We start from the raw sequence: 46,073 nt of genomic DNA, 5'->3' as shown, positions 1-46,073 counted from the left end.
GACTGGCTCCACACCTATAATCACCATCGAGCCCACACTGCCCTCAAAGGTCAGACACCGGCCAGCCGCGTCACCAACCTCTCAGGTCAATACACCTAGCCGGACCGGTGCCCGGGCCGCACCGGGTCCAATGCCCCTGTGAGCAGTTAACCCGCGGGCAGCAGGACCATCGCCGCGGCGGCCCCCGCCAGCATGAACGGCCCGAATGGTATGGCGGATTTGAGCGTCCCGCGCCGGAGTGCCAGCAGGCCGATGCTCCAAAACCCGCCGAGCAGGAATGCGGCGAACGTCCCGACGAAGACATGCGGCCAGCCGAGGTAGCCCAGGTACAGCCCCAGAACGCCGGCGAGTTTCACGTCCCCAAATCCCATGCCGGGCGGATACACCAGCCGCAGCACGAAATAGAAGAGCCACAGCACCGCACCCCCGGCCGCAATCCTCAGCGCGGGCACCCCGAAAAGGCGGGCCGCGCCGTCGGGCAGTCCGGACGGTTCCACCGCCGCAAGGGTGAGCACCGCCCCCAGCAGCAGCACACCGGCGAAGCCATAGGAGGGAAAGACAATCCGGTTCGGCAGGAGGTGGTGCCGGACGTCGATGACCGTGAGCCGCACCGCCATCACGGCGAAGTAGGCGCACGCGGCCAGCAGCAGCCAGAACGCGAGTGGTGCCGCTTCCCATAGTCCGCCAAGTCGTTGGATCACTCTCGGATGCTACTGGATCGGCCCGCCCGCCGCTCGGGGCCGCGCGTAAACTGTGGATATGGGGACCTGGGACGCCAAACACCGGCAGGAGCACGGCGGCGGTGCCACGCCCACGTCTGCCGTCTCCTTCCGCAACCTTTGCCGCTCGTCCCCGTGGAAATGGCAGTCCCTGCGCTTCGAATACGCCGAAACTCCCGGCCCCGGCACCGTCCGAGCCTGGCTGCGCCGCCCCGGCGCGCTGCGCCTGGAGTCCGACGACGGCACGCTGCTGGGCAGCACCACGGGCATCAATGATTCCCGTGACGGCCTGTACATCAGCGCCACGCGGAAGTCGTGGCTTCTTCCCGCGCATCTGGTGACGCCGGTGTACGACGACGGCGGGCTGGTGCGGCGCCGCCCGGAGGCCGCGTACGGCGAACCCTCGTTCGGAAACGGCCGGTTCGCTGCTGCACTGGATCCGGTGGAGCTGGCGGGAAATGCCCCGGTGCCGCTGGAGTTCCCCAACGCCAACGCCGTCGAACTGCTGGAGCCGGTTCAGCAGTTGACGCACGAAGGCCGCGCGGCGCTGGAAGCCGTGGTCTCACCGAATGCCGGGTACCGTCCTCTGGATCCGGCAGCACCCTTGTGCGGACCGGGCCGGACCAGAATCCGCATTGATGCCGGGACCGGAGTGTGTGTCTCCGCCGAACCGCTCGACGGCGGGGGGCAGCTTCCCGGGCACCGCATCCGGATCCTTGGCGTGGATGAATACATGCTGGACGATCTTTTCGTGGCGGAACCGATGAACCTCACTGATGTGCGCGAGCACATCCAGTGGCCGCTGCGTCCCAACCCTGCCTAACGAACCCCGCCTGAGGAACCCCGCCTGACGGGCCACCCGGCCTAACGAACCCCGCTGACGGGCCACCCGGAATGCGGGGTGCCGCGCAGGTTTTTTCCAACCTGCCGGCCGCAAACTCGTGCCATGTCAACCATGGCTCCAGACGTATCGACACCTGACACAGCCGCCACCGGCAGGACGGTCACCCGGCGCGGTCGGAAGCTGCTGCTGATCCCGCTCACCCTGCTTTGCGCCCTGGGGCTCGTGCTGGGATATCTCTTCCTTACGGCCAAGCCGGAAGACAGCACCCCGCTGGGCGCGAGCGCGGTGATCCCCGGCGGAACGGCGCGGGTCAACGGCATCATCCCGCTGGAAAAGGACGGCTGGCTTCCGCCGGAACGCGTCCAGGTTTTGGACGAGGGCCCGTCCGCGGGGACCCACCGGGTCAGGATTCTGGTGCAGTTCACCGCTCTCGAAGGCGAAGGCATCACGCTGGACACGTCGCAGTTCTCGGTGGTGGGCCTGGGCGCCAACAGCATTCATCCGCTGTGGACGTCACCGGCGAAGGCCCAGCTCCGGCAGGGGGATACAGCGGACGCCACCATGGTCTTTGAGCTGCCCAACCAGGCGATCGCCCTGATGCTGGAAGGGCCCGGCAACACCCGGCTGTCCCTCGGCCTGTCGCACCACACCAGCTGACGGCGGCGCCGCAGCGACATAGGCGGGGACCACATCGGCTAGGCTTTCCGGCATGACCGAGCTGATCTCCGTGTGGCCTCCGTTCGCGCTCACCTTGGCCACTCCCCGGCTCACGCTGCGGCCTCTGCGCGACGACCACATCCCCGCCGCGGTTGAAGCGGCGGCCAGTGGCATCCACGAAGAGGGCCGCAACCCGTTCAGCACACCCTGGACCGCTGTCCCAGCCGGTGACCTTGGAGCCAACATGGCCCGCTGGTACTGGCAGTGCCGCGCCGCCTCCACCCCCGAATCCTGGACGCTGACGCTGGGCATCTGGCACGAGGGCACCTTCCTCGGCTGCCAGGACATGGTGGCGAGGGACTTTACGGTCCTCCGCACAGTCGCCACCGGTTCGTGGCTGCGGAAGAGCGCGCAGGGCCGCGGCTTCGGCAAGGAGATGCGGGCCGCTGTCGCGCTTTACGCCTTTGACTGGCTTGGCGCCGACGTCTGCGAATCTGAGGCTGCCGACTGGAATACTGCCTCCTTGGGCGTCTCCCGATCGCTCGGCTACGAACTGAACGGCGTCACACGCATGTCCTGGGGCGGCAGGCAGGAGACAGTCCAACGGGTCCGCCTCACCCCGGAAGGCTTCCGCCGGCCGGACTGGCGATTGAGGGTAGAGGGCCACGAACCCACAGCGAAGTTCCTGCTGGGGGTCGCCGCGGGTTGAGCCGGTTTGGCTCGCCACCCACGCGTTACGAAAAGTGGCCGCTGGAACCCCGCACTATGCGGCCACATTTGGCAAAACGACATTGAGTGGGCGGGCTCACGGGTTTCGACAGGCTCAACCAACGGCAGCGGCCTTAACCATCCGCACTTGTGCAGCGGTGGGCGGCCATTTTTGGCAAATGTCGGCCCGCTCCCCGCGCGTTACCAAAAGCGGCCGCTGGAATCCCGCACTAGGCGGCCACATTTGGCAAAACGACGCGGAGCGGGCGGCCGCACTGGTTTCGGCAAGCCCAACCGGCAACGGGGAAGGGCCGTGGCCCGGCGAACCCGGCCACGACCCTTCCCCGCCTGGAGTTACGCCCCTTCGAGGAGGTCCGTGACGAGTGCCGCGATGGGCGAGCGTTCGGAGCGGGTGAGGGTGATGTGGCCGAAGAGCGGGTGGCCCTTCAGGGTTTCGACGACGGCTGCGATGCCGTCGTGCCGTCCGACCCGGAGGTTGTCGCGCTGGGCAACGTCGTGGGTGAGGACGATCTTCGAGTTCTGCCCGATCCGGCTCATGACGGTCAGCAGGACGTTCTTTTCGAGCGACTGGGCCTCGTCCACGATCACGAAGGCGTCGTGCAGGGAGCGTCCGCGGATGTGCGTCAGCGGCATGACCTCCAGCATGCCGCGGTCCATGACTTCCTCCACCACTTCCTGGCTCACCAGCGCGCCCAGGGTGTCGAAGACCGCCTGCGCCCAGGGGTTCATCTTTTCCTGCTCCGAGCCCGGCAGGTAGCCGAGTTCCTGGCCGCCGACGGCGAACAGCGGGCGGAACACGATCACCTTGCGGTGCTCGCGGCGTTCCAATACCGCTTCCAGACCGGCACACAGGGCAAGGGCTGACTTGCCGGTGCCCGCGCGGCCGCCCATGGACACGATGCCCACCGACGGGTCCATCAGCAGGTCGATCGCGAGCCGCTGCTCGGCGGAGCGCCCGTGGAGGCCGAAAACGTCGCGGTCCCCCTTGACCAGCCGGACCTGCTTGTCGGCCCCGACGCGGCCCAGGGCCGAACCCCGGCTGCTGAGCACCACAAGGCCGGTGTTGACCGGCATCTCGGCAGCCGCCGGGATGAAGACCGGTTCGTGGCCGTACAGCGTGGAGATCTCCTCGTCGCTGGCATCGATCTCGGCGACGCCGGTCCACCCTGAATCCTTGACGAGCTCGTTGCGGTATTCGTCGGCCAGCAGGCCCATGGCCGAGGCCTTGACCCGCATGGGGAGATCCTTGGACACCACGGTGACGTTGCGCCCCTCGTTGGAGAGGTTCTTGGCGACGGCGAGGATGCGGCTGTCGTTGTCCCCGCCGCGGAACCCTGCCGGCAGGACTTCGGCCGAGATGTGGTTCATCTCGATCATGAGCGTACCGCCGGCGTCGCCCAGCGGGATGGGCCGGTTCAGCCCGCCGTGCTGGATGCGAAGGTCATCAAGGAGCCGGAGCGCCTTCCGTGCGAAGTAGCCGAGTTCGGGGTCATGCCGCTTCCCTTCAAGTTCGGTGATCACCACGATCGGCACAATGACTTCATGCTCCGCGAAACGCAGCAGGGCGCGGGGGTCGGAGAGCAGTACCGACGTGTCGATGACGAAAGTGGAGACTGATGGCTGGGATTCAGTCTGTGGGCCGGAAACAGCAAGACCGGCTGCGGCGTCTTTCGTGTCCGCACCGGTCTTTGAATTGGCTCGCTTGGCGCGAGAGGTAGCCTTCTCACCCTTGTCCGTGATGACGTCGGGCAGTTGTTCAGAAATAGCCACATCGACTCCAGCCCCGGGGCGCTGCCCGGAATTGTTATTGGTGAGGCGGCTCGGCCACAAGGCCGGATCCGGCCTCCCATACAACCGGTGCGAAAAATCGCTCCATGTACTGGCCTCCCCGATCAGCCGGCGGTTTGCCTGCTGATGGATTCAACGTAATTCGCCCCGAACTAATTTCCAACGTCTTCTTCCGGCGATTCCTGTTGCCGGCGTGTGAATTTGGCGTGAACGGCGGCGGCCCAAGCGTGCACGACGGCGGCCCAAAGGGGCGGCCCATAGGGCCGCCAACGGACGCCGGCAAGGGTTAGGAACCGAAGCGCCGTTGCCTGCCGGCGTAGTCGCGCAGGGCGCGAAGGAAATCCACCTTCCGGAAGGCCGGCCACAGGGCCTCGCAGAAGTAGAACTCGCTGTAGGCGCTCTGCCACATCAGAAAGCCTGAGAGCCGCTGCTCACCGGAAGTCCGGATGACCAGGTCCGGATCAGGCTGGCCGCGGGTATAGAGGAAGCGCGAGATGTCCTCCACGCTCAGGGAGTCGGCCAGTTCACTGATGTCCGCCTTGTGCGCCACGGCGTCGTGCAGCAGCTCGCGCACCGCGTCCACGATCTCGCGCCGGCCGCCGTAGCCGACAGCCACATTCACGTGCAGCTTCTCCCGCACCGGCGTCCGGGCCGTGAGAGTGGTCAGGCGCTCCGCCAAGTAGTCGGGGAGCAGCTCCGGGGCGCCCATGGCGTGGACCGAAATGTCGGCGTCTTCGTCGAGGCGGTCCAGCGTGTTGGCGATGATGCCCATGAGCAGGTCAAGCTCTTCGCCGGACCGGTTCATGTTGTCCGTGGAGAGCATATACAGGGTGACCACCCTGACGCCCAGCTCCTGGCACCAGCCGAGGAACTCATGGATCTTGTCCGCGCCGGCCTGGTGGCCCTGGCTGGTGGGGGCATTGAACTGCCGGGCCCAGCGCCGGTTGCCGTCCACCATGACGCCGATGTGCCGTGGGATCCGCTCCGGCTCCAGGGAGCGGAGAAGCTTGCGCTCGTAGAAGCCATAGAGGAACCCGGGCCATTCCATCCGGAGACTCACCTGACTTCCTCTGTACGACTTTTGTGCAAGTCCTAGGCTACCGCCCGGAGGCTGCGGCCGCGCGCAGGTGGCCGTCCGAAGCCACACCGAATGAGCCGCAAGGACCCGCCACACAGGATGCTACCGGCAGGTAACTTACTGAACCGTAGTTTATTCTGGATGACATGAAAAGCAACGCCCCGGACGGCGGACCTGAGCCTTCGAAGGCAGAACCCACCGCCATGGACGACGCCGCGGCACGCATCGCGGAACTGCTGACGATCAAGCCCAAGTGGCGGGGATGGATCCACACGGTCACTGCGCCATTCGCCCTGGCTGCCGGGATCTTCCTGGTTGCGGTGGCGCCAACCGCGGACCGCAAGATCACGTCCGCCATCTACGCCCTCACCGGAGTCCTGCTGTTCGGCATCAGCGCTGTATACCACCGCGGCAACTGGTCCCCCGGCGTCAAACGCGTCCTCAAACGGCTGGACCACACCAACATCATGCTGGTGATCGCCGGCAGCTACACGCCGCTCGCGTGGAGCCTCCTGGACAGGCCGACGGCAGAGTTCCTGCTCTGGCTGATCTGGTCCGCCGCAATCCTGGGCGTACTGTTCCGGCTGCTCTGGACAGACGCACCCCGCTGGCTGTACGTGCCCATCTACATCGGCCTCGGCTGCGGGTCCCTCGTCTACCTGCCTGCGTTTTTCGCTGCGAGCGTCCCGGCGGCACTGCTCATCTGCGTCGGCGGGGCCCTGTACATCGCCGGGGCCGTGTTCTACGCCCTCAAGAAGCCCAACTTCAGCTACCGGCACTTCGGCTTCCACGAGCTGTTCCATGCCTTCACGGTGCTGGCCTTCGCCGCGCACTTCGCGGCCATCCTCATCGCAGTGCTGAGCTGACCCGTTCCAGCGCCGCCTCAACTGTCGCCACGGGCCGGTCGCAGACCATGCCGCGGCAGACGTAGACGAGCGGCCCGCCGCCGGGCCCGGCCGGCCTCTGCCGCAGCAGCGGCACCCCGGCCGGCCTCCCGCCGTCGTCCGCCTCAGCCTCGCCAACCGCCACCAGCAGCCCCGGACTCGGGGACAGCAGCAGCGCGCGGTGGAGGGCGTCGCGTTCGGGACTGGCAGGTCCGACGACGGCGGGTGGAGGGCGTCGCGTTCGGGACTGGCAGGTCCGACGACGGCGGCCTCCAGCGGCCCCGACAGCGCGGCCTGCGCTGTGGCCAGCAGCCAGCCCGCGACGCGCGGCGCCCGCGTGGCGAGCGGGGGCAGGAGCGAGAGGATATTCCCGGCCATGATCCGGTGTTCCGCGGACCCGGACAGGGCAGCATAGCTAAGCAGGGCCCCGGCAAAGGCCGCAGCCCCGCTGGGCGTGGCGTCGTCAAAGAAGTCGAGGCCGGGCTTCCCGCCCTGGGCGCTGACCACCTGCGCCGATTCCCCGGCCGAGTCGGCGAGTCGCCCGTCATCCACGAACCGGGTGCACGCCGCCTGGATCACCGCCTCGGCCAGCGTGTACCAGCGCGCCGAGCCGGTGGCCGAGTACAAGGCAAGGAAGCCGTCCGCGCAGAACGCATAGTCCACGAGCAGGCCGCCGATCCCCCGGGCCGCGCCGCCATGCGAAACACGGACCAACTCCCCCGGCGCCGACTGCACGGCGTCTGGCCGCCAGTGGACCCGTTCCAGATATCCGGCGATCCGGCCGGCTGCCGCCACGAAGTCCGGCCGGTCCAGGACTGCCCCGGCCTCTGCGAGCGCAGCCACCGCCAGTCCGTTCCAGCCCGCCACCACCTTCTCGTCCCGCGCGGGCTGCGGCCGGCGTGCCCGGGCTTCCCGGAGCCTGGGCATCACGTGTAGCCAGAGCCGCGCCTCGTCACCGTCCAGCGCCCGGCCCGGGTGCAGCGGCGAGCCGAGTTCCGAGACGGTGCCGCGCGGGCCGACGTTCATCATCCGGGCGACGGCCGCGGCATCCTCCGCGCCAAGCACCTGCTCCAGCTCACCGGGGGTCCACAGGTAGCTGGCCCCTTCGTGGTGCTCGCCGTCCACCACGGTATCCGCATCCAGCGAGGACGCGAGTCCGCCGTCGGGCAGCCCCAGGGCCGTGAGCATCCAGTGGGCGGTGCGCGCCGCAACGTCGGCGGCCTCGGTGGCCGGGAACCCGGCCGTTCCGCCGAGCCTGATCCAATGCACGTAGACGCGCAGCAGCTGGGCGTTGTCGTACAGCATCTTCTCGAAGTGCGGAACGGACCAGTCCCGTGTCACCGAATAGCGCGCGAAGCCGCCGTCGAGCTGGTCGAAGAGCGCCGAGCGGGCCATGGCCGCGAGGGTGCGCCCGGCCATCTCCCCGGCCTCTTCGGCGGTGTCCGAGGGCACCGCCGCGTGCCGGACCAGGAACTCCAGAACGGCCGACGGCGGGAACTTGGGGGCGGTGCCGAACCCGCCGTCGTCGGGGTCTTCAGACCCCGCCAGGGAGCGCACGGCGGCGGGCAGCAGTCCGGCGTCGAGCGGTTCCGGCGGCCGGGTGACGTCAACGGCCGCCGCGAGCTGCACCTGGCCCATGTTCTGTGCGAGGGAGCGGGCGTTCTCCTCCACGGCGCCGCGGCGGTCCGTCCACGCCTCGTGCACGGCCTCGAGGACCTGGCGGAAGGAGGGCCGCCCGGGCATGGGCCGCGGCGGGAAGTACGTGCCGGCATGGAACGCCTGACCCTCCGGGGTCAGGAAGACGGACATGGGCCAGCCGCCCTCGCCGCTAATGGCCTGCGTGGCGGCCATGTAGACGGCATCGACGTCCGGACGCTCCTCACGGTCCACCTTCACCGCCACGAAATGGCCGTTCAGGTAGTCAGCAGTGGCCTGGTCCTCGAAGGATTCCCGGGCCATGACGTGGCACCAGTGGCAGGCGGCGTAGCCGATGGACAGGAACACGGGGACGTCCCGGGACGCGGCACTCGCAAAGGCGGCGTCCCCGAAGGGCTGCCAGTGGACCGGGTTGCCGGCATGCTGGCGCAGGTAGGCAGAGGGTTCCGCGCCGAGGGCGTTGCGCTCCCCCGGCCTGGGCTCCCGTGATCCGGGCTGCCCTGATCGTGGATCAGGTGTCGGCGCGGCCTGCATTGCCGTTGGCGGCATCGTCGCGGGAGATGTCCGCGGCCTCGGCGGCGGCCATCCGTTCTTCCTCCACCTGGGCGCGGTACCGCACCCGGCGGATGCGGCGCACCATGTCCACGATCAGCAGCGCGGAAAGCACCACAATGAAGGCGGTCAGCAGGAATCCCAGCAGGCCGGGCGTGACCTGGTCCTGGGACAGGCCGGGGCGCAGCCCCGGCGAGGGTGCCGGGGACGATGCCAGGGCGATGAGCAAATGGTGCACTGTTCAAACCTTCTCAAGGCTGGGGCCGATGTCCGCCGCGCGGGCTAACGCCCGGCCCGTTGGTACGCGCGCAGCCGCGGCCGGCTTGGCCGCCACACGGTCTTCTGCGCGGGTTCTTCTACGCGGTTTTCTACGTGGGATAGAAAATGTCTCTTGTCTCTATCTTAGCCCCGCGAAGAGGTCCTTCTCCGGCAGCTCCGTAGCCACCTTCGATTGAATCAGCGTGTAGTCCTCCCAGGGCCAGGTACGCGCCTGCATCTCCGCTGACACGGCGAAGAAGAAGCCCAGCGGGTCCACCTGGGTCCGGTGGGCCCGGAGGGCGTCGTCGCGGGCTGCAAAGAAGTCGCCGCAGTCCACCTGCGTGGTTGTTTCATGCGCGGGCGGAGGCGGCGTGTGCCCTTCAGCGTCGGCCTCAAGCCAGGCGGCAAGGCGCTGGGCGTAGGGCGACTGGAGCCCGGCCTCTTCCAGGGCAAAGTGCAGGGCACGGAAGCGCTCCGGGCTGAAGGCGCGGTCGTAGTAGAGCTTGCTCGGCTCCCACGCATCACCGGTGCCGGGGTACCTGGCGGGGTCCCCTGCGGCCTCGAAGGCCTCCACGGCAACCCGGTGCGCCATGATGTGGTCCGGATGCGGGTAGCCGCCATTTTCGTCATAACTGACGATGACGTGCGGCTTGAAGTCCCGGACCAGCCTGACGAGGGGGCCCGCGGCCCGTTCCAGGGACTGCAGCGCAAAGCAGCCGGCCGGCAGGGGCGGGAGCGGATCGCCTTCGGGTAGCCCCGAGTCCACGAAGCCCAGCCAGCGCTGCCGGATGCCCAGAATCCGGGCGGCCTCTTTCATTTCGAGGCGGCGGGCACCGGCCATGTCGCGCTTCGGATGGGGCTCGCCCTCCATGGCCGGGTTCTGGATGTCACCGCGTGAGCCGTCCGTGCAGGTGGCGACCATAACGTCCACACCGGCCGCGGCGTACATGGCCATGGTGGCTGCGCCCTTGCTGGATTCGTCATCCGGGTGGGCGTGGACTGTCAGCAGGCGAAGCTTCGGCGGCTGGCTGGTGGACGCTGTCATCTGGGACTGCTCCTCTTTCTCCTGGGACTGGCTGCAGTGCTGACGCCGGATAATTGCCCGGGGGAATCGCCACTAAACTGGAAGGGTGACTACCGAGGACAAGTCGGGCACTTCCCAGCCTGCAGACATTAGCCTAGCCAATCGCTATGGCCGTCCAAAGCGCAGGATGTCCCGAAACGCCAGGCGCTGGGCGGTTATCGTTGCCCTGGCAATCGGAATGGGCTTCCTGGCCTGGGTCTCCACGTCCAACGCGACGGCGTCGGTGACATTCAAGGACATCGGCTACCGGACCACGGATGCCACCCAGGCCGAGGTGGACTTCCAGGTGACGAGGGAACCCGGCACGGCAGTCAAGTGCGCCATCAAGGCGCTCGACTCCAAGTTCGCCGTGGTCGGCTGGAAAGTGGTCGACATTCCGCCGGTGGAGCAGGACGCGCAGGCACAGAGTGGCGACGGCGGGCGCACCCTTGCCCAGCGGGTTCTCCTGCGCACCGAATCGCAGGCCGTCTCGGGCGTCGTGGACAGCTGCTGGATTCCGAAGCCCGCGGCCTCCTAGAGGCGTCTAAGGGCCCGCCAAGGGCCCACAGGAAAACGGGCAGCAGAAGAAGGCATGTGACCCACGCCGCTCGGTTATTGGGTTTACTCCACGGGATTGACTACAATGGATCAATACCTTTACCCCGCTGAGATGGTTACTGAGTTCCACAGGTGGCCACCGTGGCGGGGTGTTTGTTTTGTACGACCGCTTGTACACCCACTAGAGGAGAAGTCCGTGTCTACCACTAACAGCGCGCCTGCAGCTTGGCTTACCCAGGAAGCTTTTGACCGCCTGAAGGCAGAGCTGGACCACCTTTCCGGCCCCGGCCGTGCGGAAATCGTCCAGAAGATCGACGCTGCGCGCCAGGAGGGTGACCTCAAGGAGAACGGCGGCTACCACGCTGCGAAGGAAGAGCAGGGCAAGATCGAGGCCCGCATCCGCCAGCTGACCGTCCTGCTCCGCGACGCCCACGTTGGCGAGTCACCGGCAGACGACGGAATCGTCGAGCCCGGCATGATCGTCGTCGCACGCATCGCCGGTGACGAGGAGACCTTCCTGCTCGGCTCCCGCGAAATCGCCGGCGACTCCGACCTGGACGTCTTCAGCGACAAGTCCCCGCTCGGTGCCGCGATCATGGGTCACAAGGAGGGCGACAAGCTCAGCTACACCGCCCCCAACGGCAAGGACATCTCGGTGGAGATCATTTCCGCCAAGCCCTACTCGGGCTAACGCTGCGTCCGTCCGCGGTCGCAGCAAACGCACGACGCCGGCCTCCCCACCTTCGGGGACGGCCGGCGTCGTGCTTTAAGTCGTGCGTTACGGCGGGTGAGAGGAATGTCAGCGCCGGGATGCCCGCGCCCGGAGCACGACCGCGGCCAGGACGCCGCCTGCGGCGCCGCCGAGGTGGGCCTGCCAGGACACGTATCCGGCGATGTTCGGAATGATTCCGAAAAGGATGCTGCCGTAGGCCAGGAACAGCACCACCGAAAGAAGGATCTGCCACCAGCTGCGGTTGAAGAATCCGCGCACCAGGAGAAACGCGAACAGGCCGAAGACCAGCCCGGACGAGCCCACGGTGACCCCGCCGGCGCCAATCAGCCAGACGGCCAGCCCGGAGCCCAGCCAGCTGCAGGCAACGGCCGTGAGGAAGACCCGGAGCCCGGACAGAAACACCAGGAACCCGAAGATAATCAGCGGCAGCGCATTGGACAGCACGTGGTTGAGGTTGGCGTGCAGCAGCGGGAAGGTGAACACGTCCAGGATGCCGTCGGCGCTTCTGGGTCTGAGCCCGAAGACGCCGTTCAGCGAGTGCAGCAGCACCGTGTTGAGCAGCTCGATGGCGAACAGGAGCGCCACGAACGATCCCACCACCAGCAGCCCGCCCTTGGCACGGGCCGCGGCCGTTTCCCTCGTGGCGGGTGCCTCTCCCGGGCTTTCCAGCATCGCGTCCCCTAGTGCACCACGATTGGCTGGAAGCCCTCGGCGCGCAGGGCGCCGAGAACCTGTTCGCCGTGCTCGTGGCCCTTGGTCTCGAGGTTCACGGTGATGGAAACGTCGCCCATGCTGATGGAGCCGCCCACGCGGGTGTGGTCCAGACCCGTCACGTTGGCGTCGTTCTCGGCGATGATGCGGGCAATGGTGGCCAGCGAGCCCGGGCGGTCATCAAGCATCATCCGCACGGTCATGTACCGGCCGGCGGCGGAGAGGCCGCGCTGGATCACCTTGAGCATCAGCATGGGGTCGATGTTGCCGCCGGACAGGACCACGGCGGTTGTTCCGGGGTTCTCGATCTTGCCGTCCATGAGGGCCGCCACGCCCACGGCACCGGCGGGCTCGACCACCATTTTGGCGCGTTCCAGCAGGAAGATCAGGGCCCGCGCCAGGGAGTCTTCGCTGACGGTGACCACATCGTCCACCAGTTCCCGGATGATGCTGAACGGCAGCTGCCCGGGCCGGCCCACGGCGATGCCGTCGGCCATGGTGGAAACCTTCTTGAGCGGCACCAGGGCGTCCGCTGCCAGCGACGGCGGGTACGCGGCCGCGTTTTCTGCCTGGACGCCGATGATGCGGATGTCGCGGCCGAGTTCTTTGGCGCGGGCCTTGACGGCCACCGCGACGCCGGCCAGCAGGCCACCGCCGCCGACGCCCATCAGGATGGTGTCGACGTTGGGCACCTGCTCGAGAATCTCCAGGCCCAGGGTGCCCTGGCCGGCAACGACGTCCACGTTGTCGAAAGGGTGGACGAAAACTGCGCCGGTATCGTCGGCATAACGCTGGGCCTCTGCCAGGGCCTCATCCACGTTGTGTCCGTGCAGGACCACCTCGGCGCCGTGGCTGCGCGTCGCGGCGAGTTTGGGAAGTGCCACGCCGAGCGGCATGTAGATGCGGGCTTTGATGCCCAGGCTCTTGGCGGCGACGGCCACGCCCTGGGCGTGGTTGCCGGCGGAAGCCGCCACCACGCCGCGCTTCTTGTCCGATTCGGAGAGGCGTGCCATCCGCACGTAGGCGCCGCGCACCTTGAAGGAGCCTGCGCGCTGCAGGTTCTCGCACTTGAAGTAGACCTCACCGCCCACCATGCGGCCCAAGGCCCGGGAGGACTCCACCGGCGTCCGCGCAATAATCCCGTCCAGCAGCTTCTGCGCCTCAAGGACATCGTCCAGCGTGACGGGAAGGCTTTCGGGGGTGTTCACGAACTATTCTCCTTTGGGTGATTCGATGTCGGCACCGGGAGCGGCCTTGCCGCCCGGGGTGCCTTGTGCAGTGCCGGCAGCATTGCCGCGGCCGGAATGCGAGCCCGGCAGCCGGGCTTCCTTGAAGGTGTTGTCCTCTTCGGCAGAGGCCAGGTCTGCGGTACCCGCGGCAGCCGGCACAAGTTCATGTTCCCACGTTCTGGCAGCAATATACCGAATCGCCGAATTTGCTACGGCCAGGATGGGGACCGAGAACAGCGCCCCGGGGATGCCGGCGAGGTAGGAACCGGCAGCAACGGACAGGATCACGGCCACCGGGTGCAGGGCGACGGCCTTGCCCATGACCAGCGGCTGCAGGATGTGGCTTTCCAGCTGCTGCACCAGCAGCACGATGCCCAGCATGATCAGGGCGCTGACCGGGCCGATGGCCACCAGGGCGAGCAGCACCGCGATGGCACCTGTCACGAGCGCACCCACCACGGGGATGAACGAGCCGATGAAGACCAGCACGCCCAGCGGCAGGGCAAGCGGGACACCGATGATTGCCGCGCCGACGCCGATGCCCACGGCATCCACGAAGGCCACGAACATCTGGATCCGCGCATAGCTGACCATTGACGCCCAGCCGCGCCGCCCGGCGCCGTCGGCGGGGATCCGCGCCTGCCGAGGGAGGAGCCGGACCAGGAACGCCCAGATGCGGCCGCCTTCGAGGAGGAAGAAGATCAGGATGAACAGGGCCAGGACCATCCCGGCCGCAAAATGCCCTGCCGTGCTGCCGAAGGAGAGCGCGCCGCTGAGGATGCTGCTGCTGTTGTTCTGCAAGGCGGCGGTGGCATCCTGGATGTACTGGTCGATCTGCGCCGCGCTCAGGTGAAGCGGCCCCTGCGACAACCAGTCCTGAATCTGCTTGACCCCGCTCAGCGCCTCGCTCCACAGCTCCTGGAAGCCGAGGGCCAGCTGCCGGCCCACGAGGGCAAGGGAACCGGCGATGAGTCCGATGAACGCCAGGACCGTGATGGCGACGGCGGCCCCGTTGGGGACGCGCGACCCCCGCAGCCACTTCACCACGGGGCTCAGCAGGCCGGCCAGCAGTGCCGCCACCATGACGGGAATGATGAGGAAGGTGACCTTGGCCAGCAGCCAGACCAGGGCACCGGTCATCAGCAGGATCAGCCCCAGCCGCCAGGCCCATGCCGCCGCAATGCGCACGCCGTAGGGAATGTCCTGCTCAAGGTCACGGTCGGTCCTGATGCGCCGCGGTTCCAGCCGTCCAAAGGGCCGGTCAGCGACTGGCCTGTTCGCCCCGCCCGTGGCTTTGCCGCTGTCTGTCGTGTTGGCTGCGTCGTCTGGTGTGGCGTCCTTTGCTGGCGTCATAGCCCAATACTTCCCTAGCCGCCCGGCTATGGGAAACGCGCCACGGCGCGACTGTGCACTGCTCAGGCTATGCACTGCTCTAACTGTGCACTGCCTAGTTCGGCCAACGCAGGTCAGTCACTTAGGCACCAGCCAAGTCAGCCCGGATACCCCAGGTGATGGTGAACGAGTCCCCGGGCGCAAGCCAGCGGAGGCTGTCACCGGAGTTGAAGGCATTGGCCGGACCCGTCATCGGTTCCACTGCCACGGCCGCGGGCCGGCCGGGGTAGATACGGCTGACAAACACGTGGACGAACGGGCAGGTTTCGTCCTGCCACAGGCTGACGCTGCGGCCGTCCGGTGCGGTGAGCGTGTGGCCGGCGATCCCGCCGTCGAACGCCAAATCCGTCAGGGCGGCGTCGAGATCCAGGCCCCCCACGGTCCTCCCCTGCCGCAGGTCACTGTCCGCGGACACGGGTTCGGAGCTGCGCGGGATGAGCCGCTCATCCGCCACCAGCCGCGTTGCCGCATCCACTTTCAGTGTGAGGTCCTCGGAGGGGATGTCGCCGATCCGGAGATACGGGTGCGCGCCCAGCACGAACGGCGCCTCGGCCTCGGAATCGTTGACCAGCGTTTGCCGCACCTCCAGGCCCAGGTCCTCGGCCAGGGAGTACTCCACGCGGTGCCGCAGCAGGAAGGGGTAGCCGTGCTGGGGGAAGATGGTCGCCTCGAGCGTCGCGGCAAACTCGGATTCGGCAACCAGGGCGTACGAGGCGTTGCGCAGGAGCCCGTGGCTGGCGTTGTTTTTTGAAACCTCGGTGATGTCCAGCTGCTGCTTCTTGCCGTTCAGGTGCCAGACGCCGTCCTCTATCCGGTTGGCCCACGGCGCCAGGGTGATGCCCGTGGCGCCGGGCGGAATGTCGGAGTCCCCGTAGGACTCCGTCAGCTGCACGTCTCCCCGGCTGTACCATCGCAGCCCTGCAGCCAGCTCGGTGACCACGGCGAGCGCATCGCCCCGCCTGAGCTCGTACTGCCTGCCCGTGGCGTAGCGCTGCTGGGCAGTCTGGGAATCGCTGGCCGTGGGGAAATCGCTCGTTTCGGAAGCCGCACCGGAAGTCATGGACCTACCGTACAACGCACGCCCCACAACGCATGCACCGGGCCGCAGGGAACACTTTCTGTTATATTTTGTTAGAAAGTATTTGTTTTTGATCGCTTTGTGCCACAATGGGAACAGCCACAAATAGTGACCTGGCCCACAGGCTTCCAAGCCCACACGAACGGAGGAACAACTTGCTTGCAACGCAGCGGCAACACCGCATCCTCCAGGAGCTCGACGCCGAAGGCACCGTTCGCGTGGCGGCACTCGCAGACCTGCTCCGCGTGTCGGAAATGACAGTCCGGCGCGACATCGACGCACTCGACGCCGAAGGCCAGTTGCTCCGGGTTCACGGCGGCGCCACCCGCGCCGCGGCGTTCAGTGCGCTCGAACCGGGATTCGGTGCCAAATCGGCCCGGGAAACGGAGGCGAAACGGGCCATCGCCGCGGAGGCGCTCACGCTGCTCCGCCCCGGCATGACCCTGCTGGTTTCCGGCGGCACCACCACCCATGAGCTCGCGCGGCTGCTCCCCCGGGACCTAGGGCTCACGGTGGCCACCAACTCCCTCATGGTGGCTGGTGCCCTGGAGCCGGCAGGCGACGGCGCCATCCGCACCGTGGTCCTGGGCGGCCAGCGGACACCCTCCGAGGCCCTGGTGGGCCCGGTAACCGTGCACGCCTTGCACACCCTGCATGCCGACCTGTGCTTTATGGGCGTGCACGGCTTCGACCCGAAGGCCGGCATCACCTCACCGAACCTCCTCGAGTCCGAGGTCAACGCCGCCATGATCGCGGCGTCGGACACGTTGGCAGTGCTCGCAGATGCCACGAAGTACGGGAGCGTGGGGCTCGCCGGGATCGCCCCGCTGTCAGCCGTCGGCACCCTCATCACCGACGACCGGATCAGCAGAGGCTCCGCCGGCCCTGGCGCCGAAGAGCTGCTCCGGCAGTCCGTCGGGGAGCTGCGGCTGGCACGCATAGCTGCCGCCCCCGGGATCCCGGCTCCCGCAAAACCAAACCCCTCAACACCGGCCCCCTCCACTCCCCGCCTCCCGGACGGCCAGACACCGCCGGTTCCCGCGTTCAAAGGACACGACGCATGACCCACATCACCAGCACCCAACTCTCCGACGGCCGCGAATTGCTCTATTTCGACGACGCCGGCTCAGCCCGCCCTCGCCCCGTCGAGGCGAGCCAGGACCGAAGGGACCTTCCGCCCCGCGGGGAGCCCGGCGAAGTCAGGTACGACGCACTGACCGGCGAATGGGTGGCCGTGGCCGCGCACCGGCAGACGCGTACGCATCTGCCGCCTGCTGACCAGTGCCCAATCTGCCCCACCACTGACGCCAACCCGTCGGAGATCCCCGCCCCGGACTATGACGTCGTGGTGTTCGAGAACCGCTTTCCCTCCCTCGGCCCGGCTTTGGGCCCGGTCCCGGCCAACCCGGGCTGGGGCACCACGGGCCCCGCCTTCGGACGGTGCGAGGTTGTCACCTTCACCCCGGAGCACACGGGATCCTTCAGCGGCCTGAGCGATACCCGCGCCCGCACCGTGGTGGAGGCGTGGGCGCACCGGACGGCAGCCCTCAGCGCTCTGCCCGGGATCAAGCAGGTTTTTCCGTTCGAGAACCGCGGCGCGGACATCGGCGTCACCTTGCACCACCCGCACGGCCAGATCTACGCCTACCCCTACGTCACGCCGCGCGCCGCCGTCATGGGCGCCGCCGCGCGCAGGTTTTATGACGACGCCGGCGGGCGGCAGACGCTGACCGGCTCGCTGCTGCGCTCCGAACGGGAGGACGGCAGCCGGATGGTGCTCGAAAGCGACAGCTTCAGCGCGTACGTTCCGTTCGCGGCCCGGTGGCCGCTGGAGATCCACCTCGCTCCGCACCGCCAGGTCGCCGACCTTGCCGGGCTGACCGGGGAGGAGAAGGACGAACTGGCCCACGTTTACCTGGATCTGCTCAAGCGCCTCGACGCCCTCTACCCCACCCCGACGCCCTACATTTCGGCCTGGCACCAGGCCCCGGTGGATGACCTCCTGCGCCCCGCCAGCTACCTGCACCTGCAGCTGACCTCCCCGCGCCGCGCGGCAGACAAGCTCAAGTTCCTGGCCGGCTCCGAGGCGGCCATGGGCGCCTTCATCAACGACACCACACCCGAACAGGTGGCCGAGCGGCTGCGCTCGGTGACCGTTCCGGCATCCCCGGCCGAGGCACTCGCTCCGGCCGCACCGGGCCTCACCGAAGCCGGCCTCACCGAACCAGACCTCATCGAAGGAGCCCACGCATGACCGCCCCCGCCACCACCACCGACCTCGAGGCCAGGTTCTCCGCCGCGTTCGGGCGCCAGCCCGACGGCGTGTGGCAGGCCCCCGGCCGAGTCAACCTGATCGGCGAACACACGGACTACAACGAGGGCTTCGTGCTGCCGTTCGCCATCGACCGGACCGCCCGCGTGGCCGTGGGGGTCCGCCCCGACTCCACCATCCGCCTGCTCTCGACCTACGGGGACCAGGGCATCACGACGGCGGACACCTCTTCACTGTCGGGCCCGGCGGCCAGGGGCTGGACCAAGTACCCGCTGGGCGTCATCTGGTCCCTGCAGCAGCGCGGCATCGACGTCCCTGGCCTGGACCTGCTGCTGGACTCGGACGTCCCCCTCGGCGCCGGGCTGTCCTCCTCGCACGCCATTGAATGCGCGGTGATTTCGGCACTCAATGACCTCACCGGCGCTGGCCTGGCACCGGAGGACATGGTGCTGGCCACCCAGCGCGCGGAGAACGACTTCGTCGGTGCACCCACCGGCATCATGGACCAGTCCGCCTCGCTGCGCGGCTCGAAGGGCCACGCTGTGTTCCTGGACTGCCGCGACCAGAGCGTCCAGCTGGTCCCCTTCGAGGCCGAGGCTGCCGGCCTCGTCCTGCTGGTCATCGACACCAAGGTGTCCCATTCCCATGCCGACGGCGGCTACGCCTCCCGCCGCGCCTCCTGCGAACTGGGCGCCGAGGTGCTGGGCGTCAAGGCACTGCGCGATGTCACGCCGGGCGATCTGGAGGAAGCCAGCGGGCTGCTGGACGAGGTCACGTTCCGCCGTGTCCGGCACGTCGTCACCGAAAACGACCGCGTGCTGCAGACCGTGGAACTCCTGGGGCAGCAGGGCCCCTCGGCCATTGGCGGCCTGCTCGACGCCAGCCACGCATCCATGCGCGACGACTTCGAGATCTCCTGCGCCGAACTGGATCTCGCCGTCGAGGCCTCCCGCACAAACGGCGCCATCGGCGCCCGGATGACCGGCGGAGGTTTCGGCGGCGCCGCCATCGCCCTGACCCCGGTGAGCGAGGAGCAGCAGGTGCGTGCCGCCGTCGTACGGGCCTTTTCGAAGGCGGGGTACACCGCTCCGGACATCTTTACGGTCACCCCGGCGGCCGGGGCCATGCGGCTGGCGTAGCTGTTCATGCGGGGGTACGGGCGTAGGCTGGTCGCATGCCTGAAGCAGTCATTGTTTCAACCGCCAGGAGCCCGATCGGCCGCGCCTTCAAGGGCTCACTTAAGGACGAGCGGCCGGACGATATGGCCGCCGCCATGGTCAGGGCGGCGCTGGCCAAACTGCCGGCGTTCGACCCCACCGGGGACAGCGGGCCCGGCCTGGACGACCTGTACCTCGGCTGCGCCGAACCGAGCGGCGAGGCGGGTTCCAACATGGCCCGCGTCGTCACCGTCCTCGCCGGCCTGGACAACGTGCCCGCCGCCACGGTCAACAGGTTCTGCGCCTCCAGCCTGCAGACGCTCCGGATGGCTTTCCATGCCATCCGGGCGGGCGAGGGCCAGGCGTTCGTGGCGGGGGGCGTCGAAGCCGTGTCGCGCTACCAGGACTGGGCCGGGGCAGGCGAAACCGGAGCCGGTAACCACAACCCGCTGTTCGAACCGGCCCGCCACAGGACGGCCGCACGCGCCGAGTCGAACACGCCGTGGACGGATCCGCGGCTGGGTGGCCGCATGCCGGACATCTATATCGCAATGGGCCAGACGGCCGAGAACGTTGCCACCTCCTACGGCATCAGCCGCGCGGACCAGGACGAGTGGGCCGTGCTGAGCCAGAACCGGGCCGAAGCCGCGATCGCCTCCGGCTTCTACGCCCGCGAACTCACACCGTACGAGCGGCGGGACGGCACCATGGTGGACCGGGACGACTCGCCGCGGCCCGGCGTGACCCTCGAAGCCGTCAGCTCCCTGCAGCCGGTTTTCCGCCGGGAGGGCACCGTCACCGCAGGCAACGCGTGCCCGCTCAATGACGGCGCCGCTGCCCTGGTCATCATGAGCTACGACCTGGCCAAGGACCTGGGGCTGGAGCCGCTGGCCAAGATCGTCTCCACCGGAGCCACCGCACTGTCCCCCGAGCTGATGGGGATGGGGCCGGTGGAAGCCTCCCGGCAGGCGCTCGCCCGCTCCCGCCTGGACATGAACGACATCGACCTCGTGGAGCTCAACGAGGCCTTCGCCGTCCAGGTGGTGGCCAGCGCCCGTGAACTCAAGATCGACCCGGCAAAACTCAACGTGCACGGCGGCGCCATCGCATTGGGCCATCCGTTCGGCATGACCGGTGCACGGATGACCACCACGCTGCTCAACGGACTGCGGGAGACGGACGGGACGCTTGGCCTGGCCACGCTGTGCGTCGGCGGCGGGCAGGGCATGGCCGTGGTGCTGGAGCGCCTCACCTAGCTTGGAGTTTTTGTCCACTTGTCGCGACTTTAAGGCCCCCGAAGTCCCAATAAGTGGACAAAAACTCCAGCCTTAACGCGAAAGTGGGCCCCGCCGGTTGGCGGGGCCCACTTTCTGTTGGTGCTATTGGGTTGCTGGCACTATTGAATTACGACGGCGGTGCGCCGGCTTTTCGTTGCCAGTTAGTCGTCGCCGCGGAGGATCGCCAGGAGGCGGATGATTTCCACGTACAGCCACACGAGCGTGACGGTCAGGCCGAAGGCGGCGGTCCAGGAGAAGCGCTCCGGCGCTCCGGCGCGGACACCGGCCTCGATACTGGTGAAGTCCATGATCAGCGAGAAGGCAGCGAGGCCGATCGCGAGCAGGCCAATGAAGACGCCCAGCGGGATGCCAGCGATCTCCATGCTCGTGCGCAGGCCGAACGGGGAATCCACCGCACCGGTCCACATCATCACCATGTTGATCAGGGCGAAGACCGCGTAGCCGATGGTGGCGATCATGAAGAAGCGCATCGCCTTGGGCGTCGCGCGGACCTTGCCGCTCTTGAAGAGCACCAGGGTGACGGCGAAGACGGACAGCGTGCCGATAACCGCCTGCAGGCCGACGCCCGGGTACATTCCGTCGAGGATGCGGGTCAGGCCGCCGAGGAAAAATCCTTCGAGTGCAGCGTAGGCCAGGATGAGAGCCGGCGACGGCTGCTTCTTGAACGTGTTGACGAGGGCCAGGACGAAGCCGCCCAGCGCGCCCACGATCATGAGCATGCTGGCGAGCGAGAGGCTCACCGTGAGGGTGACGGCGGCGCCGACCACGACTGCGGCTAGGCAGATGGCGGTCTTGATGATGACGTCGTCAAAGGTCATCCGCCCGGTTTCGGCGGGGCCGGCGGCAGGCCGGTTGTACATCTGCTGCAGCTGGTCGTTGGACATGCTCTGCTGGCCGTAGCCGGGCTGGCCATAAGCCTGCTGGCCATAGCCCGGCTGGCCGAACTGGTTCTGGCCGTAGTTGGTGTGGCCGTACGCCTGCGGGACAGGCGGTGCCTGGGTGGCTCCACGGAAATTCTTTCCGTTGAAGATCGGGTTTCCGCCAAGTGCCATTGCGGGTGTCCTCCGTCTAGGGGGTTGAGTGATGGTCCTAAAGCTCACGCTATCAATTCCTACGCACCAGCGGCAGGGAAAGTTCCGCCCGGGGAGCGGGCTTTTGAGTTGTTACCGGATCGCTATCTGATGGTCAGCTCCGCCCACGCGGTTTGTACTGCTTGCGCTGTACGATAAGCGGGTCAGGGTGACGGATATCACAGCAAGTCAAGACCCGCTCCACCAGCAACGATGTCCGCTATCCTCCGTTCGCAGCAGCTGCAACGAAGCAGCCGCAACCACCCCCACGTGGAGGTTTTCAATTTGAGACGCACACCGAGAGGCCTGCCTATCCGGCGGCCGGCCGGGCTGCTGAAGGTATGGGGGGCCATTGCCTCCGCCGTCGTGGCACTTCTGCTGGCCGCAGCGCCGGCAGCGCAGGCCGGCACTCCAGCTCCGACGCCACCCCCGTCGAACCAGCAGTTCCAGGACACCATCAGCGGCTTCCTCCGAGACGACTCTCGGCGTCCCATCGAAGGTGTCAAGATTACGGCCAAGAGCGGGACATTCACCGGACAGGCGACCTCGGCCGCCAACGGGTCCTGGCGGATAGGCGTTCCCCGCCAGGGCACCTATGAAATCCAGCTGGACGAATCCACGCTTCCCGAGGGGATCAAGCTCGCGGAAGGGCAGTCGAATCCGCGAAATGTCACGTTCAGCCAGACGTCAAACCTCTCAGTCATCTTCGCCTTCGGGAAGGGCATTGTGGTGCAGCAGCAGGACTTTGGCCAGAACCTGCTCAACAGGCTCGTGGCCGGCCTGAGCTTCGGCCTGCTGCTGGCACTGGCCTCAGTGGGGCTGTCCCTGATCTTCGGCACCACCGGGCTCACCAACTTCGCACATGGCGAGATGGTGACCCTCGGCGCCGTGCTGGTGTTTGGATTCAGTGCCCTGAACCTGCCCTTCTGGCTGGCCATCGTCCTGGCCCTGGTGGGCGGCGGACTCTTTGGCTACGCGCAGGACGCCGGGCTCTGGCGTCCGCTGCGCCGCCGCGGCACAGGCCTGGTGCCCATGATGATCGTCAGCATCGGCTTGGCACTGGCGGTCCGCTACATCATCCAGTTCTACTTCGGCGGAGCCACCCAGCAGCTGCCCTTCGCCCAGAGCGCCGAGATCCAGATCGGCCCAGTCTCCATCTCCCCCAACAACCTGTGGTCCCTGGTCATCAGCGCCGTCGTGATCGGCATCATCGGCATCGTCCTCCTGAAAACCAGGCTCGGCAAGGCGACCCGCGCGGTGGCCGACAACCCGGCCCTTGCGGCCGCCTCCGGAATCGACGTCGACGGCGTCATCCGCCTGGTCTGGATCGTGGGCGGGGTGCTGGCCTCGCTGGGAGGCATCCTCTGGGCCTACTACCGACCGGGCGTCACTTTCGACATGGGCTCGCAGATCCTGCTGCTTATCTTCGCCGGCGTGACCCTCGGCGGCCTGGGCACCGTTTTCGGCGCCCTCATCGGATCGGTCATCGTCGGCATCTTCGTGGAATTAACCACCGTGTTCGGCCTCGCGGCCGACCTCAAATACGTGGGAGCACTCTTCATCATGATCGTTGTCCTCCTGTTCCGGCCCCAAGGCATTCTTGGCCGTCGCGAGCGGGTGGGTTAGGAGAAAACCATGGACTTCGGATTCATCCTTTCCAGTGCCGCCGGCGAACTGTTCAGCCCCACCACGGCGGCCTACGCCCTCGCGGCGCTGGGCCTTGCCGTGCACTTCGGCTACTCGGGCCTGCTGAACTTCGGCCAGGCCGGCTTCATGGCGGTGGGTGCGTACGGCTTCGCGATCTCGACGCTCAGCTTCCGGGCGCCCTTCTTCGTAGGTCTCCTGATCGCCGTCGTCTGCTCGGTGCTGTTTGCGCTGGTGCTGGGCATTCCCACCCTCCGCCTGCGTGCGGACTACCTGGCCATCGTCACCATCGCGGCAGCGGAAATCGTCCGCTACGTCGTCACCACCAACCAGCTCACATCCGTGACCGGCTCCGCCAACGGGCTCGCCGCCTTCGAAGGCGGGTTCTATTCCATGAACCCGTTCCCCGAGGGCTCCTACTTCGGCATGAACAACCGTGACTTCTTCATCAGGGTGGTGGGCTGGGGACTCGTGGCCGTCGGCTGCGTCCTCGTCTGGCTCCTGATGCGCAGCCCCTGGGGCCGCGTGCTGAAGGGCATCCGCGAGGACGAGAACGCGGTTCGCTCGCTCGGCAAGAACGTATACGCCCACAAGATGCAGGCACTGGTGATAGGCGGCACCTTCGGCGCGCTGGCCGGGATGATCTTCACGCTCCCCCGCGGCGCCGTCCAGCCCGCCAACTATGGCACCGAGCTGACGTTCTTCCTGTGGACCTGCCTGCTGCTGGGCGGCATGGCCACGGTCCTGGGGCCGGTGATCGGCGCCATGATCTTCTGGGTGGTCCTGTCCCTCACGCAGGGCGTCCTCTACGGTCTCATCGAATCCGGCGCGGTGACCTGGCTGACCACGGTCCAGGCCGGCCAGCTGCGCTACATCCTCGTGGGCATTGCCCTGATGCTGCTGATGATCTTCAGGCCGCAGGGTGTCTTTGGCAACAAGAAGGAGCTGGCGTTCGCATGAGCAAGCACAGCGAAGAATCAATGGAAGCCGGCATCGACTATATGACTGATGCCCGGCCGATCGCCGTCGGAGACAACACCCCGGGCTGCAAGAAGCGGGACGCGATCGTCGTCGCCGAAAACGTCACCCGCAGCTTCGGCGGCATCAACGCCGTCGACGTCGAGTACCTCGAGATCCCGCGGCACAAGATCACCGCCCTGATCGGCCCCAACGGGGCCGGCAAGACCACCCTGTTCAATTTGCTCACCGGCTTTGACACGCCGAACTCGGGCAAGTGGCAGTTCGAGGGCCAGAGCATCGCCGGAGTGTCCTCCTACAAGGTGGCCAGAATGGGAATGGTGCGCACGTTCCAGCTCACCAAGGTCATGGGCAAGCTGACCGTCATGGAAAACATGCGGCTCGGCGCGTCAAACCAGCCGGGCGAGAGGCTCTCCAAGGCGCTGTTCAAGAACATCTGGGGCGGCCGCGAGAAGGAAATCACCGAGCACGCCAACGTCCTCCTGGAGAAGTTCAAGCTCGACACCAAGAAGGACGACTACGCAGCGTCCCTGTCCGGCGGCCAGCGCAAGCTCCTGGAAATGGCCCGCTCCCTGATGGTCCGGCCCAAGTTGGTGATGCTGGATGAACCGATGGCAGGGGTCAACCCGGCGCTGACGCAGTCGCTGCTGGACCACATCAAGAACCTCAAGTCCGAGGGCATGACCGTCCTCTTCGTGGAACACGACATGCACATGGTCCGGCACATCGCGGACTGGGTGGTGGTCATGGCCGAAGGAAAGATCGTGGCCGAGGGTCCCCCGGGCGAGGTCATGAAGGACCCTGCCGTCATCGACGCCTACCTGGGCGCCCACCACGACGTCGATCTCGGCGACACCGAGGGCATCAAAGAGCTGGAGCAGGAACTCGCGGCGGACGAGGAGTCAGTCGTCGGCACGGAGGACGCCGGCATCATCGCGCTGGACACCACCACACCCACGATCACCGAGGCCGGACCGGACACCGGACGCACAGGTGCCAGCCGCACAGACAAGGACAAGGAATGAGTGCCACGAGCGCGGCCCCGGCCGCAAGCAGCGCAGCCGAGGACGGCGCCGTCGTCAAAGTGACCGACCTGGTGGCCGGCTACCTCCCAGGCGTCAACATCCTCAACGGGTGCAGCATAGAGGCCCGGAAGGGCGAACTGATCGGCATCATCGGCCCGAACGGGGCCGGCAAGTCCACACTGCTGAAGGCCATGTTCGGCCTGGTGAAGGTGCACTCCGGATCCGTGGTGGTCAGAGGGCAAGACCTCACGGGGCTCAAGGCGAACAAGCTCGTTACGCAGGGCGTCGGTTTCGTGCCGCAGACCAACAACGTCTTCGCCACCCTCACCATCGAGGAAAACATGCAGATGGGCATGTTCCAGCGGCCCAAGGACTTCGCCGAGCGGTTCGACTTCGTCACCAGTCTCTTCCCGGAACTCGGGAAACGGAGGGCGCAGCGTGCGGGCTCCCTGTCCGGCGGGGAGAGGCAGATGGTGGCGATGGGACGGGCCCTGATGATGGAGCCGGCAGTGCTGCTGCTGGACGAACCCTCGGCGGGCCTCTCCCCCGTCAAGCAAGATGAAACCTTCCTGCGGGTGCACGAGATCAACCGTGCCGGCGTGTCCGTCATCATGGTGGAACAGAACGCCCGCCGCTGCCTGCAGATCTGCGACCGCGGCTACGTCCTGGACCAGGGCAGGGACGCGTACACAGGCACCGGCCGTGAACTCATGAAGGACCCGAAGGTCATCCAGCTGTACCTCGGCACGCTGGCAGACGAGGACTAAGCACCGCACAAGAAGCCCCCGTCCGGCTGGAACTGGTCCAGGCCGGACGGGGGCTTCGTGGTGTGCGGCGGGAACGGCTTACAGCTTGCCGAACTCTTCCCTGGCCGGCGTGTACTTGTTGTTGTCCTGGTACTCGTAGATGCCGATGAAGGCTTCCGTCGGGTCACCAGCGTCAGAGAAGGATACCGGACCGGACTGGCCGTCGTAGTCGATGTCCTTGCCGTTGCGGAGCAGCGTGACGCAGGACGCGAAGTCCGTGCACTTCTCGCCGCCCTCGGAGACTGCCTTGAGCTGCTTCGCGATATCGGTGCCCTTGGTGCTCTTAGCGGCCTCGGATGCCAGCGAAATCAGGTTGACGGCGTCGTAGGACTCACCGGCGTAGCTGTAGTCCTTCAGGGCGGGGTCGATGGCGAGGAGCTTCTTCTTGAAGTCATCCTTGGCGAAGGTGCCGGGGATGGTTCCCTGGGCGCCCTTCAGCGTGCCCGCCTGGAAGTCCTTGCTGTAGTCGGATGTGTTGCCGTCCACCATGAACAGCTGTGTGGGCTTGATGCCCTTGCCGGTGACCAGCGGGACGATGCTCTTGGCCTGATCGAAGGTAATCAGGGCAATGGCATCCGGCTTGGCCGCAATCACCTTGTCCACCTGGCTGCTGAACTGCGAGTCGCCCTCGTTGAACAGTTCCTCGGCCACAACCTGGCCGCCGGCTGCCTCAAAGGCGGCCTTGACGTTCTTCGCCAGGCCCGTGCCGTAGGCATCGTTCAGGACAATCATGCCCACAGTCTGGGCGCCGCACGTGGCCATGTAGTTGCCCAGCACCTTGCCCTGGAGAACGTCCGAGGGAGCCGTCCGCCAGTAGAGCCCCTTGTCATCCCAGGTGGTGAAGTCCGGGGACGTGTTCGCGGGCGAGAACTGGATGACGCCGGCGCCCGTGATCTGGTTGATCACGGTCTTGGACACACCGGAGGACGCGGCACCGATGATGGCACTGACGCCCTGGCCCAGCAGCGCAGTAGTCGACTGAGTGGCGATGTCGGTCTTGGTGTCGCCGGAGTCGCGGTGCACCACCTGGACCGGCTTCCCGAGCACGCCGCCGGCGTCGTTGACTTCCTTGATGCCGAGGTTGACACCGGCAATTTCGGGCGGGCCAAGGAACGCAAGCGACCCCGTCGTCGGCAGAAGCGATCCAATTTTCAGCGGTGTGGGGGTGGTGGTGGTTGCTGCCGGCACGCCGCCGGTCTTTGTGGAGGTGCTGGTCGCCCCGGCCGTGGCACTGGGTGCTGGGCATGAGATGCCGCCTGCCGCCGCTGCGGAGGATTCGGTCGCGCTTGGGGTGGAGCCACCACCACAAGCCGTGGCCAGAAGGGCGACGCCGATGCCAAGCGCAGTGAGCTTGGCGACCTTTGGCGCCGTCTGGGGGAGTGAAATCATTTAGAGTCTCCTCGATCGAAAGGTGCGAACGGCCTTTGATGCGATTTTGGTCAGGGGTTCCTGAGCTAAGTTCAAGCTAATCCAATTCGAGCGTGAAAATAAGTGACTAAGGTCACATCCTCATAACACTCGTTGCATATTGGAACACCGGCGACGCCGAGGAGAAAAGTTGTACCCCAGGTGGGACTCGAACCCACAACACGCGGATTTTAAGTCCGCTGCCTCTGCCAATTGGGCTACTGGGGCGCCCGGTCAATCGTATCGCCTCAGAGGGCGGCCAGGGGCCCCGCGTACCGGAACGGGCCGTGGACCCCGCCGGGCCACAGAGCGAGGGGCAGCAGCTGGAAGTGGTCGCCCCACTTCCCGTCCGGCGCCTCGATGCCCAGGGTCGACGCCGGGACGAAGCCGAACCGGGGGTAATAGTCGGTGCTTCCCAGCAGTGCGATGCCCTTTTCCCCCGCAGCGTTGGCACGGACGACAGTTTCGCGCATGAGCGCCGAGCCGATGCCGTGCCGCTGCAGCCGGGGCGTCACGCCAATGGGCCCGAGCCCCAGCAGGGCAAGGTCCTCCACCCACGCGCGGGTGCTGATGACATGCCCGACAATTTCGCCGTCGAGTTCGGCGACGATGCTGAACTCCGGCAGGTACTCCTCGGCGACAAACAGCTCGCGGAGCACCCTGACTTCAACAGGCTCCCCCTCCACGGGCATTCCGGTGACCGCAGAAACGGCAAAGGCTTCGGCGGTCAGGGCAAGGACGGCGTCGCGGTCCCCTGGCTGCTCGCTGCGGAGCACCACTTCCCGCACCGGCTCGGGCTCCGGGGCGCTGGCGGCCGAAAGTTCGGACAGGACCTCCAGCGCCCGGGCAGAGTCACGCACGGGCACCAGGAGATGGTCGTGGTGGAAGCCTGCGAGCACGTTGCAGCTGATCCGGGCCTGGGTCAGCGCCCTGCTGACCGCCGCGGTCAGGCCCACCGCTTCCAGTGCCGACTGGACCTCCAGGGTGATCCAGGCCGCGACGAAATCGTAGGGCAGCTCCAGCGCATCCGCTTCGGCCCGGGGCAGGACCACCGTGAGCCCTTCGGCTTCCCGGACGGCGGCTTCGATATGCCCCGCCAGCGGCTTGCCGTGCGGCCAGAGAGCGTAGACGTACTCCCCTTCCCGGACCACCGGGCGCATCGAGGCAAGGAGCGTTTGGAGGTTCTTTTCACCCGTCATGGAGCCAGTCTATGTGGGCGCCGTGCCGTGCCGGCGAGGGCTGTCCCCACCGGGGAAACCGTCCCAGGGAAACGCGAAAGCGGCCGTTCCCCCGGAAGGGAACGGCCGCCGTCGTACTTAAGCGGGGCCACCGCCGCCGCGGGTTCCCTGGCTGAGCGGAGCGAAGCGAGGGAGGCGGTGGGGACTTACTTGGCTTCAGCCTTGACAGGATCCTTGGCGCCGCCCTGGGCAGCGGCCGGAGCCTTCTCAGCCGGAGCCGGCGCGGGAGCTGCGGCGGGAGCAGCAGCAGCGGGCTTCGGAGCCGGGGTGGCGGCGGCCACGAAGGCGCCGCGCGGGTTGTCCAGGTCCAGCAGCTGCGTGGTGTCGCGGCCGGCGAAGAAGCTCAGGATCCAGTTGAAGATCACGCGGAACTTGCGTTCGAACGTCGGCATGGCCATGCCGTGGTAGCCGCGGTGGGCCAGCCAGGCGAGGGGGCCCTTGAGCCCGATGCGGCCGAGCAGATTGATGTTGGCAACACCCTTCCACTCGCCGAAGCCAGCCACAGCACCGAGGTTCTTGTGCTTGTAGTCAACGAGCGGCTTGTCCCAGCGGGAAGCCCACAGGTTCTTGGCCAGGCGCTTGGCCTGGCGCAGCGCGTGCTGGGCGTTGGGAACGCAGGTGCCGTCCGGCAGGCCAGAGCCTGTCAGGTCGGGAACAGCGGCGATGTCACCGGCAGCCCAGGCGTTGTCGATGATGCCTTCGTCGCCCGAGATGCGCAGGTCCGGCAGGACGCGGACGCGGCCGCGGGGTTCCAGCGGGAAGTCGGTGGAGCGTACCATCGGGTTGGCCTGGACACCGGCGGTCCACACGAGGGTGTCCGACTCGAATTCCTGGGCCAGCGTCTTGTCCGGCAGGTTGATGAGCTTGAGGGCGCCCTCGGCGTTGTCCAGCGACGTGTTCAGCAGGACCTCGATGCCGCGGCTGCGGAGGTGCTCCACAACCCATTCGGCCTGCTTCGCGGTGACCTCGGGCATGATGCGGCCCATAGCCTCGACGAGGACGAAGCGGACTTCCTCCTGCTTGACGCGCGGATTGTTCCGGACCGCAGCGCGGGCGAGGTCTTCCATTTCGGTGATGCACTCGATGCCGGCGAAGCCACCACCCACCACCACGAAGGTCAGGGCGCGGGCGCGTTCGGCGGGGTCGGTCATGGTGGAGCCGACCTCGATACGGTCAAGGACCTTGTTGCGCAGCGCAACGGCTTCTTCGATGGTCTTCAGGCCGATGCCCTTGTCCGCCAGGCCCTTGATGGGGAACGTGCGGGTAATGGCGCCGGCGGAGAGCACGACGTCGAAGTACGGCAGCTCGAAGTTGTCGCCGCCGTCAGCCGGGGCAACCACGGCCGTGCGGTTGGCGTGGTCAATGGAGACGACGCGGCCCTGGATGAGCTCGCTCTGCTTGAGGTGCTGGCGGTGGGATACCACTGCGTGGCGGGCCTCGATGTTTCCGCCCGCAACTTCCGGCAGGAAGGGCTGGTAAGTCATGTAGGGCAGCGGATCGACGACGGTGACGATGCCGCCTGCCTTTGCGATCTTCTTCTGCAGTTTGAGGGCTACGTACAGGCCGACGTACCCGCCGCCGACGACGAGCACACGCGGACGATCCTGGAGCTGTGGGGTGGTTGCCATAACTCCAGAGTACCGTACTTTGTGAAAATCTTCACTAGCTCGGCCGGTCTGCCGGATCCACCTTCGTCACCGCGCCGGTTTCCGGTTCATCCACTCCCCCGCCGGACGCACGGTACGCCCGCCGCAACTGGACCGCGCCCGCCGCAATAATGGCTATGAACAGTGCGCCGAACCCGATGACCACTGCCGCCGGCAGCGCACTGTCCAGCTGTGACGGCGGCACGGCGACCGGCACCGTCGCCTTGGGCAGCGTGGCCTGCGGGGCGGGGGCTGCGGTGGTGGGCTCGGGAGCTGGAGTGGCAAAGTTCCCGCGCCGGTGGACGCGGATCCACTCGGCGATGGAACCCAGCGGGTTGGCCTTCGTTTCGGCCACATCCTCCTTGAGGGCGGCCTCCGCATTAAGGACCCCGAAGCCGTACAGCGGATCCTTGCCCGGCACGCCCTCGTCCTTGGCGGTGGAGACGATCCTGTTGATGACCTGCTTGGCACTCATCTCCGGCCACTTGGAGCGGATCAGCGCCGCAACGCCGGAGACGATGGGCGTGGCACCGGATGTGCCGGCCCATTCCGCGTAACTGCCGCCGGGCAGTCCGCCGGCGAGCTTCTCCGCCGGCGCGGCCACGCCGATGCTGATGCCCTGCGAGGAGGAATCGGTGCTCGCCTGTCCGTTCCGGTCCAGGCCCGCGACGGTCAGTACGCCGGGGATGGTGGCCGGAGCCCCCACCTGCACGTTGCCGCCGACGCGGTTACCGGCCGCGGCGACGATGACGACGTCCTTCTGCTCGGCGTACAGAAAGGCGGCGTCCCAGCTTTGCGGCCACTCCGGCGACGTGCTGCCCAGCGAAATGTTTATGACCTTTGCACCGTTGTCCACCGCCCAGCGCACGGCCTCCGGGATCTGGTCCTGGTCGCTCCTGCCGCCGGGGTTGGCCGACCCCAGCCAGGTGGAGACGGAGAGGATCTGCGCCTCGGGTGCCACGCCCATGATGCCGTCCGGCAGGGCTTTGGATGCCGTTGCGGTGGCGTTCTGGGAGGGCTTGGCGCTGGCCGATGGCTTCTTCGGCGCCGGGTGCCCGCGGCCCGCAAGCATGGTGGCCACGAGTGTGCCGTGCTCGGGCTTGGCACCGATGCTCTTCTCGCCGTCGGGGGCGCCGGCACCGGAGACGTCATGGCCGCCGGCCAGCACGCCCTTGAGGTCGGGATGGCTTCCGTCCACGCCGCTGTCGATCACAGCGACCTTCACGTTGGCACCTTTGGAGACTTCCCAGGCCTTGGTGATGCCGGCTTCCTTAAGCCAGTACTCCTTGTCCCGCCAGGAATCGGCCTGCGCGGCGGGTGCAGTGGCGACGGCGGACGCGGCGATGCCACCGGCAAGCACCGCGGACAGAAGGGCCGAGACCGTCCGGCGAAGCCGGGCTCTTGCTCTGGTCATTCAGAATCCAATTTTCGGTTAACTCGGTGCCTCGGCACTCAGGGCAATTCCGTCAAGAATATCGTGCTCACTGGCGGTGGCCGTAATTATGCGGCCCCCGCTGAGCTCGCCCATGCGGGTGAGGATACGCCGCCAGACCAGCGCGCCGGCGCCGATGACGTCCACGCGGCCGGGGTGCATGTACGGCAGTTCCGCCCGCTGTGCCCGCGTCATCTGCAGCAGATCGGTGGCCGCGGCCTGGACAGCGGAGATGGACAGTTCGGCGCCGTGGATGGCCCCCGGCAGGTATTCGGGCAGCCTGAGCGCGTGCGCCGTGATGGTGGTGATTGAGCCGGCAACCCCGACGACGGCGGTGCTGCGTTCCAGCGGAACGTCCAGTCGCGCTTCGGCGATGGCGGCGTCGACGTCGGCCTCCGCGGCGGCAATCTGCTCGGCCGTGGGCGGGTCTGATGTGAGGTGGCGTTCTGTGAGCCTGACGCAGCCGATGTCCACGGACCTTGCCGCGATCACGCCGCTGGCGTCGCCGAGCACAAACTCCGTGCTGCCGCCGCCCAGGTCCACCACCAGCACCTTGTCCTCTGCCGCAATGGGCAGCACGCTGCTGGCCCCGGCGAAGGAAAGCGCGGCTTCCTCGTGGCCCGTGATCACCTCGGGCTCCACCCCAATGAGGTTCTGGATGCCGTCCACGAAGACCTGGCGGTTCCGGGCGTCCCGGCTGGCCGAGGTGGCCACGAACCGGACTTTCTTGGCCTGGTACTCGCGGATGAGCGCCGCGTAGTCGGCTGTCGCCGCAAAGGTGCGCTCCAGTGCTTCAGGCGCGAGCTCGCCGGTGGCGTCAACGCCCTGGCCGAGCCGCACCACACGCATTTCACGCACGACGTCGGTGAGCTTCGTGGTCCCGTTGCTGCGGTCAATGTCGGCGATGAGCAGGCGGATGGAGTTGGTTCCGCAGTCGATGGCAGCCACCCGGGTCATGCGCCGGCCTCCGTCGTGGTTGCGTCCGTCGTGGATGCATCTGCCGGAGCTGGGTCCGTCTTGGATTTGCGGACGGGCGCCGGCCGGCCGACGATATCCGGCAACCCCTGCGGGCCGTGGCGGCTGAGGTCCCGGGACGGCGCTTCGCCGGCCGTGTCCCAGGCACCCTCGCAGTAGCAGCGGTCGGCGGTCCACCATTCGCTGATGGCCGCGATGGCTTCATCGCCCAGCGGGTTCACGCCCGGCCCGGCAGCCAGCGAGTGTCCCACCAGGACGTGCAGGCACTTGACGCGGGTGGGCATGCCGCCGGCGGAGACGCCGTCGATCTCCGGGACGTCGCCGATCCCCGACCGTGCCCCGATTTCCGCACGGGCAGCAAGGTAGGCCTCGTGGGCGGCCCGGTAGGAGGCAGCCAGTGGCTCGTCCGCGGCAAGCCGGTCGTTCATGGCGTTCATGAGGCCGGCCGCCTCAAGCCGGGAGACCGCCGACGTGATGACCGGGTGGGTCAGGTAGAAGGTGGTGGGGAACGGAGTTCCGTTGCTGAGGCGCGGGGATGTAGCGGCCACAAGCGGGTTCCCGCAGACGCAGCGCGCCGGGATTTCCACAACGTCGCGCACCGGCCTCCCCAGCTGGCGGCTGAGCACATCGAGATCCTGTGCCGATGGCTGCCTGTTGTCTCCAGGGGCGGTTGCCGTGTTGTCGTCCACTGGCGTGGCCGTCCTTCCTGCCCGGATCTGGCTGCACCGAAGTTCCGGTAGGCAGTCCGGCGGCGGGCGCCGCTCCTAGTCTGTTGCCGAGCGCCTGATGGACTCCCAGAGGGAATCCACCCAGGGCACGTCGGCGGGGTCTTGTGTTTCTGCTGCACTGGGCTGGCTGCCTGATGCGCCGGCCGGCAGGTCGCTGCCGAAAACCCAGTAGCCGGTCTCACCCGGCATAACCATGTTAATGCGGTCCCGTGCCTGCTGCTTGACGTAGTTGGGATCCTGCCAGCGCGAGACCTGCCGCTTGAGGTTGTCCTGGTCCGCCTTGCTGGCCGAGATGTCCGACTCCAGGGCCGCGATTTCGGCCCGCTTGTCGATGAAGATCTTCACGGTGGGGGCCAGCATGATGGTGATGGCAACCATCACCACGGCCAGCGCCAGCATGCGGCCGGAGAACGCCTTGGCAGGGATGGGGTCGAGGTTGTCTTCCCCGGCGGTGACGGCTGACGATCCGGACTTCCCGCGGCTGCTGCCTGTCTTCCCGGCGCTGGCTTTGGTGCCCGTGCTGGGTCTTGGGGCAGCGTCAGCTCTTGGGCCAGCGCCAGCTCTTGGGGTGGCGCCGGCTGCTGAACCTGCGCCCTTTGTGCCGGGGCCCTTCGTGCCGGCGCCCTTCATACCTGAGCCCTTCGCACCGGCGCCTGTACTCGAACCCGTTGATCCGGCGGAGCCCGCGCCAGTCCTGCCACCAGCGTCGGATGTGGCACCGGAGCCGCTGGCCCTGCCAGCCGCCTTGGCGTCGTGTCCCGTTCCGGACTCATGGGTGGCGTGCGGCGAACGCGGACCGCCGAAGTCCGCCTGGATGACGTCTCCCCCGGCAGAGCCGGCGGAGGACTGCTGTGCTGGTGGGGTCACCCTGGGAACTTTGGGACGGCGGGTAGCCATGACACTCCTGTAACGTGTGGGCGCCTAAAACAAAACCGGTGGCTATGGTCTTTCCACCATAGCCACCGGTCAGCTGTTTCTTTGGCTACTAGGCCTTGAAACGCGGGAACGCGCTGCGGCCGGCGTAGCGTGCGGCGTCGTCGAGTTCCTCTTCGATGCGCAGCAGCTGGTTGTACTTGGCAACGCGCTCGGAGCGGGCCGGGGCACCGGTCTTGATCTGTCCGGCGTTGGTGGCAACGGCGATGTCGGCGATCGTGGTGTCCTCGGTTTCGCCGGAGCGGTGCGAGGTGATGGTGGTGTAACCGGAGCGCTGGGCCAGGGAAACGGCGTCCAGGGTTTCGGTCAGGGAGCCGATCTGGTTGACCTTGACCAGCAGGGAGTTGGCCGTGGCGGCGTCGATGCCCTGCTGCAGGCGCTCGGGGTTGGTGACGAAGAGGTCATCGCCCACCAGCTGGACCTTGTCACCGATGGTGTCGGTGAGGATCTTCCAGCCTTCCCAGTCGTTCTCGTCCAGCGGGTCCTCGATGGAAACCAGCGGGTAGTCGGCAACGAGTTCGGCGTAGTAGGCGCTCATCTCGGAGGCGCTCAGGGCCTTGCCCTCGAACTGGTAGGCACCGTCCTTGAAGAACTCGGAGGAGGCGACGTCCAAGGCCAGGGCGATGTCGGTGCCCGGGGTGTAGCCGGCGTTCTGGATGGCTTCCTGGATCAGGTCCAGGGCAGCGCGGTTGGACGGCAGGTTCGGGGCGAAGCCGCCCTCGTCGCCGAGGCCGGTGGAGAGGCCCTTCTGCTGCAGCACGGACTTGAGGTTGTGGTAAACCTCGACGCCCCAGCGCAGGCCCTCGGAGAAGGTCTCGGCGCCGATCGGGGCGATCATGAATTCCTGGATGTCGACGTCGGAATCCGCGTGCGATCCGCCGTTGAGGATGTTCATCAGCGGAACGGGCAGGACGTGGGCGTTCGGGCCGCCCAGGTATTTGTACAGCGGCAGGTCGGCGGAGGCTGCCGCGGCGTTGGCAACTGCCAGGGAGACGCCGAGGATGGCGTTGGCACCGAGCTTGGCCTTGTTGGCGGTGCCATCCAGGTCGATCATGGCCTGGTCGATGCTGCGCTGGTCGGTGGCGTCAAAGCCGGTCAGGGCCGGTGCGATCTGGTCGATGACCGCGTCAACGGCCTTCTGGACACCCTTGCCGAGGTAGCGGCCCTTGTCGCCGTCGCGCAGTTCAACGGCTTCGTGCTCGCCGGTGGACGCACCGGACGGAACGGCAGCGCGGCCGATCTGGCCGTCGGAGAGGAGAACTTCAACTTCGACGGTGGGGTTGCCACGGGAATCGAGGATCTCGCGGGCGTGGATGGCATCGATAAGCGCCATGGATGTGCTCCTTGTGGGCGATTTACTGGGGACTTTAGGGGAAAAATCTCGACGTCCTCGTCAGTGACTAGCGTAGTCGAGAGTGGTGCACGTTACGGAAACCTATCCAGAACCCGGACGTCATGATCCCGGCGCGGATGTTTCCGGGTGGCGGTTCTGGTACCGACGGACGGCCCCGCGGAGGGCGCGTTCGGCGTCGAACCCCCTGTTCCGGGCTGAACGGACGACGGCGAGCAGCAGCTCGCCGAGTTCGGCTTCGGTTTCTATTGTTTCGGCAAGAGAGGTTTCGACAAGCTCAACCAGCGCGGTTCGGTCAGCTTCCGGGGCTTGCAGCCCGGCCCGCTCGGCCCGGTCCAGGGTTTTCTGAGCCTGGGCCAGTGCGGGCAGAGCCACCGGGATGCCCTCGAAGGGCGTGCTGCGCTGCGGGCTTTCGGCCTTTTTCACGGCGTCCCACTTGAGCACGATCTCCTCCACGGTGGCAGGAAAGGTGTCCTGGAGGGAACCGTCCGGACGGAACACGTGGGGGTTGCGGCGGATCATCTTCTCAGTGAGCCCGCGCGCGACGTCGCCGAAGCCGAACACGCCGCGTTCCTCGGCGAGCCGGGCGTGCAGCACCACCTGGAGCAGCACATCGCCCAGCTCGCCTTTCAGTTCAGCCTCGGCCGCACCGGTCTCGATGGTCTCGGCAACTTCATAGGCCTCCTCCAGCAGATACTCCACGAGCGACTCGTGGGTGAGGGCGCCCATCCAGGGGCAGTGCTCCCGGAGGGCAGCGATAACCCCCAGCAGTTCCCCAACCTCGCAAGCTCGGCCGGGGACCCCTGCTGCCGTGGGCCCACCCACTACCTCCCGCACAGGGTCGGTGGGTTCGGGCTGCCGGACGGTTTCAGCCAAGGTCGCCGTACGCGTCGTTGATGTACTCCACGAGGGCTTCCTTTTCCTCCAGGGGCAGGAAGGACGCCTCGGCCGCGTTGAGCGTGAGCTCCAGCAGGTCATCGAGGTCGTAGTCGAAAGTCTCCACCAGGAGCTCGAACTCATCGGTGAGCGTCACGCCGCCCATGAGCCGGTTGTCCGTGTTGATGGTTACGTTGAATCCCAGCTGGTAGAGCATGTCCAGCGGGTGGCTTTCGATGCCCTCACCGAAGGCGGCAATGGCACCGGTCTGCAGGTTGGAGGACGGGCAGATTTCCAGGGCGATGCCGCGGTCCCGGATCCAGCTGGACAGGTTGCCGAGCGTGACCAGGCCGATGTTGTCGCTGTCCTCGTCGTCGGCGTCGTCCTCGTCGAACTCCACCATGATGTCCTCGGCGATGCGGACACCGTGCCCCAGGCGCAGCGCGCGGCCATCAACGAGGGCGGACTGGATGCTGTCCAGCCCGGCGGCTTCACCGGCGTGCACGGTGGCGGGGAAGTTTTTCTCGGCCAGGTAGGTGAAGGCGTCGCGGAAGCGCGAGGGCAGGAAGCCGTCCTCGGCGCCGGCGATGTCGAACCCGACGGCGCCCTTGTCGCGGTGCCGCACCGCGAGTTCGGCGATTTCCTGGCCGCGGTCAGCGTGCCGCATGGCCGTGATCAGCTGGCCCACCTGGATCTCGCGGCCGGTCTCGGCCACGGCGTCCACGCCGGCTTCGAGTCCTTCCTGGACCGCCTCGACAACCTCGTCCAGGGTCAGTCCATTCTGGAGGTGCTGCTCAGGTGCCCAGCGCACTTCGCCGTACACCACGCCGTCGTCCGCCAGATCCTCCACGAACTCCTTGGCGACGCGGAACAGACCTTCCTTGGTCTGCATGACGGCGACCGTGTGGTCGAACGTCTCAAGGTAGCGGACCAGCGAGCCGGAGTCGGCGGATTCGCGGAACCATTCGCCCAGGGCGGTCGGGTCTGTGGACGGAAGCGTATGGCCCACCGCCTCCGCCAGCTCGATGATCGTGGCAGGGCGCAGGCCGCCGTCCAGGTGGTCGTGAAGGGATACCTTGGGCAGGCTCTTCAGGTCGAAGTCAAGGGCAGGGGCGGCGTCAACGATTGGCTCAGTCACGTACCAACTCTAGGGTTGCACCGGCGGCAATGCCAACGGGGCTAAGCGACGCGGCTGGTCTGTTCCGGGACGCTGCCCTTTTCAGGGGCCGGGCTCTCTTCCGGCGCAGCGGCGGCGTCGTTGCGGCCGAGCCGCTTGTGCCACCAGCGCAGGGCGTGGTCGATGATGATGCCCAGCAGGATGGCAAACACGACGGCGATGCCGGCGCCCAGCAGGGGATAGTCGTGCAGTAGTGGGACTGAACTGGCAACGAGGCCGATTCCTATCGAATATCCCACCCAGGTGAGGCAAGCGAAGGCATCAAATACGAAAAACCGACGGTGCGGAAAGCCAGTGGTGCCAGCAACGTAGTTCACGGCGACGCGCCCCCACGGGATGTAGCGGGCTGTGAAGATCAGCACCGCACCGCGCTTCTCCAGTTCGTAGCGCGCCCAGCCGAAGGCCTTCTGCACCTTTGGCCGGCGCATCCACTTCCAGCGGTCCAGGCCGATCTTCCTCCCCAAGAGGTAGGCCATGTTGTCACCGGCCATGGCGCCGGTCAGGGCCGTCAGGCCGAGGATCCACAGGTTCGGCTCGCCACTGCTGCGGGATAACGCTGCCAGCGCCACGATGAGCGTCTCACTGGGGACCACCATCGCGAACCCGTCAACGAAGAAGAACATGAGCAGGACGGGATAAATCCACCACTGACCCGCTGCATGGAGCACGGCCTCATTAATAAACTCCACGCGGGTGTTGCTCCTCGGCAATATAACAAGACAGGAAGTGACGCAAATCGCTCTTTAGTGTCGCACGGCCGGAGGATAGTCCGCTACGCCCTGATTGGAAAGTCAACTTTCCTGCAGCGGATCCTGAATGCGGCCCCGCAGCCGATTAATGACGAGGTCCACCAGGATGCCCAGCACAATGGCGCAAACAATGGCGATCACGGCCCCCAGCAGGTGGTTCTCCTCGAACCACTGGCCGAAGAACAGTCCGATGGCCACGGAATACGAGGCCCAAAGGGTGGCGGAAAGCACAGTCAGCCCGACGAAGCGCAGATGTGAATAGTGGGTGGCGCCCGCGGTCAGGTTGACTGCCACCCGGCCGATGGGGACGAACCGCGCCACGAGGATCAGCGACGCCGGCCGCTTGCGCAGTTCGCGCCCGGCCCACCGGAATGCCCGCTGCATCCGCGGCCCGCGCATCCACCGCCAGCGCTGTGTGCCCACACCGCGGCCGATGAGGTAGGCGGCGTTGTCGCCGGTGAAGGCGCCCAGTCCTGCTACGGCCGCGAGCAGCCACGGGTTGGGAACGTCCGCCGTTGCGGCGACGGCCGCCAGCCCCACCACCACCGATTCGCTCGGAATGGGCGGGAAGAAGCCGTCGATGACGCAGCAGGCCAGGACGATGAAAAGCACCCAGGGCTGCCCGGCGGCAGCCAGGATGAAGTCGTTGATGGCCTGCACGGTCAGGCGATGCGGTCGATGATGAGCTGCTGGGCCGGCCCGGAGCCAGCCGGTGCGATGGTGACGGCGTGGTCAAGGGCCGCCTTGGCCCGGGCAAACTTCTCAGGCGTGTCCGTCAGCAGGGTCATCAGGGGTTCTCCGGCACGCACAGTTGCGCCGGGCTTGGCGTGCATGCGGACGCCCGCAGCTGCCTGCACTGCGTCTTCCTTGCGGGCCCGCCCGGCGCCAAGCCGCCAGGCCGCCACACCCACGGCGAACGCGTCGAGCTCCACGAGCACTCCGTCGGCGGGCGCATAGATGGTTTCAGATTCCCGAGCCACCGGCAGCTTCGCCCGTGGGTCGCCGCCTTGCGCCGCGATCATCCGGTTCCAGACGTCCATCGCCCTGCCGTCCTTGAGCGCCGCGGCCGGATCGGCGTCCGAAACACCGGCGCACCGCAGCATTTCCTCCGCGAGCCGCACCGTCAGTTCGACCACGTCGGCCGGGCCGCCGCCGGCGAGGACCTCAACGGATTCCTCCACCTCGATGGCGTTGCCCGCGGTCAGCCCGAGCGGTGTGCCCATGTTGGTCAGTAGGGCTACGGTTTCCACCCCGGCGTCCTTGCCCAGAGCCACCATGGTCTCCGCAAGTTCGCGTGCCCCGGCCTCGTCCTTCATGAACGCCCCGCTGCCCACCTTGACGTCCAGCACCAGCGAGCCCGTGCCCTCGGCAATCTTCTTGCTCATGATCGACGAGGCAAGCAGCGGGATGGACTCGACGGTGCCCGTAACGTCGCGCAGGGCGTAAAGCTTCTTGTCCGCAGGGGCAAGCCCCGGTCCGGCGGCGCAGATCACCGCGCCCACTTCCTGCAGCTGGGCCAGCATTTCGGCGTTGCTCAAGGCCGCGCGCCAGCCCGGAATGGACTCGAGTTTGTCCAGCGTGCCGCCGGTGTGGCCCAGCCCGCGCCCGGACAGCTGCGGCACCGCCACTCCGAAGACGGCGACGAGGGGCGCCAGCGGCAGGGTGATCTTGTCCCCCACCCCGCCCGTGGAGTGCTTGTCGGTGGTTACTTTCACGCCGCCGTCGGGCCGCCGGAGGCCGGAGAAATCCATCCGCTCCCCCGAGGCGATCATCGCCGCGGTCCACTGCGAGATCTCGGCACGGTCCATGCCGTTGAGCAGGATGGCCATGTTCAGCGCCGCCATCTGCTCCTCCGCGATGACGCCGCGGGTATACGCATCGATGGTCCAGTCAATCTGCTCAGGGCTCAGTGCGCCCTTGTCGCGCTTGGTCCGGATGATGTCGACGGCGTCGAACGCCTCGTTCTTCTGGGTCACCGGGTTCCCTCCAGGTGTTCGGGGCCAAAGGCGTCGGGTAGCACCTGGTCCATGGTCTTGATCCCAAGCGTCGTCATCAACTCCATGCCGGGTGCCCGGAACTCGTACAGCAGCTGCCGGCAGCGCCCGCAGGGCATGAGGACGTTGCCGCCACCGTCCACGCAGCAGAAGGCGCGGAGCAGGCCGCCGCCGGTCATCTGCAGGTTGCCCACGAGGACGCACTCGGCGCACAGCGTCAGGCCGTAGCTGGCATTTTCCACGTTGCAGCCGCTCACGATCCGGCCGTCCGCCGTGAAGGCCGCGGCACCCACCGGAAAGTTCGAATAGGGCGCGTAGGCGCTCTTCATGGCGTCGAGCGCGGCCGTCTCCAGGGCCGTCCAGTCGATACTGGCGCCCTCTTCGTTGGCGTCGTTCTGCACGGCCGTCACCCCTTGGCGTACGGGATACCGCTGGCCGGCACCCGGGTGCGCAGCAGCGCACTCATGAGCCCACTTTAGTGTCCTGCCGCATGTCCCGGTAACACGGTCCGGGCAACACGCCCGGCGCGAACGTACACTTGAGGCCCTCGGAAAACGTTTCCCTGGGGCCTCAACTGTCCGTTCGCGCTCGGGGCACTGTTGTGCTGGCTAAAGCCGGACGAGCATCTTTCCGGTGTTCCCGCCGTCGAGCATGTCCATGAAGGCCTGCGGCGCGTTCTCCAGGCCGTCGACCACGGTCTCGTCGTAGCGGATGGTGCCGTCGGCGAGCCAGCCGGCCATCCGCCCGGCGAACTCGGCGGCATGCTGCCGCTGGCCGCCCACCAGGAACCCGCGCAGCGTGAGCTGCTTGCCGATCGCCACGGCCAGGTTGCGCGGCGCGGCCGGCGGCTCCGTCGAGTTGTACTGGGCAATGGCGCCGCACATGGCCACGCGGCCGCCCACGTTCAGCACGGACAGCGCGGCTTCGAGGTGGTCGCCGCCGACGTTGTCGAAGTACACGTCGATGCCATCGCTGCCGGCGGCGGCCTTCAGCTGGTCCAGGACCGGAGCATCGCGGTAGTTGAACGCAGCGTCGAAACCCAGGTCCAGCAGCCGGGCAACTTTCTCCGGCGTGCCCGCGCTGCCAATCACCTTTGAGGCCCCCATCGCTTTGGCGATCTGCCCCACGAGCGAGCCCACTGCACCGGCGGCGCCCGAGACGAACACGGCATCCCCGGGCTTGAACTCCGCAACCTTCAGCAGGCCTGCGTACGCGGTGAGTCCGGTCATGCCCAGCGCGCCCAGGAAGGCTGATGCCGGGGCGAGGTCCGTGTCCGCGTGAGTTGTCCGCTCCGCGTCCACCACCGCATGCTCCCGCCAGCCGAGCTGATGGACGACGACGTCCCCCACCTTGCGCTTATCGGACCGGGACGCGATCACCTGACCCACCGCGCCGCCGTCGAGCGCTTTGTCCAGCGCAAACGGCGCTGAATAGGATTTTGCGTCGTTCATGCGGCCGCGCATGTAGGGGTCCACCGAGATGAACAGGTTCCGGACCAGTACCTCGCCGTCCGTGAGGGCCGGAACTGCCGTCTCGGCGAGCCTGAAGTTTTCCGGGACGGGCCGCCCTTCCGGCCGGGAGGCCAGCTGGATCTCGCGCGTGGTCACCGGCAATTCCGTTTCTGCCCCGGCGCTCACGCTGCGAACTCCACGAGCGTGAGTGCGACGTCCATGTTGCCGCGCGTCACGTTGGAGTACGGGCAAATGCTGTGCGCCTTGGCCATGAGGCTCTCGGCAGTGCCGCGGTCCAGTGCGGGGAGGGCGATTTCCAGCTCGGCGGCCAGGCCGTAGCCGTCGCTGTCTTCGAGGGCGCCGAAGTGGATCTTGGCGGCGACGGCGGAGTCCGTGAGGTCTGCCCGGGCCTGCCGGCCGACCACGCGGAGGGCGGAGTGGAAGCATGCCGCATAGCCGGCGGCGAACAGCTGCTCCGGGTTGGTGCCCTGGCCGCTGCCGCCCAGCTCCACCGGGCTGGCGAGGTTGACGTCGAGTTTGCCGTCCTTGCTTCGCGCGGAACCGTCGCGGCCTTCGCCGGACGCCAGGGCCTCGGCTGTGTAAAGAGTTTTCACTGTGTTTCCTTCTGGTGGGGAGGTCTGATTTTGGGGCTGGTGGTTGGGGGGCTGCCTAGAGCGAATCGTGCAGGGCTGCTGTGAGCTTGCCGAGGGTTTCGCGCAGCTGGTCAAGCTCGCGGGGGCTCAGGCCCGCCGCGGCCGCGAGGTGCTGGGGCACTCCGGAGGCCTTGCTGCTCAGGGCCCTGCCGGCGTCGGTCAGATGCACGGCGACGCGGCGTTCATCCTCCGCCGAGCGCCGCCGCTCCACGAGGGCCAGCGCCTCCAGCCGCTTGAGGAGGGGCGAGAGGGTTCCGGAGTCGAGCCCAAGCTCCTCCCCCAGTTCCCGCACACCGCGCGGCTCGTTTTCCCAGAGCACCAGCATGACGAGGTACTGCGGGTACGTCAGGCCCAGCTCCTCCAGGAGCGTGCGGTAGACGGCGGTGGCAGCCCGGGACGCGGAGTAGAGGGCGAAGCACACTTGGCGGTCAAGGCGGGGAGCATCGGGCATACCCATAACCGTAGCGGGCAATTCAATTGTGTACAACTTACGTTCCCGAAAAGAAGCGCGAACTGGCAGCTAACGCCCTCAAAAGTGGAATTTGAGGGCATTACCTGCCAGTTCGCGCTCAGGTGTGGGGGGTGCGCGGGGCCTAGAGGTCGCGGATGGTGCGGAGCGCGGCGGCGGTGAGGACCTGGATGCCGTAGCCGAGGGCGCGTTCGTCCAGGATGTAGTCGCCGCGGTGCAGGTCGTACTCCTCGCCGCCGGGGGTCTTGGTGCCAAGGCGCATCATGGCTCCCGGCAGCTCGGCGAGGAACCAGGCGAAGTCCTCCCCGCCCATGGACTGCGGCGTCAGCACCACTGCGCCCTCGCCGATCTCGGCGCGCGCTGAGGCCTCGATCAGTGCTGTCTCATGCTCGGAGTTGACCACAGGAGGAACGCCCCGGGTGTGCTCCAGCCGCACGTCGACGCCGTAGGGTGCGGCCACCTGGTGCACCACTTCATCCAGCAGTTCGCCGGCGCTGTGCCACGCGTCGCGGTCCAGGCAGCGCATGGTCCCGGCCATGTACCCGGTGCCGGGGATCGCGTTGGGCGCCGAGCCTGCGGAGATGTGTCCCCACACCACCGAGACGCCGCTGCGGACATCCACCCGGCGGGACAGCACTGCCGGCACGTTCACGGCAATCTGCGCCAGCGCGAAAACGAGGTCCTCGGTCAGGTGCGGACGAGAGGTGTGCCCGCCCCGGCCGGACAGTTCAATCCGAATGGTGTCCGACGCCGAGGTGATGGCGCCGATGCGGGTGCCGATCTTGCCCACTTCGATGCGCGGGTCGCAGTGCAGTGCCAGGATGCGGGGCACGCCTTCCAGGACGCCCTGCTCGATGCAGGAGTGCGCCCCGCCGGGCATGGTTTCCTCGGCCGGTTGGAAGATGATGCGCACGGTACCGCCCAGCGGGGACTCCTGGTGCATGCGGTGCAGCACCAGCGCGATGCCCAGCATGGTGGTGGTGTGCACGTCGTGGCCGCAGGCGTGCGTGACGCCGTGGTTTTTTGAGGCGAAGGGCAGCCCCGTTTCCTCGATGATCGGGAGCGCGTCGATGTCTCCGCGCAGCGCCGTGGCGATCGGACCCTCACCGATGTCCACGGTCAGGCCGGTGCCCTCCAGTCTGCGGGGTTCAAGGCCCGCAGCCTCGAGCCGCTCGGCCAGCTTGTCGGTGGTCCGAAATTCCCTGAAGGACAGTTCGGGGTGCGCATGCAGGTCACGGCGAAAATCGATCAGTTCCGGCAGCAGGGGCTCGAGCCACGGCCCCACCAGGGCGGTGGGCTCAGCTTCAGTAGTGTAATTGCGCACACCTCAACTGTAGCGAGGCCGGAAAGATTAGCGGCATCGCCTTCTCCGCGTTACGTGTCCGCCATCTCCGCTTAACGCATTACTGGAGTGCACCGCCGGATTATCGGCGGTGCCCTCCAATAAAGAGGTGGGTTTGCTAGAGAACGTCCGTGTCGCCGCTGGCCTTCAGCGCGTCCACCGCCTGCTTCACCCGCTGGGAGTGCTGCTTGGTGGTGACCAGCAGCGCATCCGGGGTGTCCACTATGACGACGTCCTTGATGCCGATCAGTGCGATGACGCGTTTGGTGTCCGAGACCACCACGCCGCTGGCGTTTTCGGTGAAGACGCGGGCGCCCTCGCCGAGGACGGTCACCTCGTCCACTTCCTTGGCGCTGTTCAGCCGGCCCACGGAGGCGAAGTCACCGACGTCGTCCCAGCGGAAGGATCCGGGTACGACGGCGACGTCCCCGGCAGCAGCGGCGGGCTCGGCGACCGCGTAGTCGATGGCGATCTTGGGCAGCGTGGGCCAGATCCGGGCCGTGACTTCGTCCCGCTGCGGGGTGTCCCAGGCCTGGGCGATTTCCTGGAGGCCGGTGAACAGCTCGGGCTGGTTCGCTTCCAGGTGCTTCAGCATGAGGGAAACGGGCGCCACGAACATGCCGGCGTTCCAGACGTACTCGCCGCTGTCCACGTACTGCTGGGCAACGTCCTCGTCCGGCTTTTCCACGAACTCCACCACGGCCTGGGCGCTGGGCGCGCCGGGGATGCGCAGCGAGTTTCCGGACCGGATGTAGCCGAAGCCGGTGGACGGGTGCGTCGGCTTGATGCCGATGGTCACGATCTTGCCGGCCGCGGCGGTGTGGATGGCTTCGCGGACGGCGTCCTGGAAGAGCCCGTCCGGGCTAATCACGTGGTCCGCAGCGAAGGAACCCATGATGATGTCCGGATCCCGCTGGTGCAGGATGGCTGCGGCCAGGCCGATGGCGGCCCCGGAGTCCTTGGGTTCACTTTCGAGCACGAGGTCGCCGTCCTGAACCTCGGGCAGCTGGCTGCACACGGCGTTCCGGTGGGCCACGCCGGTGACCACGAGGACGCGGTTGCCTGCCAGCGGTTCAAGGCGGTCGTAGGTGGCACGCAGGAGCGTGCTGCCGGAACCGGTGAGGTCATGAAGGAATTTGGGAGCTGCTGCACGTGACAGAGGCCAGAGGCGGGTCCCCACACCGCCTGCAGGAATCACAGCGATAAAACGGCTGAGAGGTGAATCCTGGCTTGTCACTTTGTCGTTACTCATCACGCCCTACTTTAGCCGACGCACCTCAGGGCGGTCTTTCGCGGCTGGCGAGCGTGTGGATACAGTGGCAACAGATGTGGTCTTCGTCTCAAAATAGTCGAAAATCCGTACAGTACGTGGCGGGCAAGGAACGCCTGAATTGAATAAGCTGTGAGCGAAGCCTAGATTTAGGCCTGAGCTACGAGTGCTCTCGCAGTAGGCGTTCCCCCCGCGTGGATCCC

43 protein-coding genes, 1 tRNA gene and 1 pseudogene are annotated in these 46,073 nt (G+C 67.1%); 14 read left to right on the top strand and 31 right to left on the bottom strand.

The window, feature by feature from the left end; translation table 11 throughout:
* Positions 1-146: 146 nt before the first annotated feature.
* Positions 147-701, bottom strand: coding sequence for a prepilin peptidase (locus G9E11_RS13815; RefSeq protein ID WP_190606614.1), 555 nt, complete (start codon positions 699-701; stop codon positions 147-149).
* A gap of 58 nt (positions 702-759) precedes the next feature.
* Here G9E11_RS13815 and G9E11_RS13810 point away from each other — a divergent pair, with 58 nt between their 5' ends.
* From G9E11_RS13810 to G9E11_RS13800, 3 genes are all read left to right on the top strand, one after another.
* Entirely contained in the window at positions 760-1,542 is a 783-nt protein-coding gene (locus G9E11_RS13810) for a hypothetical protein (RefSeq protein WP_190606611.1), read from the top strand.
* Between the two features lie 123 nt (positions 1,543-1,665).
* On the top strand, positions 1,666-2,220 hold the full coding sequence (locus tag G9E11_RS13805; RefSeq protein WP_246468936.1) for a hypothetical protein: 555 nt from the start codon (positions 1,666-1,668) through the stop codon (positions 2,218-2,220).
* A 52-nt stretch (positions 2,221-2,272) separates the two neighbouring features.
* Complete coding sequence (locus G9E11_RS13800; RefSeq protein ID WP_190606609.1) at positions 2,273-2,929, top strand: GNAT family N-acetyltransferase; 657 nt, start codon at positions 2,273-2,275, stop codon at positions 2,927-2,929.
* A 353-nt stretch (positions 2,930-3,282) separates the two neighbouring features.
* Here the strand turns inward: G9E11_RS13800 and G9E11_RS13795 are convergent, their stop codons facing one another.
* Both G9E11_RS13795 and G9E11_RS13790 read right to left on the bottom strand, forming a co-directional pair.
* Entirely contained in the window at positions 3,283-4,719 is a 1,437-nt protein-coding gene (locus G9E11_RS13795) for an RNA 5'-3' helicase PhoH2 (protein WP_190606607.1), read from the bottom strand.
* Positions 4,720-5,023: 304 nt separating this feature from the next.
* Positions 5,024-5,785 carry an isoprenyl transferase gene (locus G9E11_RS13790; RefSeq protein ID WP_102970665.1) on the bottom strand — a complete coding sequence of 254 codons (762 nt, stop codon included), beginning with the start codon at positions 5,783-5,785 and terminating at the stop codon, positions 5,024-5,026.
* A gap of 233 nt (positions 5,786-6,018) precedes the next feature.
* On the opposite strand from G9E11_RS13790, the gene trhA reads away from it, so the two are divergent.
* The gene (gene trhA, locus G9E11_RS13785; RefSeq protein WP_190607086.1) at positions 6,019-6,681 is read left to right on the top strand and encodes a PAQR family membrane homeostasis protein TrhA; all 663 of its coding nucleotides are present in this window, start codon (positions 6,019-6,021) and stop codon (positions 6,679-6,681) included.
* A 1,713-nt stretch (positions 6,682-8,394) separates the two neighbouring features.
* On the opposite strand, the pseudogene G9E11_RS21645 reads toward trhA, so the two are convergent.
* The 3 genes and pseudogenes from G9E11_RS21645 to mca form a co-directional block, all read right to left on the bottom strand.
* Positions 8,395-8,889: pseudogene (locus G9E11_RS21645) on the bottom strand (DUF255 domain-containing protein); the annotation flags it as partial.
* A complete protein-coding gene (locus G9E11_RS13775; protein WP_190606605.1) occupies positions 8,867-9,145 on the bottom strand; it encodes a hypothetical protein in 279 nt (92 codons plus the stop codon). The gene G9E11_RS13775 and the pseudogene G9E11_RS21645, both read right to left, overlap by 23 nt.
* A 159-nt stretch (positions 9,146-9,304) precedes the next feature.
* Positions 9,305-10,210, bottom strand: a complete 906-nt coding sequence (gene mca, locus G9E11_RS13770; RefSeq protein WP_190606603.1) for a mycothiol conjugate amidase Mca — start codon at positions 10,208-10,210, stop codon at positions 9,305-9,307.
* A gap of 85 nt (positions 10,211-10,295) precedes the next feature.
* On the opposite strand from mca, the gene G9E11_RS13765 reads away from it, so the two are divergent.
* Positions 10,296-10,766, top strand: coding sequence for a DUF4307 domain-containing protein (locus tag G9E11_RS13765; RefSeq protein WP_190606601.1), 471 nt, complete (start codon positions 10,296-10,298; stop codon positions 10,764-10,766).
* Positions 10,767-10,982: 216 nt separating this feature from the next.
* On the top strand, positions 10,983-11,477 hold the full coding sequence (gene greA, locus G9E11_RS13760) for a transcription elongation factor GreA (protein WP_111904101.1): 495 nt from the start codon (positions 10,983-10,985) through the stop codon (positions 11,475-11,477).
* A 108-nt stretch (positions 11,478-11,585) separates the two neighbouring features.
* Here greA and G9E11_RS13755 read toward each other — a convergent pair whose 3' ends face one another.
* The 4 genes from G9E11_RS13755 to G9E11_RS13740 all read right to left on the bottom strand — a co-directional run bounded on the left by G9E11_RS13755 (position 11,586) and on the right by G9E11_RS13740 (position 15,911).
* A complete protein-coding gene (locus tag G9E11_RS13755) occupies positions 11,586-12,191 on the bottom strand; it encodes a rhomboid family intramembrane serine protease (RefSeq protein WP_190606599.1) in 606 nt (201 codons plus the stop codon).
* Positions 12,192-12,199: 8 nt separating this feature from the next.
* The gene (gene ilvA, locus G9E11_RS13750) at positions 12,200-13,438 is read right to left on the bottom strand and encodes a threonine ammonia-lyase (protein WP_111904099.1); all 1,239 of its coding nucleotides are present in this window, start codon (positions 13,436-13,438) and stop codon (positions 12,200-12,202) included.
* Between the two features lie 3 nt (positions 13,439-13,441).
* Complete coding sequence (locus G9E11_RS13745; RefSeq protein ID WP_246468934.1) at positions 13,442-14,812, bottom strand: AI-2E family transporter; 1,371 nt, start codon at positions 14,810-14,812, stop codon at positions 13,442-13,444.
* Between the two features lie 121 nt (positions 14,813-14,933).
* Positions 14,934-15,911, bottom strand: coding sequence for an aldose 1-epimerase family protein (locus G9E11_RS13740; protein WP_190606597.1), 978 nt, complete (start codon positions 15,909-15,911; stop codon positions 14,934-14,936).
* Positions 15,912-16,084: 173 nt separating this feature from the next.
* Between G9E11_RS13740 and G9E11_RS13735 the strand changes: the two genes are divergently transcribed.
* From G9E11_RS13735 to G9E11_RS13720, 4 genes are read left to right on the top strand one after another with little or no spacing between them, the layout of a single operon-like run.
* Entirely contained in the window at positions 16,085-16,993 is a 909-nt protein-coding gene (locus G9E11_RS13735; protein WP_190606595.1) for a DeoR/GlpR family DNA-binding transcription regulator, read from the top strand.
* Positions 16,990-18,183 carry a galactose-1-phosphate uridylyltransferase gene (gene galT, locus G9E11_RS13730; protein WP_190606593.1) on the top strand — a complete coding sequence of 398 codons (1,194 nt, stop codon included), beginning with the start codon at positions 16,990-16,992 and terminating at the stop codon, positions 18,181-18,183. The genes G9E11_RS13735 and galT overlap by 4 nt, the downstream gene beginning before the upstream one ends.
* Positions 18,180-19,340, top strand: a complete 1,161-nt coding sequence (galK, locus tag G9E11_RS13725; RefSeq protein ID WP_190606591.1) for a galactokinase — start codon at positions 18,180-18,182, stop codon at positions 19,338-19,340. Before galT ends, galK begins: the two co-directional genes overlap by 4 nt.
* A 35-nt stretch (positions 19,341-19,375) precedes the next feature.
* Positions 19,376-20,614: an acetyl-CoA C-acetyltransferase gene (locus G9E11_RS13720; protein ID WP_190606589.1), complete on the top strand. Its 1,239-nt coding sequence runs from the start codon at positions 19,376-19,378 to the stop codon at positions 20,612-20,614.
* Positions 20,615-20,796: 182 nt separating this feature from the next.
* Here G9E11_RS13720 and G9E11_RS13715 read toward each other — a convergent pair whose 3' ends face one another.
* Entirely contained in the window at positions 20,797-21,708 is a 912-nt protein-coding gene (locus G9E11_RS13715) for a Bax inhibitor-1/YccA family protein (protein ID WP_190606587.1), read from the bottom strand.
* Between the two features lie 348 nt (positions 21,709-22,056).
* On the opposite strand from G9E11_RS13715, the gene G9E11_RS13710 reads away from it, so the two are divergent.
* Genes G9E11_RS13710 through G9E11_RS13695 form a run of 4 tightly spaced genes read left to right on the top strand, consistent with a single transcriptional unit; the run spans position 22,057 to position 26,140 of the window.
* Positions 22,057-23,352 carry a branched-chain amino acid ABC transporter permease gene (locus tag G9E11_RS13710; protein WP_190607082.1) on the top strand — a complete coding sequence of 432 codons (1,296 nt, stop codon included), beginning with the start codon at positions 22,057-22,059 and terminating at the stop codon, positions 23,350-23,352.
* 9 nt (positions 23,353-23,361) lie between these two features.
* Complete coding sequence (locus G9E11_RS13705; RefSeq protein ID WP_190606586.1) at positions 23,362-24,330, top strand: branched-chain amino acid ABC transporter permease; 969 nt, start codon at positions 23,362-23,364, stop codon at positions 24,328-24,330.
* The gene (locus G9E11_RS13700; protein WP_190606584.1) at positions 24,327-25,373 is read left to right on the top strand and encodes an ABC transporter ATP-binding protein; all 1,047 of its coding nucleotides are present in this window, start codon (positions 24,327-24,329) and stop codon (positions 25,371-25,373) included. Before G9E11_RS13705 ends, G9E11_RS13700 begins: the two co-directional genes overlap by 4 nt.
* The gene (locus G9E11_RS13695; protein WP_190606582.1) at positions 25,370-26,140 is read left to right on the top strand and encodes an ABC transporter ATP-binding protein; all 771 of its coding nucleotides are present in this window, start codon (positions 25,370-25,372) and stop codon (positions 26,138-26,140) included. Before G9E11_RS13700 ends, G9E11_RS13695 begins: the two co-directional genes overlap by 4 nt.
* A 78-nt stretch (positions 26,141-26,218) precedes the next feature.
* Here G9E11_RS13695 and G9E11_RS13690 read toward each other — a convergent pair whose 3' ends face one another.
* The 20 genes from G9E11_RS13690 to G9E11_RS13595 all read right to left on the bottom strand — a co-directional run bounded on the left by G9E11_RS13690 (position 26,219) and on the right by G9E11_RS13595 (position 45,852).
* On the bottom strand, positions 26,219-27,568 hold the full coding sequence (locus G9E11_RS13690) for an ABC transporter substrate-binding protein (RefSeq protein WP_190606580.1): 1,350 nt from the start codon (positions 27,566-27,568) through the stop codon (positions 26,219-26,221).
* A gap of 172 nt (positions 27,569-27,740) precedes the next feature.
* Positions 27,741-27,814, bottom strand: a tRNA-Leu gene (locus G9E11_RS13685).
* A 20-nt stretch (positions 27,815-27,834) separates the two neighbouring features.
* On the bottom strand, positions 27,835-28,785 hold the full coding sequence (locus G9E11_RS13680) for an N-acetyltransferase (protein WP_190606578.1): 951 nt from the start codon (positions 28,783-28,785) through the stop codon (positions 27,835-27,837).
* A gap of 185 nt (positions 28,786-28,970) precedes the next feature.
* Entirely contained in the window at positions 28,971-30,452 is a 1,482-nt protein-coding gene (locus tag G9E11_RS13675) for an NAD(P)/FAD-dependent oxidoreductase (RefSeq protein WP_194718161.1), read from the bottom strand.
* 34 nt (positions 30,453-30,486) lie between these two features.
* Entirely contained in the window at positions 30,487-31,884 is a 1,398-nt protein-coding gene (locus G9E11_RS13670) for a S8 family serine peptidase (protein WP_190606576.1), read from the bottom strand.
* A gap of 18 nt (positions 31,885-31,902) precedes the next feature.
* Positions 31,903-32,859: a Ppx/GppA phosphatase family protein gene (locus G9E11_RS13665; protein ID WP_190606574.1), complete on the bottom strand. Its 957-nt coding sequence runs from the start codon at positions 32,857-32,859 to the stop codon at positions 31,903-31,905.
* Positions 32,856-33,566: a DUF501 domain-containing protein gene (locus tag G9E11_RS13660; RefSeq protein WP_190606572.1), complete on the bottom strand. Its 711-nt coding sequence runs from the start codon at positions 33,564-33,566 to the stop codon at positions 32,856-32,858. The genes G9E11_RS13665 and G9E11_RS13660 overlap by 4 nt, the downstream gene beginning before the upstream one ends.
* Before the next feature lie 75 nt (positions 33,567-33,641).
* Entirely contained in the window at positions 33,642-34,502 is an 861-nt protein-coding gene (locus G9E11_RS13655) for a septum formation initiator family protein (RefSeq protein WP_190606569.1), read from the bottom strand.
* Positions 34,503-34,590: 88 nt separating this feature from the next.
* A complete protein-coding gene (gene eno / locus G9E11_RS13650; RefSeq protein WP_190606567.1) occupies positions 34,591-35,871 on the bottom strand; it encodes a phosphopyruvate hydratase in 1,281 nt (426 codons plus the stop codon).
* Positions 35,872-35,991: 120 nt separating this feature from the next.
* Positions 35,992-36,618 (bottom strand): MazG nucleotide pyrophosphohydrolase domain-containing protein, encoded by a 627-nt coding sequence (locus tag G9E11_RS13645; protein ID WP_190607077.1) that lies wholly within the window; start codon positions 36,616-36,618, stop codon positions 35,992-35,994.
* A 139-nt stretch (positions 36,619-36,757) separates the two neighbouring features.
* A complete protein-coding gene (locus G9E11_RS13640; protein ID WP_190606565.1) occupies positions 36,758-37,903 on the bottom strand; it encodes an adenosine deaminase in 1,146 nt (381 codons plus the stop codon).
* 41 nt (positions 37,904-37,944) lie between these two features.
* Positions 37,945-38,631 carry a DedA family protein gene (locus G9E11_RS13635; RefSeq protein ID WP_190606563.1) on the bottom strand — a complete coding sequence of 229 codons (687 nt, stop codon included), beginning with the start codon at positions 38,629-38,631 and terminating at the stop codon, positions 37,945-37,947.
* A 102-nt stretch (positions 38,632-38,733) separates the two neighbouring features.
* Positions 38,734-39,351 (bottom strand): DedA family protein, encoded by a 618-nt coding sequence (locus G9E11_RS13630; RefSeq protein ID WP_190606562.1) that lies wholly within the window; start codon positions 39,349-39,351, stop codon positions 38,734-38,736.
* Between the two features lie 2 nt (positions 39,352-39,353).
* A complete protein-coding gene (locus G9E11_RS13625) occupies positions 39,354-40,667 on the bottom strand; it encodes a thymidine phosphorylase (RefSeq protein ID WP_190606560.1) in 1,314 nt (437 codons plus the stop codon).
* Complete coding sequence (locus G9E11_RS13620) at positions 40,664-41,095, bottom strand: cytidine deaminase (RefSeq protein WP_190606557.1); 432 nt, start codon at positions 41,093-41,095, stop codon at positions 40,664-40,666. The genes G9E11_RS13625 and G9E11_RS13620 overlap by 4 nt, the downstream gene beginning before the upstream one ends.
* A 198-nt stretch (positions 41,096-41,293) precedes the next feature.
* Positions 41,294-42,322, bottom strand: coding sequence for an NADP-dependent oxidoreductase (locus G9E11_RS13615; RefSeq protein WP_190606555.1), 1,029 nt, complete (start codon positions 42,320-42,322; stop codon positions 41,294-41,296).
* Positions 42,319-42,750: an organic hydroperoxide resistance protein gene (locus G9E11_RS13610; protein WP_190606552.1), complete on the bottom strand. Its 432-nt coding sequence runs from the start codon at positions 42,748-42,750 to the stop codon at positions 42,319-42,321. The genes G9E11_RS13615 and G9E11_RS13610 overlap by 4 nt, the downstream gene beginning before the upstream one ends.
* 55 nt (positions 42,751-42,805) lie before the next feature.
* The gene (locus G9E11_RS13605; RefSeq protein WP_190606549.1) at positions 42,806-43,240 is read right to left on the bottom strand and encodes a MarR family winged helix-turn-helix transcriptional regulator; all 435 of its coding nucleotides are present in this window, start codon (positions 43,238-43,240) and stop codon (positions 42,806-42,808) included.
* A 142-nt stretch (positions 43,241-43,382) separates the two neighbouring features.
* Positions 43,383-44,582, bottom strand: coding sequence for an amidohydrolase (locus G9E11_RS13600; RefSeq protein WP_190606547.1), 1,200 nt, complete (start codon positions 44,580-44,582; stop codon positions 43,383-43,385).
* Between the two features lie 136 nt (positions 44,583-44,718).
* A complete protein-coding gene (locus G9E11_RS13595) occupies positions 44,719-45,852 on the bottom strand; it encodes a mannose-1-phosphate guanylyltransferase (protein WP_190606545.1) in 1,134 nt (377 codons plus the stop codon).
* Between the last annotated feature and the right edge of the window lie 221 nt (positions 45,853-46,073).

It is taken from the genome of Arthrobacter ipis, from assembly GCF_014694315.1.
Lineage (GTDB): Bacteria > Actinomycetota > Actinomycetes > Actinomycetales > Micrococcaceae > Arthrobacter > Arthrobacter ipis.
The sequence above is the reverse complement of the archived record's forward strand: the minus strand, read 5'-3'. Positions and strand labels throughout refer to the sequence as shown.

Excerpts from the sequence above, each read along its gene's own strand:
- G9E11_RS13605 (WP_190606549.1), bottom strand. The coding sequence starts at position 43,240 with ATGCCCGATGCTCCCCGCCTTGACCGCCAAGTGTGCTTCGCCCTCTAC.
- mca (WP_190606603.1), bottom strand. The coding sequence starts at position 10,210 with ATGACAGCGTCCACCAGCCAGCCGCCGAAGCTTCGCCTGCTGACAGTC.
- galT (WP_190606593.1), top strand. The coding sequence starts at position 16,990 with ATGACCCACATCACCAGCACCCAACTCTCCGACGGCCGCGAATTGCTC.
- G9E11_RS13675 (WP_194718161.1), bottom strand. The coding sequence starts at position 30,452 with ATGGCAACCACCCCACAGCTCCAGGATCGTCCGCGTGTGCTCGTCGTC.
- G9E11_RS13715 (WP_190606587.1), bottom strand. The coding sequence starts at position 21,708 with ATGGCACTTGGCGGAAACCCGATCTTCAACGGAAAGAATTTCCGTGGA.
- G9E11_RS13705 (WP_190606586.1), top strand. The coding sequence starts at position 23,362 with ATGGACTTCGGATTCATCCTTTCCAGTGCCGCCGGCGAACTGTTCAGC.
- G9E11_RS13790 (WP_102970665.1), bottom strand. The coding sequence starts at position 5,785 with ATGGAATGGCCCGGGTTCCTCTATGGCTTCTACGAGCGCAAGCTTCTC.
- G9E11_RS13800 (WP_190606609.1), top strand. The coding sequence starts at position 2,273 with ATGACCGAGCTGATCTCCGTGTGGCCTCCGTTCGCGCTCACCTTGGCC.
- G9E11_RS13665 (WP_190606574.1), bottom strand. The coding sequence starts at position 32,859 with ATGACCCGGGTGGCTGCCATCGACTGCGGAACCAACTCCATCCGCCTG.
- G9E11_RS13740 (WP_190606597.1), bottom strand. The coding sequence starts at position 15,911 with ATGACTTCCGGTGCGGCTTCCGAAACGAGCGATTTCCCCACGGCCAGC.
- G9E11_RS13680 (WP_190606578.1), bottom strand. The coding sequence starts at position 28,785 with ATGACGGGTGAAAAGAACCTCCAAACGCTCCTTGCCTCGATGCGCCCG.
- G9E11_RS13745 (WP_246468934.1), bottom strand. The coding sequence starts at position 14,812 with ATGACGCCAGCAAAGGACGCCACACCAGACGACGCAGCCAACACGACA.
- G9E11_RS13690 (WP_190606580.1), bottom strand. The coding sequence starts at position 27,568 with ATGATTTCACTCCCCCAGACGGCGCCAAAGGTCGCCAAGCTCACTGCG.
- G9E11_RS13645 (WP_190607077.1), bottom strand. The coding sequence starts at position 36,618 with ATGGGCGCCCTCACCCACGAGTCGCTCGTGGAGTATCTGCTGGAGGAG.
- G9E11_RS13670 (WP_190606576.1), bottom strand. The coding sequence starts at position 31,884 with ATGACCAGAGCAAGAGCCCGGCTTCGCCGGACGGTCTCGGCCCTTCTG.
- galK (WP_190606591.1), top strand. The coding sequence starts at position 18,180 with ATGACCGCCCCCGCCACCACCACCGACCTCGAGGCCAGGTTCTCCGCC.
- G9E11_RS13805 (WP_246468936.1), top strand. The coding sequence starts at position 1,666 with ATGTCAACCATGGCTCCAGACGTATCGACACCTGACACAGCCGCCACC.
- G9E11_RS13595 (WP_190606545.1), bottom strand. The coding sequence starts at position 45,852 with ATGAGTAACGACAAAGTGACAAGCCAGGATTCACCTCTCAGCCGTTTT.
- G9E11_RS13755 (WP_190606599.1), bottom strand. The coding sequence starts at position 12,191 with ATGCTGGAAAGCCCGGGAGAGGCACCCGCCACGAGGGAAACGGCCGCG.
- G9E11_RS13700 (WP_190606584.1), top strand. The coding sequence starts at position 24,327 with ATGAGCAAGCACAGCGAAGAATCAATGGAAGCCGGCATCGACTATATG.
- eno (WP_190606567.1), bottom strand. The coding sequence starts at position 35,871 with ATGGCGCTTATCGATGCCATCCACGCCCGCGAGATCCTCGATTCCCGT.
- trhA (WP_190607086.1), top strand. The coding sequence starts at position 6,019 with ATGGACGACGCCGCGGCACGCATCGCGGAACTGCTGACGATCAAGCCC.
- G9E11_RS13720 (WP_190606589.1), top strand. The coding sequence starts at position 19,376 with ATGCCTGAAGCAGTCATTGTTTCAACCGCCAGGAGCCCGATCGGCCGC.
- G9E11_RS13655 (WP_190606569.1), bottom strand. The coding sequence starts at position 34,502 with ATGGCTACCCGCCGTCCCAAAGTTCCCAGGGTGACCCCACCAGCACAG.
- G9E11_RS13695 (WP_190606582.1), top strand. The coding sequence starts at position 25,370 with ATGAGTGCCACGAGCGCGGCCCCGGCCGCAAGCAGCGCAGCCGAGGAC.
- G9E11_RS13810 (WP_190606611.1), top strand. The coding sequence starts at position 760 with ATGGGGACCTGGGACGCCAAACACCGGCAGGAGCACGGCGGCGGTGCC.